Genomic DNA, 42,554 nt, shown 5'->3' on the forward strand with positions numbered 1-42,554 from the left:
GGGAAGGGAAAAGGAGCAATCTTTAGCCAATTCTGCCTGGAAGTCATCATAGTTTCATTGGCAGCTATTCTGCCAGCATTTGTGGCTGGGAATGCTATTACTTCCTATCTCTTGAAGACTGTACTAGCAAGCGGTGACCAAGCTGCACTACAAGATACACTGGCCAAAGCGACTAATCTTTCAACCAGTATCCAATCATTTGGAGAATCTTACGTCTTTCTACTTGTGATTAGCTCCTTGTCAGTTGCACTTTGTTTTATCTTTTTATTTAGAAAATCACCTAAGGAAATTTTATCATCCATCAGTTAATAAAGGAGAAATCATGACTTTACTACAATTACAAGATCTTACTTATCGTTACAAGAACACTGCAGAAGCAGTATTATATAAAATCAATTACGATTTTGAACCTGGTAAGTTTTATAGTATTATCGGAGAATCAGGAGCTGGGAAGTCAACACTCTTATCTCTATTAGCAGGACTTGATAGCCCAGTCGAAGGTGCTATCCTATTCGAAGGCAAGGATATTCGTGAACAAGGTTATTCTTATCATCGCATGCACCATATCTCTTTGGTTTTCCAAAACTATAACTTGATTGATTATCTTTCTCCATTGGAAAATATCCGCTTGGTTAATAAAAAAGCTAGCAAGGATACGCTTCTTGAACTTGGTTTAGATGAAAGTCAAATCAAGCGGAATGTTCTCCAATTATCAGGTGGGCAGCAACAACGTGTTGCCATTGCTCGTAGTTTGGTATCTGAGGCGCCAGTGATTTTAGCAGATGAACCAACAGGAAACTTGGATCCTAAGACTGCTGGAGATATCATCGATTTGCTCAAATCTCTCGCTGAGAAAACAGGCAAGTGTGTAATCGTTGTGACCCACAGCAAGGAAGTAGCACAAGCATCAGATATTACACTGGAATTGAAGGACAAGAAACTGACTGAAACAAGAAAAAATAGTAACTAAAACTTTTAAACATATTAAAAACTGAAGTAAATCTAGAAAGGAATCTTATGTTACACAACGCATTTGCCTATGTCACAAGAAAATTTTTCAAGTCGCTTGTGATCTTTCTTATCATTCTCTTGATGGCTAGTTTGAGTTTGGTCGGCTTATCAATAAAGGGAGCAACAGCCAAGGCTTCTCAAGAAACCTTTAAAAATATTACCAATAGTTTCTCCATGCAAATCAATCGTAGGGTCAATCAAGGAACTCCACGTGGTGCGGGGAATATCAAGGGTGAAGATATCAAAAAAATTACCGAGAACAAGGCCATTGAATCCTACATCAAACGGATTAATGCTATCGGTGATTTGACAGGCTATGAACTGATTGAAACGCCTGAAACCAAGAAAAATCTAACTGCAGATCGAGCTCAACGTTTTGGAAGTAGCTTGATGATAACAGGTGTCAATGACTCTTCTAAAGAAGACAAGTTTGTGTCAGGCTCTTACAAACTGGTCGAAGGAGAACATTTAACAAACGATGACAAATACCAGATTCTCATGCACAAAGACTTGGCTGCTAAACACGGCTGGAAGGTAGGGGATAAGGTTAAACTCGACTCTAATATCTACGATGCAGATAATGAAAAAGGAGCCAAGGAAACAGTAGAAGTAACGATCAAAGGACTTTTTGATGGACATAACAAATCTGCTGTGACCTACTCACAGGAACTATATGAAAATACAGCAATCACAGATATTCACACAGCTGCCCAACTCTATGGATATACAGAAGATACAGCTATCTATGGAGATGCTACCTTCTTTGTAGCTGGGGATAAGAACCTCGATACGGTCATGCAAGAAATAGGATCCATCAACGGTATCAACTGGAAGATGTATAGCTTAATCAAGAGTTCATCAAACTATCCTGCTCTTGAACAATCTATCTCAGGCATGTACAAGATGGCTAATCTCCTCTTCTGGGGTAGCTTGAGCTTCTCGGTTCTCCTGCTTGCTCTCTTACTCACGCTATGGATTAATGCCCGTCGTAAAGAAGTTGGAATTCTTCTTTCCATTGGTCTTAAACAAGTAAGTATTCTGGGACAATTTATCATAGAAGCAATTATGATTGCTATTCCAGCTCTTATTTCAGCCTACTTCCTAGCCAACTATACAGCTCGTGCTATTGGAAATACAGTTCTTGCCAATGTCACATCAGATGTGGCTAAGCAAGCTAGTAAGGCAGCCCAAGCCTCTAATCTTGGTGGTGGTGCAGAAGTGGACGGCTTTAGCAAGACTCTTTCAAGTTTAGATATATCCATTCAACCTTCTGACTTTGCTATTATCTTTGTACTTGGCTTGGTTCTAGTGGTACTAGTTATGGCACTTGCTTCAAGTAATCTCCTATTTAAACAACCAAAAGAACTCTTGTTGGATAGTGAATAAAAAACTTGCTACCTATTCTCACTCAAATGAGATATAATATAGGTAGCATTTTTGATAGAAAAGGATTTATATGAAAATTCTAATTGTAGAAGATGAAGACATGATCCGTGAGGGAATTAGTGATTACTTGGCGGATTGTGGCTATGAAACTATTCAGGCTGCAGATGGTCAAGAAGCCTTAGAACAATTTTCAAATCACCAAATAGCTCTGGTTCTCTTAGATATTCAAATGCCTAAACTCAATGGTTTAGAGGTTTTGTCAGAAATCCGTAAGACCAGCCAAGTTCCAGTCTTGATGTTGACAGCCTTTCAGGACGAAGAGTATAAAATGAGTGCCTTTGCCTCACTAGCAGATGGATATCTAGAAAAGCCTTTTTCCCTATCTTTGTTAAAGGTACGAGTAGATGCTATTTTCAAGCGTTATTATGATGCAAGTCGTACCTTTACCTATAAGGATACCAAGGTTGATTTTGACAGTTATAGAGCTAGTGTAGCGGGGAAAGATGTTCCTGTGAATGCAAAAGAACTAGAAATCTTAGATTATCTGGTCAAAAATGAAGGTAAAGCCTTAACTCGGTCGCAGATTATCGATGCTGTTTGGAAGGTGACAGATGAGGTTCCATTTGACCGAGTGATCGATGTCTATATCAAGGAACTACGGAAAAAACTAGACTTAGACTGTATTCTTACCGTGCGGAATGTCGGCTATAAATTGGAGAGAACATGAAAAGACTGAGTTTATTTAAAAAGATTTTTATCTATACCTTCTCGGTATTCTGTACCTTAGTCATTTGTTTGCATTTGGCCATCTATTTCCTCTTTCCTACTACCTATCTCAGTCATCGTCAGGAGAGTATCGGACAGAAGGCAACAGAAATTGCCCAAACCCTCCAAGGAAAAGACAGTCAAACTATCCAGGAAGTACTTGAACTTTATTCTCAAAGTAGCGATATAAAGGGAACCATCAAGGGTGAAATGACTCAGGATAAGTTAGAAGTCAAGGACAATCTTCCAATTGATAGAGATCGACAGACGGCCTCCTTGGTCATTGAGGAAAGAGAGGTCCAATCTAAGGATGATCAGACCTTGACCATACAGTTTATTGCTTCTATGGATTTGCAGAAAGAAGCAGAAGATATGAGTCTGCAATTCCTACCCTATACTCTGTTAGCTTCTTTTCTGATTTCACTCCTGATTGCATATATCTATGCCAGAACTATCGTAGCTCCGATATTGGAAATCAAGCGAGTAACTCGAAGGATGATGGACTTGGATGCAGAAGTGAGATTGCGCGTGGATTCCAAGGATGAGATTGGGAATCTCAAGGAGCAAATCAATAGTCTCTATCAGCATCTCTTGACCGTCATTGCGGACTTGCATGAGAAAAATGAATCCATCCTCCAGTTAGAAAAGATGAAGGTTGAGTTTTTGCGAGGAGCTTCCCATGAACTGAAAACACCTCTTGCTAGTCTGAAAATCCTTTTGGAAAACATGCAAGCAAACATAGGTCGCTATAAAGATCGCGACTATTATCTGGGTGTTTCTTTGGGGATCGTGGATGATTTAAGCCACCATGTTCAGCAGATTTTATCCCTTTCTTCGGTGCAAGAATTACGAGATAAGAAGGAGCAAATCAACCTTCTGGATATGACCAATCTCCTATTGATGGATTATGACTTGTTAGCCAAGGAGAGAGAAATCTCTATTGAGAATCAGTTGACTAACCAGAAGGTTTATCTAAATCCTTCGGTACTCAAGCTGATTCTTTCAAATCTTATCAGTAATGCGGTGAAGCATTCCATCCAAGGTGGCTATCTAAAAATTGGGACAGAAGATGACTGGTTTTTTATTGAAAACGCCTGTACAACAGAAGAGCAAGATAAGTTTGAACAATCCTTTACAACTTCTAGTCGCCAAAGTAAGGGAGCTGGTTTGGGACTATTTGTGGTCAAGAGTTTATTAGAGAACGAAGAAATTGACTATTATTTTGAAAGAGATGAGAATCACTTAGTATTTTTCATGAAGCTACCACAGGTCAATCCGGAAAGTGATTAAGAAAGGGTTTACATCAATCTGATTGGAAGAAATTCAATCTAAAGTATGGGAAAAACTAGATTTTTTTATCAAAAAGTGATAAAATGAACAATGTAAATGGGATATCCCATAAAAATATACAGGAGGCCTGATAAAATGGCAATCGTTTCAGCAGAAAAATTTGTCCAAGCAGCTCGTGACAACGGTTATGCAGTTGGTGGATTTAACACAAACAACCTTGAGTGGACTCAAGCTATCTTGCGCGCAGCAGAAGCTAAAAAAGCTCCAGTTTTGATCCAAACTTCAATGGGTGCTGCTAAATACATGGGTGGTTACAAAGTTGCTCGCAACTTGATCGCTAACCTTGTTGAATCAATGGGTATCACTGTACCAGTAGCTATCCACCTTGACCACGGTCACTACGAAGATGCACTTGAGTGTATTCAAGTTGGTTATACTTCAGTTATGTTTGACGGTTCACACCTTCCAGTTGAAGAAAACCTTGAAAAAGCTCGTAAAGTTGTAGAATTTGCTCACGCAAATGGTGTATCAGTAGAAGCTGAAGTTGGAACTATCGGTGGTGAAGAAGACGGAATCATCGGTGATGGTGAATTGGCTCCAATCGAAGATGCTAAAGCAATGGTTGCAACTGGTATCGACTTCTTGGCGGCTGGTATCGGTAACATCCACGGTCCTTACCCTGCAAACTGGAAAGGTCTTCACCTTGACCACTTGCAAAAATTGACTGAAGCTGTACCAGGATTCCCAATCGTATTGCACGGTGGATCAGGTATTCCTGACGACCAAATCCAAGCAGCTATCAAACTTGGTGTTGCTAAAGTTAACGTTAACACTGAATGCCAAATCGCATTCGCTAACGCAACTCGTAAATTTGCTCGTGACTACGAAGCAAACGAAGCAGAATACGACAAGAAAAAACTCTTCGACCCACGTAAATTCTTGGCTGACGGTGTAAAAGCTATCCAAGCATCAGTTGAAGAACGTATCGACGTATTCGGTTCAGAAGGTAAAGCTTAATCTAGCTGAACTAAACAAAATAGAAGCCTGCCCCTGAGGGTGGGTTTTTTGTGTGAGTAAAATGAATGAATCTATTTGACAATTATACTTAAGTAAGATAATATGAGCTTGTAGAACAACTTTCCTCCTTATATAATATATATTTTCAGGGTAATTATAATTCATGAATAATTCTTATATTTTACTTAGACATGCTCATTCAAGATTTTCAAGTGATGATTTGAATAGAACTTTGTCAGAAAAAGGGGTTTCATCTCTTGATCAGTTAGAGTTTTTGAATTCTTTTAATATTCATTATTATTTTTCTAGTCCTTATAAACGAGCATTTGAAACGATTAATAGCTCGCCAATTCAATTTGATAAAATAGTTCTTGATAATCGGTTACGAGAGCGAAAATTATCTTCAACCTTTATAAAAGATTCTGAGTTTGAGGACAGTATTAAATATTTATGGGACAATCCAGATCAATCTTTTGTAGGAGGTGAATCAAATCAAGTAGCTTTAAAGAGAATCCTAAATTTATTGGAGGAATTGGAAGGAAGATACTCAGATAAGACGATTTTACTGAGTTCACACGGGAATTTGATAGGAATACTACTACATCACTTTGATTCCAGTTTTGATTATGAAAAATGGGAGCAGATGACCTTTCCAGATTGTTTTCTAATTGATAGAAATGGGATTGTGAAAAGAATTATGAAAGATTAGTACTTTGATTCAATAGTGATTCATATTGATCAAAATAGTTTGCTTTTTACTATTCGTAGCCTGCCCCTAGGGGCAGGTTTTTTGGTGTCTTAAGGAAACTATTTAACAGAATTTTTGATTAAAAGTATCATTTTAAGAGAGAAATCTCTAATTTCATAATCTATAAGCAAACGCTTGCATTCCTTTTTTTATTAGATTATAATAGGTAAAGCCTTCTGTAATAATATTGAGAAAGTGTAGAAAGTAAGGATTTAAAATATTTGTAGTCAAAAATACAATGTTGCTTCTTACGATAGGGAGATAAATATGGCAATGATAGAAGTGGAACATCTTCAGAAAAATTTTGTGAAGACAGTTAAGGAGCCGGGGTTAAAGGGAGCCTTGCGCTCCTTTATTCATCCTGAAAAGCAGACCTTTGAAGCGGTCAAGGATTTAACTTTTGAAGTTCCAAAAGGGCAGATTTTAGGATTTATCGGGGCAAATGGTGCTGGGAAGTCAACCACCATCAAAATGCTGACAGGGATTTTAAAACCGACATCTGGTTTTTGTCGGATTAACGGCAAGATTCCACAGGACAATCGCCAAGATTATGTCAAGGATATTGGAGTCGTTTTCGGACAACGCACCCAGCTATGGTGGGATTTGGCATTGCAAGAGACCTACACGGTCTTGAAGGAGATTTACGATGTGCCAGACTCGCTTTTCCGTAAGCGCATGGACTTTTTGAATGAAGTTTTGGATTTGAAGGAATTTATCAAGGATCCTGTGCGGACTCTTTCACTAGGTCAACGGATGCGGGCGGATATTGCGGCTTCCTTGCTTCACAATCCTAAGGTTCTCTTTTTAGATGAGCCAACCATTGGTTTGGATGTGTCGGTCAAGGATAACATTCGCCGGGCTATTACTCAAATCAATCAAGAAGAAGAAACAACTATTCTCTTGACTACTCATGATTTGAGTGATATTGAGCAACTCTGTGATCGGATCTTTATGATTGATAAGGGGCAAGAGATTTTTGATGGAACGGTTAGCCAGCTCAAGGGGACCTTTGGCAAGATGAAGACTCTTTCCTTTGAGCTGACGCCAGGTCAAGGTCATCTCGTCTCTCATTATGAAGGCTTGCCTGATATGTCCATTGATAGACAAGGAAATAGCCTGACTATTGAATTTGATAGTTCCCGCTACCAATCAGCTGATATTATCAAGCAAACCCTGTCTGATTTTGAAGTCCGTGATTTGAAGATGGTGGATACGGATATTGAGGATATTATCCGTCGTTTCTACCGAAAGGAGCTTTAAGATGGTCAAATTGTGGAGACGTTATAAACCCTTTATCAATGCAGGGATTCAGGAGTTGATTACCTATCGAGTCAACTTTATTCTCTATCGGATTGGTGATGTCATGGGGGCTTTTGTGGCTTTTTATCTATGGAAGGCTGTCTTTGACTCCTCCCAGGAGCCTTTGATTCAGGGCTTCAGTATGGCAGATATCACCCTCTACATCATCATGAGTTTTGTGACCAATCTGTTGACCAGGTCTGATAGCTCCTTTATGATTGGGGAGGAGGTCAAGGATGGCTCCATTATCATGCGCTTGCTTAGACCAGTGCATTTTGCGGCCTCTTACCTTTTCACCGAACTTGGCTCCAAGTGGTTGATTTTTATCTCTGTTGGGCTGCCATTTTTAAGTGTCATTGTTTTGATGAAAATCATATCTGGGCAAGGTATTGTAGAAGTGCTAGGATTAACTGTCCTTTACCTCTTTAGCTTAACTCTGGCTTATCTGATTAACTTTTTCTTTAATATCTGCTTTGGATTTTCAGCCTTTGTGTTTAAAAATCTATGGGGTTCCAATCTACTCAAGACTTCAATAGTGGCCTTTATGTCTGGCAGTTTGATTCCCTTGGCTTTCTTTCCGAAAATCGTTTCAGATATTCTGTCCTTCTTGCCATTTTCATCCTTGATTTACACTCCGGTTATGATCATTGTTGGGAAATACGATTCCAGTCAGATTCTTCAAGCACTTTTGCTTCAGTTTTTCTGGCTTATAGTGATGGTGGGCTTGTCTCAGTTGATTTGGAAACGAGTCCAGTCATTTATCACCATTCAGGGAGGTTAGGATGAAAAAATATCAACGCATGCATCTGATTTTTATCAGACAATACATCAAGCAAATCATGGAGTACAAGGTTGATTTTGTGGTTGGTGTCTTGGGAGTCTTTCTGACTCAAGGATTGAACCTCTTGTTTCTCAATGTCATCTTTCAACACATCCCCTCGCTAGAAGGTTGGACCTTTCAAGAGATTGCCTTTATCTATGGATTTTCCTTAATTCCAAAGGGATTAGATCATCTTTTTTTTGACAATCTCTGGGCTTTAGGTCAACGACTAGTTCGAAAAGGGGAGTTTGACAAGTATCTGACTCGTCCTATTAATCCTCTTTTTCACATCCTCGTTGAGACCTTTCAGATTGATGCCTTGGGTGAACTTTTGGTCGGTGGAATCTTACTAGCGACAACGGCGACTAGCATTGCTTGGACTCTTCCCAAATTCCTGCTTTTTCTAGTTTGTATTCCTTTTGCGACCTTGATTTATACTTCCTTGAAAATTGCGACAGCCAGCATCGCTTTTTGGACCAAGCAGTCAGGTGCCATGATTTACATTTTCTATATGTTTAATGATTTTGCCAAGTATCCTATTTCTATTTACAATTCGCTCCTTCGTTGGTTAATTAGCTTTATTGTACCTTTCGCCTTTACGGCCTACTATCCTGCCAGCTATTTCTTGCAGGACAAGGATGTCTTCTTTAATATCGGTGGTTTGATTCTGATTTCTCTTGTTTTCTTTGTTATTTCCCTCAAACTTTGGGACAGGGGGCTAGATGCCTACGAAAGTGCTGGTTCGTAAGAACTAGAGTAAGACTAAAATCAAGAAAGGAACTTATGATGTTTGTAATTAAAGAAGTCAAGAATGAAGATCAAAAAATGGCAGTTGTCGCGGAGGTTTTAAAGGATTTGCCAGAATGGTTTGGAATACCAGAAAGCACGCAAGCCTACATCGAAGGAGCCAAGGACTTGCAAGTGTGGGCTGCCTATCAGGAGGGTGATTTGCTTGGCTTTGTAAGCTTGTCCTATTCTAGTGAAGATTGTGCAGAGATTGATTGTCTCGGTGTAAAAAAATGTCATCAAGGTAGAGGAATTGGGAGTCAATTGCTTGCTACTTTAGAAAGTGAAGCACGTAAAAACGTTGATTATTTACAAGTGAAAACAGTCGCAGAAGGCTCTAATCAAGATTATGACCGAACAAATGTCTTTTATCGCAGTGTTGGTTTTAAAAAATTAGAGATTTTTCCTCAACTATGGGATCCTCAAAATCCTTGTCAGGTTTTGATAAAGAAAATCGTTTAAAACTTCTTGACAAAAAAATTGAGAGTGCTATACTAAAGTGGTAATCGCCGATTTAGCTCAGTTGGTAGAGCAACGCACTCGTAACGCGTAGGTCACAGGTTCGATCCCTGCAATCGGCAAAGTGAAAGATGTCCATTTGGGCTTCTTTTTCTTTTTATAAAATTCTGACCACATAGTCTATGATGTTTACCACATAGACAAAATCTATTGTTTGTGATTTTTATTTCTGTTATAGTAGTAATTGTCAAGGGGAGATATAGCTTCCTAACAAAATAGAAAATGAGGTAGAATCATGAAAAAAGTATTAGGTATCGGATTTTTAGTAGTAGCAGGAGCAGTCTTGTATTTTGGTTTAGTTGGATGGCCAAGTTTGGATGTTAACATCTGGGCACTATTTCCAGTAGGTCTGTTTCTATTATTTACACTTGAAAATCTAGTGAAAAAAGATTATAAGGCCAGTCTCATGAGCTTGATGATTGCCTTTATCATTGCAAATGCTATTTTTGACATCTTGCCACTTTCAAGTGGTTTAGTTATCGGTGCAGGAGTGCTGGCTTGCGTGGGAATTGGATTTCTCATTCCTGACGTTAATAAGAAAGAAGCATAATACAAAAAAGTCTCGAGCTTTCTCGAGACTTTTTCTTTATTGACCTGCGTAATATTTTTGAATACCTTTGACAATACCAGCCACTAATCTGTTCTGGTAGGCATCGCTACGAATCTGTTGATTTTCGTCGAAATTATCAATGTATCCTAATTCTAAAAGAACTGCTGGTTTATCAGTTTCACGAAGTACAGCAAAACTTCTTTGGAGGAGACCTGCATCCTTGGCACCTGTTTCAGCTAGAAGAGAAGAGTGGATGTCAGCTGCAAGACGATTGCTTTCACTGATTCGGTCGGGATTGTTATGCCAGTATTTGTTGATCCTAGAAGGATAACTAGGGTCTGCTTCATAAGAATAAGTTTGAATACCAGCACTATTTGAAGCTGGATTTCCACTAGCATTAAAGTGAATACTGATCAATATATCTGAATCAGTATTGTTGGCTATTCTTGAACGTTCAGTGACAAAGTCGACAAAGACATCACTATCTCTAGAAGAAAGGACAGTATAGCCAAGACCTTGGAGTTCCTTGCGTAATTTTTGATAAACTTGCATGGTTAGGTCTTTTTCATTAGTATTGTAATAAACAGCACCAGGATCTTTACCGCCGTGACCTGGATCTAGGAAGATGATGTTGTTATATTTCCCCTTTTCAAAACCACGACTCACAGAAGCTTCACCAATCCATTTTCCATCACTTTGAAATTGTTGGTTTTTTCCATCTATTTTATGGGTTCCTGTGACATAAACACCATTTTCATCTACATAGTAACGAGCTTTATAGTAGCTATCATCAATCCACTCACTCTTAGCCATGTAACCACCGGCCTTGAGGTAGTAGGAGCCAATCCATTCACGCGCTGCATAAGTACCACCTGATTTCAAATAGAACCAACTATTGTAGTTTTTATCGAAAATCCATTCTTTTTCAGCCATGGCACCGCTAGATTTTAGGTAGAAGCTACCTTGCCATTGGTTGCTTGCCATTGTGGCATCTTTGTTAAAGTAGTACCAAACTCCACCGATTTTATCCCACTTGTTTTTGATTAAGCTACCAGAAGCTTGAGCATAATACCATTTGCCATCTTGTTTGACCCAAGTGCTCTCGGCCATAGCACCACTATTGGTAAAGAGATAACCGTTAAAAATGGTGTTGCTGAGCATGATACCGTCTTTATCAAAGTAGTACCATACACCGCCAATCTTTTTCCAGTCTTGTTTAACGGTTTTTCCAGATGGATTAGCATAATACCAGTTATCTTTAATTTTAGCCCAGCCACTATCGACCATAGCCCCGCTGCTAGTCAGGATGTACCCATCATAAATTGTATTGCTGAGCATGATACCATCCTTATCAAAGTAGTACCATTTACCGTGGATTTTTTTCCAATTGACGGCAGCCTTGTTCGCTTCATAGAAGCGCCAGATATTTTCTTCAAAGACCCAACCATCTTTTTTGTCTTCTGGAACCTGGTTTTCTTCTTTCTTAGCTGAAGTTTTACTTGCGTTTGTTGTAGAAGTTGTTGGTGTGCTTGAACTTGCTTCAGTAGAAGGAACTGGTTCCTTTGTTTCAACCTTGTTAGCTGTTGTAGTTTGTTGCGTCGTTTCAGCTGAAGTAGTTTGGACTTTATTTTCTTCAGCTAAAGCTGGGTTTGTTGCAAATCCTAGGTAAGTAAGCATGATGGCACTTGCAAAGAACGTTTTTTTCACTTGTTTCATCTCCTATTTATTTTTTAATAATCTCGTTTTTAAATGTCATTAGAAAAGCACCTCAAATGGAACGTCGGGTTGCCAACTTTGTTGAGGTGCTGGCGAAATTTGTTGCCATTTATTTCATCATGAAGATTTGAACAATCATGATGATGTAGATGAGCAATGTGAGTAGGAATCCAGCTCTCCAAAAGAATTTCAAGAATTTTGGATAATAAAAACTACGTTTTTTGCTCAAGAAGAAAAAGGCTAGAATGATAGCTAGCAAGGATAAGGCTGCTCCCAAAACGGGAAGTTGATTGTGTGTAAAAACCTTAGCACTGATAAAATAATATTCAAAAATTAGAAAAGGGAAAGCCAAATCAGCAAAGTTGATGCCCCTTTTCTTTAACTTAAAGAATCTGCTCAGAATAATTGCTAAAGCCAAGGTTAATACCAAAAGCAAGACGGAAGCGAGTTTCATTAAAATCATAACAATATTGTATCATAAAACTTGAATAATAGGAAAGCATATTCCTTGATTTAACAGTGTTTTTCTAAAAATTTTTGTTTAGAAATTGATTTTTTATACTTTATACAAATTCAGTGTATGTTGGATACAAAAATGGTAATAGTTTGAGTCTTCAATATAAATCTTTTTTATGGTGACCATAGAAAATATATATTAGTCAGAAAGAAAGAATAGTAGTAGAATGAGTAGCAAATAAAACAAAGGAGTTTCTTATGAAATTAGTTACGTTATGGTCAAAACTCTCACTAGGAATCCAATTATTGGTGGCTTTGGTCTTAGGTGTTATCGCTGCGGTCATCTGGCCACAATTTGCAGGTTTTTATCAATTTTTAGGACAAGCCTTTATTAAATTGATCAATATGGTTATCATTCCACTAATCTTCCCGACTATCGTTGTTGCAGTAGCCAGCGTTATCGGGAAAAAATCTTTCGGGAAAATCTTGACCAAGAGCTTGGTTTACTTTTTTGCCGTGACAACTGCTATTACGCTCTTGTTTGTATTTGCTAGTTACTATTTAGGATTTGGACAAGGTGTGAATATTGGTCAAACTGGTGGGAACCTTGATGGTATCGCCAACAATGTAAAATTTAGCGAATTTCTCCTTGGTTTTATTCCATCAAATATTGTCAAATCTCTTTCAGACGGCGCCCTATTGCCGATTATCGTTTTTGCTATCTTTCTTGGTTACGGAATTGGTAACCTTAAGTCTGATAAATCTCAGAAAATCATCGAAGGTTTCCAAATCTGGATTGAAGCTATTTATAAGATTGTTGCAGTGATTGTTAAACTATCACCGATTGGGATTTTTGGATTTATCGCCAAAGATGTTGCAACGACTGGTGTTGACAAGTTGATTGGGCTTGGTCAATTTGTAATCGGAACTTATTTGGCTTATGCTGTTTTGGTTCTCCTTATTTTCCCTTTGATTGCTGTCTTCTTTAAAGTACCGTATTTATCAGCCTTTCGTGAAAATTGGAGCCTCTTGACACTGGCCTTTGTTACTGGTAGTTCTAGTGTTGTCTTGCCTTCACTTCTTAAAGATTTGAAAAAACAGGGGCATGACGAGCACACGATTGATTTAGTTGTTCCTTTAGGATATACTTTTAACTTAGAGGGAGCAGCAGTTTATTTCTCTGTAGCTACGATTTTTATCGCGCATGCCTACGGCATTCAATTTTCTTTATCAAGTCTCTTGTTTACTGTTTTGCTTTTGACTTTGATTGGAAAAACTGCAGCAACTGTGCCATCAGGGGCTATCGTGGTTCTACTTGCTGCAGCACCTCAGTTGGGCTTGCCAGTTGAAGGAGTAGCCTTGATCTTTGCAGTTGATTTCTTTGTCAATGCTGGCCGTACTATGATCAATGTTTTGGGTCAAATCTTAACAGTTAGCGTTATCGAAAAAACAGAAGGATATATTTTAGAAGAAGAAAAGGAAAGCCAATTATCAGTCAGCTTTTCTTAAGGAGATGATAAGTAATGAGCGAAACAAAAGTTTATGTGATTCATGAGAATCTTGAATGGACCCAGCATTTGGTCAAATGGTTGGAAGAACTAGAAGTCCCTTATGAACTGTGGGATTTGTCTAGTGGCATTTTGGATTTGCAAAGTCCACCGCCACAAGGTATCTTTTACAATCGTATGTCTGCGTCTTCTCACACCAGAGGGCATCGCTATGCGCCAGAATATACAGAGCAGGTGATTACTTGGTTAGAAGCACACGGACGCAAGGTTGTGAATGGAACTGGTGCCATCAACTTAGAAATCAGTAAAGTCAAACAATATTTGAAATTAAACGAGTCTGGTATTGAGACTCCTGCGACAGTTGCAGTTTTAGGCCAAGAAAATATCATTGAAGCAGCCAGAAAATTGAACATCTATCCATTGATTACCAAGCACAATCGAGCAGGTAAGGGGTTAGGAGTTCAACTCTTCCAAAATGAAGAAGAATTGGAAGCTTATGTCAATAGTCCTCTCTTTGAACCATCAGTGGACGGGATTACCTTGTTACAAGCCTACATTAAGCCAAGTGATGGACGCATCCGTCGTTCAGAGTTTATCAATCAAAAATTCCTTTATACTGTTTCAATCGATTCTTCAGATGGTTTCCAATTGTGCCCAGCAGATGGTTGTCAAATTGGCAAGAGACCAGAACAACTAGAAACGTCTGAAAAATTCCAGATTACAGAACCCCTACCAGATTCTCGAAGAGAAGCTTATGAAAATTTCCTTAAGAATGCTCAGATTGAAGTTGCTGCTATTGAATGGGTTCAGTCAGAGAATGGTGATATTTATGTTTATGATGTAAATACCAACACAAACTACAATCCTACCGCAGAAAAAAATGCCAATATTTTTGCTCACCAACATTTGGCTCAATATCTAAAATCAGAGTTGCAAGCCCTAACGAGTGGACAATAAAGTACTAAAGAAAATCCCCCAGTATTAAATGACTGGGGGATTGATTTGTTTATATTCTTCGAAAATCAAATTCAAACAACGTCAGCTTCGCCTTGCCGTACTCAAGTACAGCCTGCGGCTCGCTTCCTAGTTTGCTCTTTGATTTTCATTGAGTATTAATCGATAAAAAATTATTGATTGACCTTGAAGTCTGGATCCTTAAGGCTTTGAACACTCGCATTAATCACAGCACCGACAATCAATAACTTGGCAATGATAATGAACCAGAACATCATGACAACAACGATGATGGAACTGAAAAAGCGAACATCAACGAGATAGTTGACATAGTTATTGAAATAAGCTGAAAAGATAGTTAATAAAGAAATAAGAGTGACGAATACGAATAGACTTCCAGGTATGACGTAGCGAATCTTACTTACTTTAACATTTGGTAGGAAATAATAGAGCATGATTACGATTGCAAAAAGAAAGGCATAAATCAGCGGACCTGTAAAATCTTGTAGATAAGAAAATAGAGCACTCTCGGATTTCCAGTAGTTTTTTAGCAAATCCAATAACATATGGCCGAACATACTGAGGAATAAGGCAAGTGCAAAGAGAATTTGAAGGCCAAAGCTAACCAAGAGACTCATCAGCTGGTGTGAGATAATTCCTCTATTTTTTGCGATTCCATAGGCTTTATTAAAAGCCTTTTGAAGAAAATTCATGGATTTGGAGAAAGTCCAAAGAGCTGATAAGATAGCAAAGCTCAGTAAACCTGTTGATGGTTGAGTCAGAACTTCTCTGACAATCTTCGCGACAACTTCATAGATTGTATCTGGTAAAAATTCCTTGATTGTTAATAGAAAGTTTGAGATGGGAATTTGAAAGTAGGGTAAGATATTGACCACTATCATGAGTAAAGGGAAGATTGAAATCAACCAATAGTAGGCAACAGCAACGCTAGTTAACTCACTATCGGAGGCTTGATAGTAGTGCAAAAAAGCTTTTAATAAGGGTCTATCAGTCAGCTGTTTCCACAACTTTTTCATGTTACAATCCTCCAACTTTCTTTCTGTCTTGTTTTGTATAGACTTTAATTTCTTCGAACTAATTCCATCATATCATAAGGTAAGGTATTAGCAGATTCTTTTAAGGAATAAGTTTCTAAATTATTGACATTTTGGCGTAGTTTTTTAGCATACTGAGCTGAGATGAGTTTTTGAGCTTCGTATTCAAAGATACATTTACGTTCAAGGTAGTATCCTCTAAGCATTTCATCAATATTATTGGGTTTGATACGATTGATAACCCGTTCCACAAAGGCACCACTCGTAATATGACTGGTTTCACGGAGACGAGATTCCTGCATGAAGCTGATCAGAGAACTCTTATAAATCCCCTTGAGGTTTTCCAAACTCTCGATGATAATTTCCGTATTAGCTAGGTAGAGCTCTGCAATCTGGTCATAATCAATGGCAAGAAGTCGCTGTTTTTCCTTGCCTTTCCATGAACGGAATGTTTTCCCAAATGTGAGCAATTCATGAAGTAGAAAACGAAGAATGCGTATGGAGACAAGGAAGTAGTAGGTTAGTCGAGAAGCAAAGTTTCGCTTAATATTTTTCTCCATGCTTTTCAAATAACGTTGATAGACACGATATCCTCTTTCACCGATTTTGCCTTCTTCGTAGGCTTGCTCCAAACCATCGCTTTCAATACTCAGAATCAAGAGTTTAAGAGCTTCCCAGTCCTCCTGGATTTCTTTGTTCTCTTGGCTGAGAATGAGATTTTCAATTCGGCCGTGATAGTTGTCGATAGCAGCATAGAGAGGGACCTTGTTTTTGGTATGGTCCAAATCTTTTTCTAACTCCATGGCGACATCATTTAAAATAGCGATGTGCATGAGCTGATCCTTAGACGGTTCTTTCTCTTCAGAAAGGTGAGGGAGTACTAGTAATCCCGTCAGGAAACTTACCAGAGTTACACCAGCTACGAGGAAGAGAAGAAGAGGGTATTCTTGTTCCAGATTAGACGGTATCAAAAGGATAGTGGCAATGGATACAGTTCCCTTCACACCAGAAAAGGTAAGGAGGAGCATGTCTTTGACATATTTGTCTAAACTTTTATGAAGCTTCTTAATTCGAAATGCGTAAAATCCATAGATCATGACAAAGCGGATAGCAAAAAGCAGGAAGGTCAAGAGGAAAACACTGAGCAAGAGAAGAACTTTGTTGTAAAATGCACTCTTAAGAATTGGTTCCGCGATCATTTCCAGTTCCATCCCAAGAATGACAAAGACTGAACCATTGAGCATAAAGGTTACAGTCTGCCAAACAGTCTCAGTAACAGTATCAACTTGCGCTTCAAGGAGATTTATTTTCTTGAAACGACTGGCTTTCAGAATCCCAGCGACTACAACGGCGATAATACCTGAAACATGAATTTCTTCGGCTATGAAAAAAGTCAAGAGAGGTAAACTAAGTTCCAATAAGAGCTCACTCGCGATATCTGTTGCACGGACGCTGAGGAGAAAAGAGTGGAGGGAGCGATTTATGAAGGCGGTTATAAGCCCGACAGCAAATCCTCCAACGATGGAAATGGCTAATGAAGTTCCGGCTTGGGTAAGCGAAAATGATCCTGTTGTCCAAGCGATGAGAGCCATCCGAAAGGCTACTAGTCCAGAAGCATCATTAAGTAGTCCTTCCCCCTTTAGGATATTAGAAACCCGCTTTGGAAAGGTAAAGCGTTGAGAAAGGGAAGCGAAGGCTACTAGATCTGTAGGACCTAAGGCTGCACCAACTGCTACGCAGGCGGCTAAGGGTAGGCCAGTCCAAAGGACATGGGCGACCCCTCCCATGCTTAAGGCTGAGATAAAGATAACTGGGAAAATCAAGTAGAGAACGATTCTCCAGTGTTTTAAGATAGAGGTTACATCTGCTTCTTGGGCTTCGCGAAAGAGTAGTGGGCCAATGACTAAAGCTAGAAACAACTCAGTATCTAAGTGATATTGGTTGTTGGGTAAACAAAGTCCAATTCCAATCCCTAACAAAATTTGAATCAGAGGCATGGGTAAAAAGGGCAGAAGCTTATTGGTCGTGCTAGAAACAATAAGAACTAGTAAAAATACTAAGAGATAAAAAAGCAAATTCATTTTCCACCTCCCTATTTTTGTTTACGACAATTTTCAAAAAGTTCCTTTTGTTCTTGGATTTTTTGATTAATCTTTGAGCAGTCCTTATGTTCGATTTTTTTCTGACAACGCTCCATTTCAAGTGAAATCATTTTTTTCTTGATTTTCAGCATCTTTTTGCTTAGATGCGCTTCATCTAACATACCAACTGCCCGTTCATGTTGGGTTGATTCGACAAATTTATGGCGAAGAGCTTCGATTTTATCTCGTAGGTATTGTTTATCCATGTCGATACCTTTCTAATTTTTCAATCATAATTAAAAATGGTGGATTGTTGATCTGGTTAAGAGTGCGATAGATTGTGGCAGTATATTCTTGTTGCGGTAATTGACTGACAAAGTCCATAACTGCATCCCGTTCTATATCTCCGCCTTCATGCCCATAGTAAATCATGATGGCTATTCTTCCACCCTTAATAAGCATGCGGCAAAGTTTCTCCAGTGCTTCAATAGTTGTTTGTGGTTTGGTAATGATATTTTTATCAGCAGAAGGAAGATAACCTAGATTAAAGATAGCTACCTTGACTTCTCCTACAAATTGATCCACAGTCTCATGACCTTGCAGGATTAATTCTGCATTGGTCAAACCTGCTTCTTGTAGGCGTTGACTAGTCTTTTCCAGAGCTTTTTCCTGTATATCAAAAGCATAGACTTGTTTAGCTAATTTGGCAAGGAAAAGTGTATCATGTCCATTTCCCATTGTTGCATCTACAACAACATCATCTTTTGTGATGACTTGGGCAAGAAAATCATGTGCCATTTCAAGTGGTTTTTTCATTTATAAACTCCTGTTTTACAGCCTTGCATCCTTGAACACTGCCTCGTCGTCTCATTTCAGCCTCAATGCTATTTAGAACTTCCCATTTATTGAGGCTCCACATAGGACCAATCAGCATATCTCTAGGGGCATCTCCTGTGATTCTATGAATAACGATATGTTTGGGAATGATTTCTAGTTGGTCACAGACGACTTTGACATAGTCGTCTTGGCTCATGAGTTGTAGACGCCCGTCATGATAATCTCGTTGCATTCGAGTGTTGGTCATGAGGTGAAGTAGATGAAGTTTAATTCCTTGAATATCATTATCCGTTACACAGCGGCGAACATTTTCCACCATCATGTCATGCGTTTCTCCTGGAAGACCGTTGATTAAGTGAGAAACAATCTCTGCTTTAGGAACTTGCTTACGAATCCGCTGTACAGTCTCTACATAGAGTTCATAGCTATGAGCGCGATTGATCAATTCAGATGTTGTTTCAAAGGTCGTCTGTAAACCGAGTTCGATAGTCACATGCATACGTTCGGTCAATTCTGCTAGGTAGGCCATGGTTTCATCTGGCAAGCAGTCTGGTCTTGTTCCAATGTTAATCCCGACGACCCCTGGTTCGTTGATGGCTTGCTCATAACGCTCACGAATAACCTCGACAGACTCATGAGTATTGGTAAAATTTTGAAAATATACCAGATATTTTTGAACATCTGGCCATTTACGGTGCATAAAGTCTATTTCTTTATAAAATTGCTCACGAATAGGAGCGTCAGGTGCAACGATTGCATCTCCAGATCCAGAAACTGTACAAAACGTACAGCCCCCATGTGCTACAGTTCCATCTCGATTGGGACAATCAAATCCAGCATCAATAGGAACTTTAAAAGTCTTTTCCCCAAAAAGTTTTCGATAGTAATCATTCAAGGTATTATAGGATTTCATAGCTAATATTATATCAGAAAACACTTGTAAACTCAAAGTCAGTAAGCCTTTGAAAAGTTGTTAAAAAGTATGAACATCAAAAAATAATAAAAAAGCCTTTACAAAAAAATAAAAAGTGGTATAATAGAGGTGTTAACAGTGCAAACGTTTTCGTAAAACGTTTGCCGAATAAATATAAAGGAGATTTGAATGATGAAAGATACATTCAAAAATGTCTTGTCTTTCGAATTTTGGCAGAAATTCGGTAAGGCTTTAATGGTGGTTATCGCTGTTATGCCAGCGGCTGGATTGATGATTTCAATCGGTAAGTCACTTGCATTGATTGACCCAAACCTTGCTCCCCTAGTTATTACTGGTGGCGTACTAGAGCAAATCGGTTGGGGAGTTATTGGGAACTTGCACATTTTATTTGCTCTAGCTATCGGAGGAAGCTGGGCTAAAGAACGTGCTGGCGGTGCCTTTGCAGCAGGTCTTGCCTTTATTTTAATTAACCGTATCACTGGTACAATCTTTGGTGTATCAGGAGATATGTTAAAAGATCCAAATGCTATGGTTTCAACGCTGTTAGGTGGATCAATTAAAGTTTCTGATTACTTTATCAGTGTTATGGAAGCACCAGCACTTAACATGGGTGTATTCGTAGGGATTATTTCTGGTTTTGTAGGGGCTACTGCCTTTAACAAATACTATAACTTCCGTAAGCTTCCTGATGCTCTATCATTCTTTAACGGGAAACGTTTTGTACCATTTGTTGTCATCCTTCGTTCAGCAATTGCAGCGATTGTTCTTTCAATTGCTTGGCCACTTGTTCAAACAGGTATCAACAACTTTGGTATTTGGATTGCTAACTCTCAAGAAACAGCTCCAGTTCTAGCACCATTCTTGTATGGTACTTTGGAACGTTTGCTCTTGCCATTCGGACTTCACCACATGTTGACTATCCCAATGAACTATACAGCTCTTGGTGGTACTTATGATATCATGACTGGTGCAGCAAAAGGTACTCAAGTATTTGGTCAAGATCCACTTTGGCTTGCATGGGTAACTGACCTTGTAAACCTTAAAGGTACTGACGCAGCTCAATACCAACACTTGTTAGATACAGTACATCCAGCTCGTTTCAAAGTTGGACAAATGATTGGTTCGTTTGGTATCTTGATGGGTATCATTGTTGCGATTTACCGTAACGTTGATCCAGATAAGAAACACCAATACAAAGGTATGATGATTGCAACTGCTCTTGCAACATTCTTGACAGGGGTAACTGAACCAATTGAGTACATGTTCATGTTCATCGCAACACCTCTTTACCTTGTTTACGCTCTTGTTCAAGGTGCTGCTTTTGCAATGGCTGATATTGTGAACCTTCGTGTACACTCATTCGGTTCAATCGAATTCTTGACTCGTACTCCGCTAGCTATCAACGCTGGTCTTGGTATGGATATTGTTAACTTTATTTGGGTGACAGTACTCTTTGCATTTATCATGTACTTTATCGCTAACTTCATGATTAAGAAATTCAACTATGCAACACCAGGACGTAACGGTAACTATGAAAACGCCGATGCTTCTTCTGAATCTTCAGCTACTGGTGAAACTAAAGTTGCAGAAGCTTCTCAGGCAGTTAACATCATCAACCTTCTTGGTGGACGTGCCAACATTGTCGATGTGGACGCATGTATGACTCGTCTTCGTGTAACTGTAAAAGACGCTGAAAAAGTTGGAACAGAAGAACAATGGAAAGCAGAAGGAGCTATGGGACTTGTCATGAAAGGACAAGGTGTCCAAGCTATCTACGGACCTAAAGCTGACGTTTTAAAATCAGATATCCAAGATATTCTTGATTCAGGTGAAGTGATTCCAGAAACACTTCCAAGTCAAATGACAGCAGCTCAACAAAATACTGTAGCATTTAAAGGTGTGACCGAAGAAGTTTACTCAGTTGCTGACGGTCAAGTTATTGAATTGGAACAAGTGAAGGATCCTGTATTCGCGCAAAAAATGATGGGTGATGGATTTGCAGTGGAACCAGCAAACGGAAACATTGTATCTCCAGTTGCAGGTACTGTGTCAAGTATCTTCCCAACTAAACACGCTCTTGGTCTTGTGACTGCAGAAGGTCTTGAAGTTCTTGTTCACATTGGTCTTGATACTGTAAGCCTTGAAGGAAAACCATTCGATGTGAAGGTTTCAGAAGGTCAAGCAGTAACTGCGGGTGATCTTCTTGTCACAGCTGACTTGGCTACTATTCGTGAAGCAGGTCGTGAAACTACTACGGTTGTAGTCTTCACAAATGGTGACGCGATTAAGTCTGTTAAATTGGAACAAACAGGTTCTCTTGCAGCTAACACGCCAGTTGCAAAAGTAGAATTGTAATCGATTAGGGGTTGGAAGTATTTTTCCAACCTCTTGTTTATAGGAGAAAAGGATGAAATTTTTAACACTTAATACTCATAGTTGGATGGAAAAAAATCCTGAAGAAAAATTTCAGCTCTTGTTACAAGATATATTTGAAAACAATTATGATTTGATTTGTTTTCAAGAGATTAACCAAGAAATCACATCATCTCAAGTAGATGCTGGTCCATTTTATTTTCCGTTACCTTCAGCAGAACCGATTCACCAAGACCATTATGTCCGTCTTTTGGTTGAACAGTTAGCTGAGAAAGGATTGAAATACTACTGGACATGGGCTTATAATCATATCGGTTATGACCGCTATCATGAAGGTGTTGCAATTCTCTCTAAAACACCTATTGAAGCGCGTGAGATTTTGGTTTCAGATGTAGATGATCCGACAGATTATCACACTCGCCGCGTTGCTTTGGCAGAAACAGTAGTAGAAGGCAAAGAACTTGCAGTCGCGAGTGTACATCTTTCATGGTGGGGTAAAGGCTTCCAAGAGGAATGGGCACGTTTTGAAGCAGTTCTGAAAGATCTAAACAAGCCTCTTTTACTAGCCGGTGATTTTAATAATCCTGCTAGTCAAGAAGGTTATCAAGCTATTCTAGCTAGTCCACTAGAGTTGCAAGATGCATTTGAAGTTGCAAAAGAGAGAAGGGGTAGCTATACTGTTCCACCTGAAATTGATGGTTGGAAGGGTAACAGTGAGCCTCTTCGAATCGATTATGTTTTTACGACAAAGGATATACAGATAGAGAGTTTACACGTGGTGTTTGATGGCAAACAAAATCCACAAGTTAGTGATCACTATGGTCTACAAGCAGAACTATCATGGAAAAACTAAACAAGGAATTTTAGTAAAAACAAACAAGTCCCCCTTCTACTGACAGAAGGGGTTGATTTATTAAAAGAGTTAATATGAATAAAATTTTTTATAGAATAACTTGTAAAAAAAAATAAAATCTTATAAAATAAAAAGTGTTGGAGGAATTTATGAGTGTGAATCAAATTGTGCGTATAATCCCGACGCTAAAGGTGAATAATAGAAATTTAAATGAACTGTTTTATGTTGAAAATTTGGGTATGAAACCTTTACTTGAGGAGTCAGCCTTTTTATCACTTGGAGACCAGTCAGGTATTGAAAAGTTGGTTTTAGAAGAATCTCCAAGTATGAGAAGTCGTAAGGTTGAAGGGGTAAAAAAATTAGCTAGATTAATTGTAAAAGTAGAGAATCCATCTGAGATTGAAGCGTTACTAGGTAGAATGGATAAAATCCCTCCACTCTATAAGGGAAATAAGGGATATGCTTTTGAAGCACTTTCTCCAGAAGGGGATTGTGTCCTTATCCATGCTGAAGATGACATCAAGAATTTGAAAAAGGTTGAGGATGAAATCACTTTTTCAAAAGACGAGAGCATGAAATATTTGACTGCATTTGAAATCTCAGTAGAAGTTAACTTGCCAGACGAGACAAGGAGCTTACTAGAAAAGGAAGATATTGAGAGCCGACTAGCTTTTAATCAAGCTCAAGGTAGTGATTTACTTGTTGAAAATAATGTAACTTGGGACTTGTCTATGTTAAAATTCCAAGTAAAAGAGTTTAACCTTGCTATTCTCCGTCAGCGTTTTGAAACTGCTGATTGCTTTGTCCCTAAGTCTGAAAAATTTTTCCTAACCAAGGATTCCAACAATATTGAATTATGGTTTGAACAAGTATGAAGCAAGAAATCATTCAAAAAATAGAGCAACAAATTGAGGCAGGGATTTATCCTGGTGCCTCTTTTGCATATTATCAGGATGGCGCTTGGACCGACTGGTATCTTGGAGAATCAAATCCAGAAATAGGTGAAAAAACTCGAAAGGGTTTGGTCTATGATTTGGCTAGTGTCAGTAAAGTCGTTGGAGTTGGAACAGTCTTAATCTTATTGTGGAAGGCAGGTAAGATTGAGCTAGATTCCTCCATAAAAGATTATCTTCTAGAGGCGGATTATCCAGACATCACCATTCGACAATTATTAACGCATACAACAGACTTAGATCCCTTTATCCCTAATCGTGATAAACTAAATTCGGAGCAACTGAGAGAGGCCATGTTTCATCTAAATAGACGAGAAAAACGTTCTTTTCTTTATTCGGATGTACATTTTCTCTTGCTAGGTTTTCTTTTGGAAGATTACTTTAAGAAAGACTTGGATGTGATTTTACAGGAGCAAGTTTTGACTCCATGGAAGATGGGAGAAACTCGATTTGGACCAGTTCCAAGTGCTGTTCCAACCGTTCGTGGACAGAAAGCAGGAGTCGTTCATGATCCCAAGGCTCGTGTACTTGGAAAACATGCTGGAAGTGCAGGTTTATTTTCTACAGTAGCTGATTTGAAACTCTTTTTGGAACACTATTTAAAAGATTCATTTGCAGAAGAGTTAACACAGAATTTTTCAGACTTAGATGATAGGGAACGCTCTTTGGCCTGGAATTTAGAAGGTGATTGGTTGGATCATACGGGTTATACGGGAACCTTTATCATGTGGAATCGTAATAAACAAGAAGCTGTTATCTTTCTATCCAATCGGACTTATGAGAGGGATGAACGTGCTCAGTGGATTTTGGATCGCAACCAAGTCATGGATTTGATTCGTCAGGAGGATAGGTAGTAAACCGATGTCAAGTCTTTTAAAGGGAACAATATATACTATTGTTGCAGGGATAGTCTGGGGTTTATCAGGTACGAGTGGTCAATATCTAATGGCTCACGGAATTTCTGCCATCCTATTAACCAATATTCGCTTGATTATTGCAGGTTTATTACTTGTTATCATGGCTTATGCTAGATCAAAAGAGCAACTGTTAGCATTTATCAAAGATCGAGATAGTTTAAAATCACTCTTACTTTTTTCCTTATTTGGCCTTTTTTTAAATCAGTTTGCTTATTTGGCAGCTATTCAAGAGACCAATGCAGGAACTGCAACGGTCTTACAGTATGTTTGTCCAATCGGCATTTTACTTTATACCTGTATCAAGGATAGGGTAGCACCTACGATTGCAGAGATTATCTCAATTGTACTAGCAATAGGAGGCACCTTTTTAATTGCAACTCATGGTCAGCTTCATGAATTATCGATGACTCCAGCCGGTCTTTTCTGGGGACTTTTTTCAGCATTTACTTATGCGCTATACATTATTATCCCAATCACTTTGATTCAGAAATGGGGCAGTATGCCAGTAATTGGAATAGGAATGCTTTTCTCTGGAATACTAGCTTCTCCCTTTACAGGTCTCTTTCATGCTGATTTATCTTTTAGTTCAGACCTACTATCAGCTTTTGTCGGGATTATTTTGATTGGGACTGTCTTTGCCTACACTCTTTTTCTAAAAGGTGCTAGTATGATAGGACCTGTCAAATCCAGTCTTTTAGCCTCAATTGAACCTATTTCAGCGGTTTTCTTTGCTTTTATGATTATGAAGGAACAATTTTATCCCATTGATTTTATTGGTATGGCCATGATTTTATCAGCTGTCATAATGATTTCGATAAAAGATTTACTTCTTGAAAAGAAAGTTGAATCCTAAAAAAATCCACTCTACATGAGTGGATTTTTGTATTTAGATGATTAGTCTTTATTTTCGTATGGCAAGATCAAGTTCAAAAGAATACCTGTCATAGCTGATAGGGCAGTACCTGAAAGGGTAACTGGACCAAGTTTAAGAATTGCTCCACCAAGTCCAAGTACGAGCATTGCACTTGCGATGATAAGGTTACGCATTTGACTAAAGTCAACACGTTCTTTGATCAACACCTTCAAACCGTTGCTGGCGATAACCCCGTAAAGAAGGATAGACATACCACCAAGTACGGCACTAGGGATTGTGGAAATCAAGGCAGTGAATTTACCAAGGAAACTGAGTGCAATGGCGATAAAAGCAGCGTTACGGATAACAGAGACAGAAGCGATACGAGTCATCCCGATAACTCCTGTATTTTCTCCATAAGTTGTATTGGCTGGTCCGCCAAGGAAGGCTGATACAGATGTTGCAATACCGTCACCGAGAAGAGTACGGTGAAGACCTGGTTCTTTCAAGAATTGACGACCACAGATTTGGCTCAAGACCGTGTGGTCACCGATATGTTCAGAAATAGTTACAATAGCGATAGGCAAGATAGCGATTGTTTCAGGACCAAAGTAGAGGTTGTATTCTTTGAAAGCTCCTCCTGTGTTAAATGGAAGATAGAATCCAGGAATTTCAAACCAGTTGGCTTGTAAAACTGGTGTGAAATCGACCAGTCCGAGAAAGAGAGCGAAGATATAGCCACCAATAATGGCAAATAGGAAAGGAATGATACGGAAAAATCCTTTTCCTTTGGTATTGATAAATGCTGCGATTAGGAAGGTTACTACAGCAACGAGGGCATGTTTCCAGTCACCATCAGCTACAAAACCAGCATTTGTAACGGCAGAACCTGCTAAACCAAGACCAATTACGATAATCATAGGTCCAATAATAATTGGTGGTAAGAGTTTATCAATCCATTTTGTACCTGCAAAGCGAACACTGGCCGCAACAAGGACATACACGAATCCTGTCAGAATAACCCCTGTTTGAGCAGCAGATACATCCCCACCCATTTCTTTCATGGCAAGTGACATAGCTGTGATAAAGGCAAAGGAAGATCCAAGGTATACTGGAACTTTAAAGCCAGTAGCAATCATGTAGATCAGTGTTCCAAGACCGGATGCAAAGAGGGCAACGGAAACAGGCATTCCTAGAATGAGAGGTACTAGGATGGTTGCTCCAAACATGGCAAAGACGTGTTGGAAACTGAGAAGGATTCCTTTTCCAACGGAAGGGGATTGATCCACATCTAAAATCAAATCAACAGTTGATTCTTCTTTCATAAAAACCTCACTTTTGGGCACCAAAAAAGAGCCCATTATTTTATAGCAACAGGCTCTCAGAGTAAGACTTTATTAAAAAACATTGTTAGTCTTCATTAAAGAACGATAAGTTTCTGTGTCTTTGTCACCTCACAGGATGACATTAAAAACCTTTGCTTGTGATAGTATAGCAGAAAAAATTCGTTTTGTAAACGAATTTTTCCCGAGCCTAGAAATGTGAGAGCGAGGTTCGTTTTGTAAACGAATTTTTCCCGAGTCAAGAAAAGGGAAAGCGAGGCATGATTTTGTAAATCATTTTTAAAGAGGGCGTTTGTTAGGCATCCCGGCTTTTCTTGGGTATTTATTTGGAGTTTCCTTTTTCTTCTCTACAATCGTCATGTAGCGAGGATCTCCGTTAGGAAGTGTATAGCTGATGTTGTCTTCAACCTTGCTAAAGAGAAGATTGAGGGCATTTTTTGCATCCGTCAATTCCTCAGGTGCGTTGCTTGCCTTGAGTGCCAGTAATTTTCCACCGACCTTTAGAAAAGGAATCGTTAACTCAGACAAGACTTGCATGCGGGCAACTGCTCGAGCTGTGACAATATCAAACTGGGCACGAAAGTTTTTATCTTGGGCAAAATCCTCTGCACGTCCATGGTAAAAGTGAACACCTTCTAGGCCAAGTTCTCCTGCTAAGAGCTGAAGAAAGTTAATCCGCTTATTGAGTGAGTCAATGATGGTCACATCGAGATTAGGATAGAGGATTTTCATAGGAATACTTGGAAATCCTGCACCAGCTCCGATATCCAGTAGTTTAATTGTTTCATTGGGGATTAACCCTTGTAGGATTGGAGCAACCGAATCGTAAAAGTGTTTGAGATACACTTCCTCTTTGTCTGTGATGGCTGTTAGGTTAATCTTTTCGTTCCATTCAACAAGGAGTTGGAAATAATGCTCAAACTGCATTTTTTGTTGCTCAGTTAGACTGAGATTTTGTTCAGCAAGCAAGTCATAAAATGTTTCTGGTTTCATTGTTTTTCCTTCTTTGATGTTATCTTATTTTACCACAAATTTTAGGAAATTTGATATACTGGTACTAATCTTCAAGCAGAAAGGAAATCTCAAATGAATTGGATTTTTTTTGGAATTCTTGCTCTTATTATGTTTTTGGTAATGGACTGCTACAATCGATTGGTAAAAAGTCGTATGCAAACCAGGGAAGCTTGGAGTCAGATTGATGTTCAGTTGAAGCGTCGAAATGATCTCTTACCGAACTTGATTGAAACAGTGAAAGGGTACTCACAGTATGAAGGGGGAACTCTAGAAAAAGTAGCGGAGCTTCGCAATCAAGTGGCAGCAACGACTTCACCAGCTGAAGCTATGAAGGCTAGTGATGCACTGACTCGTCAAATTTCAGGTATCTTTGCTGTTGCAGAAAACTATCCAGACTTAAAGGCTAGTAGTAATTTTACACAATTGCAAGAAGAACTGACCAATACGGAAAATAAAATTTCCTATTGTCGGCAACTGTATAATAGTGTTGTCAGCAATTACAATCTCAAGTTGGAAACTTTCCCAAGTAATCTAGTGGCTGGTATCTTTGACTTTAAAGCAGCTGATTTTCTTCAAACTGCTGAAGGAGAAAAAGAAGTACCTAAAGTTGATTTTAATGGTTAAGGTGACTGAAAATGATGAAAAAACATCCAGAGGAATTCCTGCTGGATGTTTTTGTGTGTTCAATCTAGATTTCTCCAATTTCAACTGCTTCTAGACCATGTATAGTTAAGCGATATAGACCTGTACAGACTTCTTTTAAAAAACGTCGGTCATGAGAGACAGTAATGAAGCCTCCTGGATAGTCCGCAAAGAGTTTTCTGATTTCAGGTTGTGAAGTGGGTGAAAAATTACGTGTTGGTTCATCTAAAATGAGAAAGTTTGCCCGTTGTAAAACCAATGCTAGTAGTAGGAGTTTTCCTTGCTGGCCTCCAGATAAGTTGCAGATTTGATGTTGCATTTCAGAATAGTTAAAATTCAGACTAGCCAAGAATGATTGGATTTTCTGAAGTTCTTCTTTTTCCCCAGTTTGACTAAGAAAGGATACAGGTGATAGAGATTGAGGGAGCTTTTCCTGATAAATTTGTGGCATGTAGCCAAGAGATATTTCTTGTTTATCTTGTAAAAGATGATAAATTTTAGCCAGTAATGTTGATTTTCCAATACCGTTTGGTCCAATAATCCCAATTTTATCTTGTCCTCGCACTGTGAGCTGAAGCTTATCGGCAAGTTGTTGGTCTTCTACAAACAAGGTCTGCTGTTCAAAATGAAGTAAGACTTTTGAAGCTGGCAGAGGCTGAACATCTGAAAAAAACAATTGGATACGATCTTCTTCTAGAGGTTGCTGCGTCATAGACTGAGCAGATTTTTCAAAGCGTTTTTCTTGAGAAAGGATATTTTTCATCTTTTTAGCCAGTAGTCGTCCCTCAGTACTATTTTTTGTATTTCGTAAAGCATTTTCTACCTGTTGTTTGACTCGTCTGTTTTTTTCCATGGTCTTCTCATGGACACGTTGTTCATTGGCTGCTTGTTGGCTTTGTTTTATGAAATGATCTCGGCTTTGTTGACTATAGCGATCATAGTCGAGGTGTTCTACAAGTGTTTCTGCTTCTTTACGATGTTTGACCAGTCTTAGGTGTACAATGGTATTGGCTGTTTGAGAGAGAAAATCTTCATCATGAGAAATAAAAATCACAGTTTCTTTGATTCTCTGGATTTGCTTTTTTAACCATAGGACCGTATCTAGATCTAGGTCATTAGAAGGTTCATCTAAAAATAGCACTTCAAAAGGTTTGGATAACTCGTGAATGAGTTGAACTTTTAAGGCTTCACCACCTGATAAACTACCGATTAATTGCTGGCTAGCAAAACGGTCGCTATCAAATTGTAGTTCTTCTGCAAAACGATAGATGAGACTATAGTCTAGGTCATCTCGACCAGAAAAAAAGTAGTCGTGGAGTGAAAGTGTTTTGAGATCAGCTGGTAGACTTTGAGGAATGTAGGAATATGAACCAAAATCAGAATGAATCCGGCCACTAATAGTGAAGTCCAATGGTTGTTTTCCCATTAAGGTCTGTAGTAAGGTTGATTTTCCATTTCCCTCTTCGCCAATAATGGCAACCTTTTCGCCTTTTCGAATGGCCATTGTTAAGTCTGAGACGAGATTGCGTAAATCCTTGTTATGAGTAATAGTTAGCTTGTGAATTTGTATCATCTAGTGTACTCTCTTTCTATCATTTTAATGTCATTATAAAAATAGCTCTACCTTACCTAGTAGAGCTAATCATTTATGTCAAAAAATCCTCTTTTAAAAGGGCTGAAAAAGCAGCAGAAAAAAGAGTACACAAAAAGAGACAGAAACAAGATCTACTAAATAAAGGTTCTTTATTTGATAGACTTAGTTGTTCATGTCTCCCTTACCTCCAAAAATTACTATGTTTATTTTATACCTTTTGGAAAACGTTGTCAAAAGAAATGAGAAATTCAATCTTTCTAGAAACCAAAAACAGGTCCATAGAGTGTTAATGCATGTTTAACGTGATCGAAGTGGAACTTGTCATAGTTTCTCCAAGCAGTGCGGGCTTGGTCAGTTAATTTCAGTGAACCAAGTCCAATTAAAAGACTAGTCCGTTGGTAAAAGCTTTCCAGTTCAATTAAGATAGCATTGTCCACTTTCTCAGCTTTTTTTAGTGCTCTGAGAATTTCATCTATATTTTGCTGTAAGCGTAAATCATCAGGTAATCCTTGTTTACAGTTTTGTATCGTTTGATTTAATTCTGAGACTAATTGATAGGCTTTAGTTAAAAGGGCTTTGTCTTCCATATGAGCGTCCTCCTTTACCCATGTATTGATGCCTATAGTATAGCACAAAAAGTAAAGTTGTCATAATATATATTGAAAATTAATAATATTTAAAACAAGGTCTGGAGCGATTAAATTAAGTGATTTCATGGTATAATCAAGTGAGAAAATCTTTATGGAGGAAGTATGAAGTTAAATATACAAGAAGTTCGTAAGCAGCCTGAAGGTTTGTATTTTGAGCAAACGTTAGACTTAGCAGCAAACTTACGTGCCCGTAATCAAGAAATTTTAGATGTTAAGAATATTCAAGTGACAGGTAAGATCCAATATGAAGACCGTATGTTTTTCCTAGACTATCTCTTGTCTTATACGATTGTACTGGCTTCTAGTCGTAGTATGGAACCTGTGGAATTGGTGGAATCCTATCCAGTAAATGAGATTTTTATGGAAGGTGCTACCAATCAACTGGATCAAGAAATTTTAGATGAGGATTTGGTATTGCCGATTGAAAATGGAGAAATTGACTTGGCTGAGAGTGTGTCAGACAATATCTTGCTCAACATTCCTATCAAGGTTTTAACGGCTGAGGAAGAAGCTGGTCAGGGATTTGTTTCTGGAAATGACTGGCAAATCATGACGGAGGAAGAGTACCAAGCTCAACAAGCAGTTAAGAAAGAAGAAAATAGTCCTTTTGCAGGATTGCAAGGATTATTTAACGAGGATGAGTAGATGGTTTTATCCAAGAAACGTGCTCGTCATGTCATTGAGGAAATCATTGCACTTTTTCCTGATGCCAAACCAAGCCTTGATTTTCGTAACCATTTTGAACTTTTGGTTGCAGTCATGTTGTCTGCTCAGACGACAGATGCAGCAGTAAATAAAGCTACACCTGGCCTCTTTGCAGCATTTCCAACTCCACAAGCCATGGCAGATGCAAGTGAGAGTGAAATTGCTTCACACATCTCGCGTTTAGGGCTTTATCGCAATAAGGCTAAGTTCCTTAAAAAATGTGCCCAGCAGTTAATGGATGATTTTAATGGCCAAGTACCTCAAACTAGGGAAGAATTAGAGAGCTTGGCAGGTGTCGGAAGAAAGACAGCAAACGTAGTTTTGAGTGTAGGCTTCGGTATTCCGGCTTTTGCAGTTGATACTCACGTAGAACGTATCTGCAAACACCACGATATTGTTAAAAAATCAGCTACACCGCTTGAAGTTGAAAAAAGAGTGATGGAAGTTCTACCACCTGAAGAGTGGCTTGCGGCTCATCAGGCTATGATTTATTTTGGAAGAGCCATCTGTCATCCAAAAAATCCAGAATGCGAACACTATCCACAATTGTACGATTTTAGTTCATTATAAGACCGAGTATTGAATGTTTTTACTTGCTTTGAACTAGGCTTTGTGATATAGTAAGGACAATAAAATATTCCTTTAAACCTGTCCCGTGAGGCAGGCAAGGAGCTCGATTAAGTAGAAGGGTAAGTCTATACTGTATACAGTGTGGCTCGCTTAGTTATACATTCTCAGGTCTCCTTGAAAAAGGAGACTTTTCTTTTTGGAGGTTTGTCATGAAGACAAAAGAAGTTGTAGACGAATTAACTGTCAAGCGAGCAATTACGCGTATCACTTACGAAATTATCGAACGCAACAAAGATTTGAATAAAATCATTTTAGCAGGAATTAAAACTCGAGGTGTCTTTATTGCTCACCGTATCCAAGAGCGTTTGGAACAATTAGAAAATATCTCAGTTCCGGTAGTGGAGTTGGATACCAAGCCTTTCCGCGATGATGTAAAATCCGGTGAAGATACTTCATTGATTTCTGTTGATGTGACAGACCGCGAAGTCATCCTAGTGGATGATGTGCTTTATACAGGCAGAACGATTCGAGCAGCTATTGACAATATTGTTAGACAAGGTCGTCCTGCGCGCGTGAGCCTTGCAGTACTAGTTGACCGTGGACATAGAGAATTGCCAATTCGTCCAGATTACGTTGGGAAAAATATCCCAACTAGTCGTTCAGAAGAAATCATCGTAGAGATGACGGAACTGGATGGACAAGATAGAGTTTTGATTACTGAAGAAGCTTAAGAGCTAAAGGAGTAGCCATGTCAGAAAATCAACAAGCCTTGCAACACGTGGTTTCAATGGAAGACCTCACAGTAGATCAGGTTTTAAAATTGATTAAACGAGGCATCGAATTTAAAAATGGAGCAGTTGATTCTTATGAGAATCGTCACATTGTTGCAAATCTCTTTTTTGAGAGTTCAACCCGTACCCATAAATCATTCGAAGTTGCTGAAATTAAACTTGGATTGGATCGACTAGATTTTGATGTTAAAACGAGCTCCGTCAATAAAGGTGAGACACTGTATGACACCATTTTAACCTTGTCTGCCTTAGGAGTAGAAGCTTGCGTCATTCGCCATCCTGAAGATGATTATTACAGAGAATTGATTGCGAGTCCAACGATTACGACTTCGATTATCAATGGTGGCGACGGCTCAGGGCAGCATCCTAGTCAGAGCTTACTTGATTTGATGACGATTTATGAGGAATTCGGCCATTTCGAAGGCCTCAAGGTTGCCATTGCTGGTGACTTGGACCATTCACGTGTCGCCAAGTCAAATATGCAGATTTTGAAACGCTTAGGTGCAGATCTCTACTTTGCAGGACCTGAAGAATGGAGAAGTCAAGAGTTTGCAGACTATGGACAGTTTGTAACTATTGATGAAATTATTGATCAGGTAGATGTTCTGATGTTACTTCGCGTTCAACATGAACGCCACGAAAGTGGAGTGGTCTTTTCAAAAGAAGACTACCATGCTCATCATGGATTAAACCAAGAACGTTATAATCGCTTAAAAGAAAAAGCAATCATTATGCATCCAGCTCCAGTAAATAGGGATGTAGAAATTGCAGATCATTTGGTAGAAGCACCAAAATCACGCATTGTTCAACAAATGACAAATGGTGTTTTTGTACGTATGGCTATCTTAGAAGCTGTATTAGCCGGTAGAAATGCACAATAAGACACAAATAAAACGTTAAAAGACGCCAGTGAGCGTCCACGAGAGGTGACAAGATGACAAAACGACTTCTAGTTTTAGAAGATGGCACAGTTTTCGAAGGTAAAGCCTTCGGTGCAGATATTGATGTAACAGGGGAAATCGTCTTTAATACAGGGATGACAGGTTATCAAGAATCCATTACAGACCAGTCTTATAATGGACAAATCTTGACCTTCACTTATCCACTGGTAGGGAATTATGGGATTAACCGTGATGACTACGAATCTATCAGTCCTACTTGTAAGGGAGTTGTAGTTTTCGAAGAGGCACGTAGAGCAAGTAACTGGCGTAATCAGATGACGCTGGATGAATTTTTGAAAGCTAAGAAAATTCCAGGTATTTCAGGGATTGATACACGAGCCCTTACAAAGATTATCCGTAAACATGGAACCATGCGAGCAACTCTAACACACGCTGGAGATAGTATGGACCACATTGCGGATCAACTTCGAGCAACTGTCTTGCCAACTGATAATATCAGACAAGTATCTACCAAGACTTCTTATCCAGCTCCAGGAGTTGGCTTGAGCGTTGTTTTAGTAGACTTTGGTCTTAAACATTCTATTTTACGAGAGCTCTCTAAACGCAATTGTAACGTGACTGTAGTTCCATACACAACTACAGCTGAGGAAATTCTACATTTGAACCCTGACGGAGTGATGTTGTCAAATGGTCCAGGAAATCCAGAAGATGTACCAGAAGCACTCGATATGATTCGTGGGATTCTCGGCAAGATTCCAATCTTTGGTATTTGTATGGGGCACCAGCTCTTTGCGATGGCAAATGGTGCCAAGACCTATAAGATGAAGTTTGGTCACCGTGGATTTAACCACGCTGTACGCGAAATTGCGACAGGGCGCGTGGACTTCACGAGTCAAAACCATGGATATGCAGTGAGCCGTGAAGACTTACCAGAACACTTGATTATCACCCACGAAGAAATTAATGATAAGTCAGTTGAAGGTGTACGTCACAGATACCAACCAGGTTTCTCTGTGCAATTCCACCCAGACGCAGCTCCAGGCCCTCACGATGCAAGTTATCTATTTGATGAGTTCATCGAGATGATGGAAGCCTTCAAACAAACTAACTAAAGACGAGTGTGAAATCGTCGGAGAATTTATGGAATTGAACACGGACGGAAAGCTTGGAATTTAGATAAACCAACAAGAATAGAAATTCTTCTATGGTTTCCTAAAATTCAGTCGCTTTCTTATCGTCCTTTGTATCTTATTTAATGTCGCTCAGTGAGGCGACGAATAGAAAGGAGAAGGGTGGTCCGTATTTGCTGAACTGAATACGGGCTACGGACGGTGCTAAAAAGATAGTTATTTCTAGAACTGACAGTTCTTCGTCATAACTCCTATTTTAGCTTTGTCCGCTTGACGCCCTTAATATCTTATAAATGCCTAAACGTACTGATATTCAAAAAATTATGGTGATTGGTTCTGGTCCGATTATTATTGGTCAGGCTGCTGAGTTTGACTACGCAGGGACCCAGGCCTGCTTGTCTTTGAAAGAGGAAGGGTATGAGGTTGTCTTGGTAAACTCAAACCCTGCAACTATCATGACAGATAAAGAAATTGCAGACAAGGTTTACATAGAGCCAATTACACTTGAGTTTGTGACACGTATTCTCCGTAAGGAACGTCCAGATGCTTTACTTCCAACTCTTGGAGGTCAAACAGGGCTTAATATGGCCATGGAATTATCTAAAAATGGAATCTTAGATGAGCTTGGAGTAGAACTTCTCGGTACTAAATTGTCAGCCATCGATCAAGCGGAGGACCGTGATCTCTTTAAACAATTGATGGAAGAATTGAAGCAACCAATTCCAGAATCTGAAATTGTAAATACAGTTGAAGAAGCAGTTGCCTTTGCTGCGACGATTGGATACCCCGTTATCGTCCGTCCTGCCTTCACTCTTGGTGGTACCGGTGGTGGTATGTGTGCCAACGAGGAAGAACTACGTGAAATTGCTGAAAATGGTTTGAAGTTGTCACCTGTTACCCAATGTTTGATTGAACGTTCTATTGCCGGTTTCAAGGAAATTGAGTACGAAGTGATGCGCGACTCAGCTGACAATGCCCTTGTTGTATGTAACATGGAAAACTTTGACCCAGTTGGGATTCACACAGGGGATTCCATCGTATTTGCTCCAGCGCAAACCATGTCAGATTATGAAAACCAAATGCTTCGTGATGCAAGTTTGAGCATTATCCGCGCTCTCAAGATTGAAGGTGGATGTAACGTTCAATTAGCTCTGGATCCGCACAGCTTTAAGTATTATGTCATCGAAGTAAATCCTCGTGTATCACGTTCTTCTGCCCTTGCTTCTAAGGCGACAGGTTACCCAATCGCTAAATTGGCTGCTAAGATTGCAGTAGGATTGACATTGGATGAGGTTATTAACCCTGTTACAGGTTCAACTTATGCTATGTTTGAACCAGCCCTTGACTATGTGGTTGCAAAGATTCCACGCTTCCCATTTGACAAGTTTGAAAAAGGTGAACGCCGTCTTGGAACTCAGATGAAGGCGACTGGAGAAGTAATGGCTATTGGTCGTAACATTGAGGAGTCACTTCTTAAAGCTTGTCGCTCTCTTGAAATCGGGGTGCATCACAATGAGATGCCAGAACTTGCAGATGTTTCAGATGATGCCTTGATTGAAAAAGTTGTCAAAGCACAAGATGACCGTCTCTTCTACGTATCTGAAGCAATCCGTCGTGGTTATACACCAGAAGAGATTGCTGACTTGACTAAGATTGATATTTTCTATCTTGATAAACTCTTACACATCTTTGAGATTGAGCAAGAGTTAGGATCACATCCACAAGATGTAGCAGTCCTAAAAACAGCAAAACTCAATGGTTTCTCAGATCGTAAAATCGCTGAACTCTGGAATACTACAGCTGACCAAGTTCGTCAACTACGTTTGGAAAACAAGATTGTCCCAGTTTACAAGATGGTGGATACTTGTGCTGCAGAGTTTGAATCAGAAACTCCATACTTCTATTCAACCTATGGTTGGGAAAATGAGTCCATCAAGTCTGATAAGGAATCTGTTCTAGTCTTAGGTTCTGGTCCAATCCGTATCGGTCAAGGTGTGGAGTTTGACTATGCAACTGTTCACTCAGTTAAGGCGATTCAAGCTGCGGGTTACGAAGCAATCATCATGAACTCAAACCCAGAGACAGTTTCAACAGACTTCTCTGTATCAGACAAACTTTACTTTGAACCATTGACGTTCGAAGATGTTATGAATGTTATCGACTTAGAGCAACCAAAAGGAGTCATCGTTCAATTCGGTGGTCAAACAGCTATTAACCTTGCTGAGCCATTGGCAAAAGCAGGTGTAACCATCCTTGGTACGCAAGTAGCTGACCTAGACCGTGCAGAAGACCGTGACCTCTTTGAACAAGCTCTCAAAGACTTAGACATTCCTCAGCCACCAGGACAAACAGCTACTAATGAAGAAGAAGCAGTGCTTGCAGCTCGTAAGATTGGTTTCCCAGTCCTTGTTCGCCCTTCCTATGTTTTGGGAGGACGTGCCATGGAAATCGTTGAGAATGAAGATGATCTTCGTTCTTACATGCGTACAGCGGTTAAGGCAAGTCCAGACCATCCAGTTCTTGTTGACTCATATATCGTCGGTCAAGAGTGTGAAGTAGATGCTATCTCAGACGGACAAAATGTTCTCATCCCAGGTATCATGGAACATATCGAACGTGCTGGTGTCCACTCAGGTGACTCCATGGCCGTTTATCCTCCACAAACCTTGTCACAAAAGGTGCAAGAAACCATCGCGGACTACACAAAACGACTTGCAATTGGCCTCAACTGTCTTGGTATGATGAACATTCAGTTTGTTATCAAAGATGAGAAAGTCTATGTCATTGAGGTTAATCCTCGTGCCAGCCGTACTGTTCCATTCCTATCAAAAGTGACTAATATTCCGATGGCTCAGGTTGCAACTAAGTTGATTTTGGGTCAAAGCTTGGAGTCTCTAGGATACAAGGACGGACTTTACCCAGAAAGCAATCGTGTTCATATCAAGGCACCAGTCTTCTCCTTCACCAAACTAGCGAAAGTAGACAGCTTGCTCGGTCCTGAAATGAAATCAACTGGAGAGGTTATGGGTTCTGATACGACTCTAGAAAAAGCTCTCTACAAGGCATTTGAAGCTTCCTATCTTCACTTACCAATCTTTGGTAATGTAGTCTTCACCATAGCAGATGATACCAAAGAAGAAGCTCTAGAGTTGGCTCGCCGTTTCCAAAACATTGGCTACGGAATCCTTGCGACTCAAGGAACTGCAGAGTTCTTTGCAAGTCATGGAGTGAAAGCTCAACTTGTTGGTAAGATTGGTGATGATGAACACGATATCCCAAGCTATGTCCGCAAAGGAAAAATTCAAGCTATCATCAACACTGTTGGTACCAAACGGACAGCCGATGAAGATGGAGAGCAAATCAGACGTTCAGCTATCGAACATGGGGTGCCTCTCTTTACAGCTTTGGATACAGCAGATGCCATGCTAAAAGTATTAGAAAGCAGAAGTTTTGTCACAGAAGCGATTTAAAAAATAAGATTCTCTTTGGAGAATCTTTTTGTATTTATGAAAACAATGATAAGGTTTTCGCAATCATTAAAATGTAATCAAATTGAAATATTTAGAAAAAGAAATATAATAAATGAAAAGATTATTAAATAAGAAAATCTTGTATATAAGGACTGATTTATGCATACATGTAAATATATATTATAAATTATAGATTGCTAAAAACACTGTTAAAATCCATAAGAAGGCGTTTTCCAGAGTATATAATTAATTGAATTAATATTGATTTTTTGATATGATGGAAATGCTAAAGTGGGTAAGTTCTAGCTTTAAATTATTGTTCATAGGGCACAAGATTTGTAGAAATATTACCTTCTGTTAGTTAAATATATAAAAGGAGAACTTATCCATATGATAAGAAAGGAACAACAACGTTTTTCTTTGCGAAAATATAAGGTAGGTGTTGCATCTGTATTTTTAGGGACAACTCTTAGCTTTTTGATGGCCAATGGTGGTGCAGTTCAAGCTTCTGAACTTCCTACACAACCAGCTTCTGAAGAAAAAACTGAGTTGGTGAAAAAGGATGTCAGCAGTGAGGATTCCTCTAAAAAGGAACAAGATGTTGTAGCAAATGTTCCAACTGCTGAGCTTGCTGAAGAAAATAAAGTAGAAGAGGCAAAACCTACTTCTGAGTCTAAAGTAGAAGAAGCTAGATCTGAAGCTACTACTTCAGAAAAAGCATCAGAGGTAAAACCTGCTTCAACTGAGACTGAAGTTGCCAATAAGGAAACTGCTAAGCCGGTCGAAAAAGCTGAAGAAACTAAGCCAGCTGTTTCAGAAGGTGATAAACCTAAAGTTCGTAATCGTCGTGCTACAACGGAAGATGCAGTTTCTGGAGATCACAACTCTAAACCAGTCAGTGTTAGTACATATCTAAAAGACGGTGAAACTGTTGACCCTGATATCACAAACCCAAATGGAGCTAAGGTTGAGTCACAAACTGTTCCTTCTGGTTATGCAAGAAAAGAAGGTGATTACTATACATATGCGGTTTGGGATTTAACTGAATTCAATAATCGTTATGGTACAAAATACTATGCACGTGCTTATAAGAGATTTGATGAATCTACAGATACAACAGTTGAATTGATTGATAAAACAACTGGTAATGTCGTAGAAACAAAAACAGTTACAGCTACAAGTGGTGTTCAAAAATTCACAACTACTACAACAGCGTCTAATAGTCAATTAACGTTCCAAGTAGATTATCAAGCTGGTACTGCTGAAAGAGGTAAAACAACTCAGCCATTTATTCAAAATGGTTATGAAGTTGGAAAGAGCATCACAGATTTAGTCGCACCAGGTCATAACCTTACACCTGCTGAACAAGCTCTTTATACTGAGGTTTATAACGCTCGTACGACAACAGATATTTTAAACGTTGTAGAACCAGCTTATAACGGTCGTACAATTACCGATTCAAATGCAAAAATCCCAGAAGCAGTTGAAAAAACAACTTACTATAGAGTAGTTGATAAAAACAATCCGACATTCAACGCAAATAAGACAGATAAAACTGTTCAAGACTATGTACCAAATGGTAATGAAGTAGACCTAGCTAGATATACTCTTAAAGCTATGGAAGGACAAAGCTTTACAGCATCAGGTGAGCGTCAATTTGATGGCTACAAGTTGTATCAAACAGCTGATGCAAACGATAAATCAGGCTATGTAAGTCGCCCATACAAAGTCGGTACTAAATTTATGGACGCTGAGCGTGCAGGAATTAAACGTATTAAAGAAATCGTCGGCGAAGATGGAACTGTAGTCGTTCGTGTTTATCTTCTTGATCCAAAACAACAAAGCAAACGTTCTGATGGTTCATTAAGTACAGACGGTTACATGTTGCTTGCAGAAACAAAACCGATTAAACCAGGTGATTACAATAAAGAAGATTTAGTAGTTAAGAAATCACCTCTTACAACTATTGCGCACACAGAAACAGATCTAAGAACTGGAGCAAAAACAGAATATCCAAATGGTAAAGAACTTCCATTTGACTTCCAAACAGCAGCAGGATACACGCCCAAGAAAACTGTATTCGTACCATTCTTGGGAGATAATATCGGTCATCTTTCTCCGAATGCTCAATTGGAACGTGGAGTTAATGGAATCGGTACAAACGTTGACTTGCTCAACTCATTAACACCATACAAACAACCAATTTATTACTACGTCAAACAAAATCCAGTTGAAGTGACTCCGGAAGTTGAAAAACAATTGGACGGACGTGTCTTGACAGACGGTGAGTTTACATTCAAATTAACAGAAGAGAAAAGTACACCTGACAAACATGAAGAAACAGTTAGCAATAAAGATGGAAAAGCTACATTCAGCAAGCTTTCCTTTAACAAAGTTGGTACTTATAAATACAAGATCACTGAACAGAAGGGCTCTGATGCAAATGTAGATTACGATTCAATGACAGTTACCATGACTGTCAATGTAACTGAGAACACTCAGGGTGACTTGGAAGCTACAGTTAAATACAGTTCAGAAGGTGGATTTAGCGCAAGTAATGATGATAAAATCTTCAATAACTATGTTGTTGCTCCAGTTGTTACAAAATTTGACTTTACTAAAAAATTAGCCGGTCGTAAGTTAAAAGCTGGTGAATTCAGCTTTGTTCTCAAAGATCAAGATGGTAATGTTATTGAAACAGTTAAGAATGATGAAGAAGGAAATGTGACCTTTACTGAATTGTCATATGACAATACTAAAATTGGTACCCACTCATACTCTGTTGAGGAAGTTATCCCAGCTGATGCAGATAAAGAGTTTGGTATGACATACGATACCATGAAAGCATTTGTTCGTGTAAAAGTTGCTAAAAATGGCCATACCTTAACAACTGTTACAGATATTGCTTCAACAGGTGGTAAGAATGCTGCTGGGGAATCAACTGACACTCAAGAAGATACTGAATTCAACAACAAAGTCACTCCTCCAGCAACACCTGAATTCCAACCAGAAAAATTTGTCGTTTCTAAAGAGAAATATGATATTACTGGCAACAAGTTGATGAACGACGACGATGAGTTGGCAAATGAATACACTGAAACAAATGCAGATCCATATGTAGACAAGACCACTAACAACGAACCAGAAAACTTGAATACCAAGACAGTTAAACGTGGTTCTAAATTAGTTTACCAAGTATGGCTTGATACTACTAAATTCACTGAAGCAAATAACATCCAATACGTTGGTGTATCTGATACATACGACGCTGATAAATTGGACGTCAATGCAGCGGATATCAAAGCATATGATTCAGTAACTGGTGCAGAAGTAACCAATAAATTCGACATCAAAGTTGAAAATGGTACGATTACTGCAACTTCAAAAGATGAATTTATCAAAGATAAAGTGCATGCTCCTGTTATCGACACAACTGAGTTCGAATTTGGACGTTACTATAAATTTGATATTCCAGCAACTGTGAAAGAATCTGTTAAAGCTGGTGCTGATATTGAAAATACAGCCAACCAAACAGTTCACGTTTACAACCCAGTAAGCAAGACAGTTGAAAAACCTGAAAAACCAACACAAAAACGCGTCAACAGCGTTCCAGTTCCAGTGGAAATGAACTTCACTAAACGTTTGGATGGTCGTGAACTTCAAGCCAACGAATTCGAATTCGTATTGAAGAAAGACGGCGTTGAAGTTGAACGCGTGAAGAATGATGCTGCTGGTAATGTTGTCTTCAAGACTCTCGAGTTCGGTCGCGATGATCTTGGTAAGACATACAACTACACAGTAGAAGAAACTCCTGGTGCAGATGCAACTGTCAATTATGACACAATGGTTGCTACTGTTAAAGTAGTTGTATCACATGATGGTATAGCAAAGGCAATTGTTGCCAACGTAACAGATGCTGCTGATAAAGAGTTCAACAATACAGTTACTCCTCCAGAAGAACCTAAGTTCCAACCAGAGAAATACGTTGTTTCTAAAGAGAAATATGATATCACTGGTGATAATCTCATTGATGACGATTCTGAGTTGACAGATAAATATGGT

At 39.0% G+C, this 42,554-nt stretch carries 38 protein-coding genes and 1 tRNA gene (1 of these 39 only partly in view); 28 read left to right on the forward strand and 11 right to left on the reverse strand.

Going from position 1 to position 42,554, the window contains the following annotated elements:
* From HMPREF3237_RS07405 to HMPREF3237_RS07465, 13 genes are all read left to right on the forward strand, one after another.
* On the forward strand, positions 1–309 hold the end of the coding sequence (locus HMPREF3237_RS07405; RefSeq protein WP_070889372.1) for an ABC transporter permease. The gene continues 969 nt to the left of window position 1, outside the view; the window shows 309 of its 1,278 coding nt (coding positions 970–1,278); its start codon lies beyond the left edge, outside the window; it ends in the stop codon at positions 307–309.
* A 13-nt stretch (positions 310–322) separates the two neighbouring features.
* Complete coding sequence (gene vex2, locus HMPREF3237_RS07410; RefSeq protein WP_004252438.1) at positions 323–970, forward strand: ABC transporter ATP-binding subunit Vex2; 648 nt, start codon at positions 323–325, stop codon at positions 968–970.
* 47 nt (positions 971–1,017) lie between these two features.
* Positions 1,018–2,397 carry an ABC transporter permease subunit Vex3 gene (vex3, locus tag HMPREF3237_RS07415; protein ID WP_070889373.1) on the forward strand — a complete coding sequence of 460 codons (1,380 nt, stop codon included), beginning with the start codon at positions 1,018–1,020 and terminating at the stop codon, positions 2,395–2,397.
* Between the two features lie 70 nt (positions 2,398–2,467).
* Positions 2,468–3,124, forward strand: a complete 657-nt coding sequence (vncR, locus tag HMPREF3237_RS07420) for a response regulator transcription factor VncR (protein ID WP_070889374.1) — start codon at positions 2,468–2,470, stop codon at positions 3,122–3,124.
* Positions 3,121–4,452, forward strand: a complete 1,332-nt coding sequence (gene vncS, locus HMPREF3237_RS07425) for a sensor histidine kinase VncS (RefSeq protein WP_070889375.1) — start codon at positions 3,121–3,123, stop codon at positions 4,450–4,452. Before vncR ends, vncS begins: the two co-directional genes overlap by 4 nt.
* A gap of 135 nt (positions 4,453–4,587) precedes the next feature.
* Positions 4,588–5,469 carry a class II fructose-bisphosphate aldolase gene (locus HMPREF3237_RS07430; protein WP_001019005.1) on the forward strand — a complete coding sequence of 294 codons (882 nt, stop codon included), beginning with the start codon at positions 4,588–4,590 and terminating at the stop codon, positions 5,467–5,469.
* 163 nt (positions 5,470–5,632) lie between these two features.
* Positions 5,633–6,178 (forward strand): histidine phosphatase family protein, encoded by a 546-nt coding sequence (locus HMPREF3237_RS07435; protein WP_070889376.1) that lies wholly within the window; start codon positions 5,633–5,635, stop codon positions 6,176–6,178.
* A 306-nt stretch (positions 6,179–6,484) separates the two neighbouring features.
* Positions 6,485–7,477, forward strand: a complete 993-nt coding sequence (locus tag HMPREF3237_RS07440; protein ID WP_070889377.1) for an ABC transporter ATP-binding protein — start codon at positions 6,485–6,487, stop codon at positions 7,475–7,477.
* A 1-nt stretch (position 7,478) separates the two neighbouring features.
* Positions 7,479–8,297, forward strand: a complete 819-nt coding sequence (locus HMPREF3237_RS07445) for an ABC transporter permease (protein WP_070889378.1) — start codon at positions 7,479–7,481, stop codon at positions 8,295–8,297.
* A gap of 1 nt (position 8,298) precedes the next feature.
* Positions 8,299–9,084, forward strand: a complete 786-nt coding sequence (locus tag HMPREF3237_RS07450; protein ID WP_006145314.1) for an ABC transporter permease — start codon at positions 8,299–8,301, stop codon at positions 9,082–9,084.
* Between the two features lie 38 nt (positions 9,085–9,122).
* The gene (locus tag HMPREF3237_RS07455; RefSeq protein ID WP_025168641.1) at positions 9,123–9,584 is read left to right on the forward strand and encodes a GNAT family N-acetyltransferase; all 462 of its coding nucleotides are present in this window, start codon (positions 9,123–9,125) and stop codon (positions 9,582–9,584) included.
* A 46-nt stretch (positions 9,585–9,630) separates the two neighbouring features.
* Positions 9,631–9,703: transfer RNA gene (locus HMPREF3237_RS07460), tRNA-Thr, on the forward strand.
* Between the two features lie 173 nt (positions 9,704–9,876).
* Positions 9,877–10,191 carry a hypothetical protein gene (locus HMPREF3237_RS07465; protein WP_006145316.1) on the forward strand — a complete coding sequence of 105 codons (315 nt, stop codon included), beginning with the start codon at positions 9,877–9,879 and terminating at the stop codon, positions 10,189–10,191.
* 36 nt (positions 10,192–10,227) lie between these two features.
* Here HMPREF3237_RS07465 and HMPREF3237_RS07470 read toward each other — a convergent pair whose 3' ends face one another.
* Both HMPREF3237_RS07470 and HMPREF3237_RS07475 read right to left on the reverse strand, forming a co-directional pair.
* Positions 10,228–11,898 carry an N-acetylmuramoyl-L-alanine amidase gene (locus tag HMPREF3237_RS07470; RefSeq protein WP_070889543.1) on the reverse strand — a complete coding sequence of 557 codons (1,671 nt, stop codon included), beginning with the start codon at positions 11,896–11,898 and terminating at the stop codon, positions 10,228–10,230.
* Between the two features lie 118 nt (positions 11,899–12,016).
* Complete coding sequence (locus HMPREF3237_RS07475) at positions 12,017–12,376, reverse strand: DUF3397 domain-containing protein (RefSeq protein WP_025170012.1); 360 nt, start codon at positions 12,374–12,376, stop codon at positions 12,017–12,019.
* Between the two features lie 245 nt (positions 12,377–12,621).
* Here HMPREF3237_RS07475 and HMPREF3237_RS07480 point away from each other — a divergent pair, with 245 nt between their 5' ends.
* A complete protein-coding gene (locus HMPREF3237_RS07480; protein ID WP_070889379.1) occupies positions 12,622–13,872 on the forward strand; it encodes a dicarboxylate/amino acid:cation symporter in 1,251 nt (416 codons plus the stop codon).
* 14 nt (positions 13,873–13,886) lie between these two features.
* On the forward strand, positions 13,887–14,828 hold the full coding sequence (locus HMPREF3237_RS07485) for an ATP-grasp domain-containing protein (RefSeq protein WP_070889380.1): 942 nt from the start codon (positions 13,887–13,889) through the stop codon (positions 14,826–14,828).
* A 170-nt stretch (positions 14,829–14,998) separates the two neighbouring features.
* Here HMPREF3237_RS07485 and HMPREF3237_RS07490 read toward each other — a convergent pair whose 3' ends face one another.
* From HMPREF3237_RS07490 to HMPREF3237_RS07510, 5 genes are read right to left on the reverse strand one after another with little or no spacing between them, the layout of a single operon-like run.
* Entirely contained in the window at positions 14,999–15,862 is an 864-nt protein-coding gene (locus HMPREF3237_RS07490) for a YihY/virulence factor BrkB family protein (RefSeq protein WP_070889381.1), read from the reverse strand.
* A gap of 44 nt (positions 15,863–15,906) precedes the next feature.
* Positions 15,907–17,961, reverse strand: a complete 2,055-nt coding sequence (locus HMPREF3237_RS07495; RefSeq protein WP_070889382.1) for a cation:proton antiporter — start codon at positions 17,959–17,961, stop codon at positions 15,907–15,909.
* A gap of 11 nt (positions 17,962–17,972) precedes the next feature.
* Positions 17,973–18,227, reverse strand: a complete 255-nt coding sequence (locus HMPREF3237_RS07500) for a hypothetical protein (RefSeq protein ID WP_070889383.1) — start codon at positions 18,225–18,227, stop codon at positions 17,973–17,975.
* On the reverse strand, positions 18,220–18,777 hold the full coding sequence (locus HMPREF3237_RS07505; protein ID WP_070889384.1) for a tRNA 5-(aminomethyl)-2-thiouridylate-methyltransferase MnmM: 558 nt from the start codon (positions 18,775–18,777) through the stop codon (positions 18,220–18,222). The genes HMPREF3237_RS07500 and HMPREF3237_RS07505 overlap by 8 nt, the downstream gene beginning before the upstream one ends.
* The gene (locus HMPREF3237_RS07510) at positions 18,761–19,711 is read right to left on the reverse strand and encodes a tRNA modification radical SAM protein MnmL/YtqA (protein ID WP_006145325.1); all 951 of its coding nucleotides are present in this window, start codon (positions 19,709–19,711) and stop codon (positions 18,761–18,763) included. The genes HMPREF3237_RS07505 and HMPREF3237_RS07510 overlap by 17 nt, the downstream gene beginning before the upstream one ends.
* A gap of 189 nt (positions 19,712–19,900) precedes the next feature.
* On the opposite strand from HMPREF3237_RS07510, the gene HMPREF3237_RS07515 reads away from it, so the two are divergent.
* From HMPREF3237_RS07515 to HMPREF3237_RS07535, 5 genes are all read left to right on the forward strand, one after another.
* Positions 19,901–22,087, forward strand: a complete 2,187-nt coding sequence (locus tag HMPREF3237_RS07515; RefSeq protein WP_083327693.1) for a PTS transporter subunit IIBC — start codon at positions 19,901–19,903, stop codon at positions 22,085–22,087.
* Between the two features lie 52 nt (positions 22,088–22,139).
* Entirely contained in the window at positions 22,140–22,958 is an 819-nt protein-coding gene (locus HMPREF3237_RS07520) for an endonuclease/exonuclease/phosphatase family protein (RefSeq protein ID WP_070889385.1), read from the forward strand.
* Positions 22,959–23,107: 149 nt separating this feature from the next.
* Positions 23,108–23,833 carry a CppA N-terminal domain-containing protein gene (locus tag HMPREF3237_RS07525; RefSeq protein ID WP_070889386.1) on the forward strand — a complete coding sequence of 242 codons (726 nt, stop codon included), beginning with the start codon at positions 23,108–23,110 and terminating at the stop codon, positions 23,831–23,833.
* Positions 23,830–24,765: a serine hydrolase domain-containing protein gene (locus tag HMPREF3237_RS07530; RefSeq protein ID WP_070889387.1), complete on the forward strand. Its 936-nt coding sequence runs from the start codon at positions 23,830–23,832 to the stop codon at positions 24,763–24,765. Before HMPREF3237_RS07525 ends, HMPREF3237_RS07530 begins: the two co-directional genes overlap by 4 nt.
* Before the next feature lie 7 nt (positions 24,766–24,772).
* Positions 24,773–25,681, forward strand: coding sequence for a DMT family transporter (locus HMPREF3237_RS07535; protein WP_070889388.1), 909 nt, complete (start codon positions 24,773–24,775; stop codon positions 25,679–25,681).
* A gap of 41 nt (positions 25,682–25,722) precedes the next feature.
* Here the strand turns inward: HMPREF3237_RS07535 and HMPREF3237_RS07540 are convergent, their stop codons facing one another.
* A complete protein-coding gene (locus HMPREF3237_RS07540; protein WP_070889389.1) occupies positions 25,723–27,006 on the reverse strand; it encodes a uracil-xanthine permease family protein in 1,284 nt (427 codons plus the stop codon).
* Between the two features lie 297 nt (positions 27,007–27,303).
* Positions 27,304–28,017 carry a 16S rRNA (guanine(527)-N(7))-methyltransferase RsmG gene (gene rsmG / locus HMPREF3237_RS07545; protein ID WP_070889390.1) on the reverse strand — a complete coding sequence of 238 codons (714 nt, stop codon included), beginning with the start codon at positions 28,015–28,017 and terminating at the stop codon, positions 27,304–27,306.
* A gap of 93 nt (positions 28,018–28,110) precedes the next feature.
* On the opposite strand from rsmG, the gene HMPREF3237_RS07550 reads away from it, so the two are divergent.
* On the forward strand, positions 28,111–28,662 hold the full coding sequence (locus HMPREF3237_RS07550) for a LemA family protein (protein WP_070889391.1): 552 nt from the start codon (positions 28,111–28,113) through the stop codon (positions 28,660–28,662).
* 64 nt (positions 28,663–28,726) lie between these two features.
* On the opposite strand, the gene HMPREF3237_RS07555 is transcribed toward HMPREF3237_RS07550, so the two are convergent.
* Together HMPREF3237_RS07555 and HMPREF3237_RS07560 are read right to left on the reverse strand one after the other, a co-directional pair.
* The gene (locus HMPREF3237_RS07555; RefSeq protein WP_070889392.1) at positions 28,727–30,253 is read right to left on the reverse strand and encodes an ATP-binding cassette domain-containing protein; all 1,527 of its coding nucleotides are present in this window, start codon (positions 30,251–30,253) and stop codon (positions 28,727–28,729) included.
* Positions 30,254–30,531: 278 nt separating this feature from the next.
* Positions 30,532–30,861 carry a helicase BlpT gene (locus tag HMPREF3237_RS07560; RefSeq protein ID WP_070889393.1) on the reverse strand — a complete coding sequence of 110 codons (330 nt, stop codon included), beginning with the start codon at positions 30,859–30,861 and terminating at the stop codon, positions 30,532–30,534.
* 165 nt (positions 30,862–31,026) lie between these two features.
* On the opposite strand from HMPREF3237_RS07560, the gene HMPREF3237_RS07565 reads away from it, so the two are divergent.
* The 7 genes from HMPREF3237_RS07565 to HMPREF3237_RS07595 all read left to right on the forward strand — a co-directional run.
* On the forward strand, positions 31,027–31,569 hold the full coding sequence (locus tag HMPREF3237_RS07565) for a YceD family protein (RefSeq protein ID WP_070889394.1): 543 nt from the start codon (positions 31,027–31,029) through the stop codon (positions 31,567–31,569).
* Positions 31,570–32,199 (forward strand): endonuclease III, encoded by a 630-nt coding sequence (gene nth / locus HMPREF3237_RS07570; protein WP_070889395.1) that lies wholly within the window; start codon positions 31,570–31,572, stop codon positions 32,197–32,199.
* 209 nt (positions 32,200–32,408) lie between these two features.
* Complete coding sequence (gene pyrR / locus HMPREF3237_RS07575) at positions 32,409–32,930, forward strand: bifunctional pyr operon transcriptional regulator/uracil phosphoribosyltransferase PyrR (RefSeq protein WP_070889396.1); 522 nt, start codon at positions 32,409–32,411, stop codon at positions 32,928–32,930.
* Positions 32,931–32,947: 17 nt separating this feature from the next.
* Positions 32,948–33,871 carry an aspartate carbamoyltransferase catalytic subunit gene (locus HMPREF3237_RS07580; protein ID WP_070889397.1) on the forward strand — a complete coding sequence of 308 codons (924 nt, stop codon included), beginning with the start codon at positions 32,948–32,950 and terminating at the stop codon, positions 33,869–33,871.
* Between the two features lie 53 nt (positions 33,872–33,924).
* Positions 33,925–35,004: a carbamoyl phosphate synthase small subunit gene (locus tag HMPREF3237_RS07585; RefSeq protein WP_070889398.1), complete on the forward strand. Its 1,080-nt coding sequence runs from the start codon at positions 33,925–33,927 to the stop codon at positions 35,002–35,004.
* A gap of 311 nt (positions 35,005–35,315) precedes the next feature.
* Positions 35,316–38,492 (forward strand): carbamoyl-phosphate synthase large subunit, encoded by a 3,177-nt coding sequence (gene carB / locus HMPREF3237_RS07590; protein WP_070889399.1) that lies wholly within the window; start codon positions 35,316–35,318, stop codon positions 38,490–38,492.
* 390 nt (positions 38,493–38,882) lie between these two features.
* The coding region (locus tag HMPREF3237_RS07595) for a Spy0128 family protein (protein WP_257365247.1) at positions 38,883–42,554 on the forward strand (3,672 nt) is incomplete at its 3' end.

Source organism: Streptococcus sp. HMSC34B10 (assembly GCF_001839505.1).
Lineage (GTDB): Bacteria > Bacillota > Bacilli > Lactobacillales > Streptococcaceae > Streptococcus > Streptococcus peroris.

Excerpts from the sequence above, each read along its gene's own strand:
- vex3 (WP_070889373.1), top strand. The coding sequence starts at position 1,018 with ATGTTACACAACGCATTTGCCTATGTCACAAGAAAATTTTTCAAGTCG.
- rsmG (WP_070889390.1), bottom strand. The coding sequence starts at position 28,017 with ATGAAACCAGAAACATTTTATGACTTGCTTGCTGAACAAAATCTCAGT.
- HMPREF3237_RS07565 (WP_070889394.1), top strand. The coding sequence starts at position 31,027 with ATGAAGTTAAATATACAAGAAGTTCGTAAGCAGCCTGAAGGTTTGTAT.
- HMPREF3237_RS07555 (WP_070889392.1), bottom strand. The coding sequence starts at position 30,253 with ATGATACAAATTCACAAGCTAACTATTACTCATAACAAGGATTTACGC.
- HMPREF3237_RS07500 (WP_070889383.1), bottom strand. The coding sequence starts at position 18,227 with ATGGATAAACAATACCTACGAGATAAAATCGAAGCTCTTCGCCATAAA.
- HMPREF3237_RS07515 (WP_083327693.1), top strand. The coding sequence starts at position 19,901 with ATGATGAAAGATACATTCAAAAATGTCTTGTCTTTCGAATTTTGGCAG.
- HMPREF3237_RS07585 (WP_070889398.1), top strand. The coding sequence starts at position 33,925 with ATGACAAAACGACTTCTAGTTTTAGAAGATGGCACAGTTTTCGAAGGT.
- HMPREF3237_RS07445 (WP_070889378.1), top strand. The coding sequence starts at position 7,479 with ATGGTCAAATTGTGGAGACGTTATAAACCCTTTATCAATGCAGGGATT.
- HMPREF3237_RS07530 (WP_070889387.1), top strand. The coding sequence starts at position 23,830 with ATGAAGCAAGAAATCATTCAAAAAATAGAGCAACAAATTGAGGCAGGG.
- HMPREF3237_RS07480 (WP_070889379.1), top strand. The coding sequence starts at position 12,622 with ATGAAATTAGTTACGTTATGGTCAAAACTCTCACTAGGAATCCAATTA.
- HMPREF3237_RS07550 (WP_070889391.1), top strand. The coding sequence starts at position 28,111 with ATGAATTGGATTTTTTTTGGAATTCTTGCTCTTATTATGTTTTTGGTA.
- carB (WP_070889399.1), top strand. The coding sequence starts at position 35,316 with ATGCCTAAACGTACTGATATTCAAAAAATTATGGTGATTGGTTCTGGT.
- HMPREF3237_RS07435 (WP_070889376.1), top strand. The coding sequence starts at position 5,633 with ATGAATAATTCTTATATTTTACTTAGACATGCTCATTCAAGATTTTCA.
- HMPREF3237_RS07450 (WP_006145314.1), top strand. The coding sequence starts at position 8,299 with ATGAAAAAATATCAACGCATGCATCTGATTTTTATCAGACAATACATC.
- HMPREF3237_RS07505 (WP_070889384.1), bottom strand. The coding sequence starts at position 18,777 with ATGAAAAAACCACTTGAAATGGCACATGATTTTCTTGCCCAAGTCATC.
- HMPREF3237_RS07540 (WP_070889389.1), bottom strand. The coding sequence starts at position 27,006 with ATGAAAGAAGAATCAACTGTTGATTTGATTTTAGATGTGGATCAATCC.
- vex2 (WP_004252438.1), top strand. The coding sequence starts at position 323 with ATGACTTTACTACAATTACAAGATCTTACTTATCGTTACAAGAACACT.
- HMPREF3237_RS07520 (WP_070889385.1), top strand. The coding sequence starts at position 22,140 with ATGAAATTTTTAACACTTAATACTCATAGTTGGATGGAAAAAAATCCT.
- HMPREF3237_RS07510 (WP_006145325.1), bottom strand. The coding sequence starts at position 19,711 with ATGAAATCCTATAATACCTTGAATGATTACTATCGAAAACTTTTTGGG.
- HMPREF3237_RS07440 (WP_070889377.1), top strand. The coding sequence starts at position 6,485 with ATGGCAATGATAGAAGTGGAACATCTTCAGAAAAATTTTGTGAAGACA.
- HMPREF3237_RS07465 (WP_006145316.1), top strand. The coding sequence starts at position 9,877 with ATGAAAAAAGTATTAGGTATCGGATTTTTAGTAGTAGCAGGAGCAGTC.
- HMPREF3237_RS07455 (WP_025168641.1), top strand. The coding sequence starts at position 9,123 with ATGTTTGTAATTAAAGAAGTCAAGAATGAAGATCAAAAAATGGCAGTT.
- HMPREF3237_RS07490 (WP_070889381.1), bottom strand. The coding sequence starts at position 15,862 with ATGAAAAAGTTGTGGAAACAGCTGACTGATAGACCCTTATTAAAAGCT.
- vncS (WP_070889375.1), top strand. The coding sequence starts at position 3,121 with ATGAAAAGACTGAGTTTATTTAAAAAGATTTTTATCTATACCTTCTCG.
- HMPREF3237_RS07580 (WP_070889397.1), top strand. The coding sequence starts at position 32,948 with ATGTCAGAAAATCAACAAGCCTTGCAACACGTGGTTTCAATGGAAGAC.
- HMPREF3237_RS07485 (WP_070889380.1), top strand. The coding sequence starts at position 13,887 with ATGAGCGAAACAAAAGTTTATGTGATTCATGAGAATCTTGAATGGACC.
- HMPREF3237_RS07430 (WP_001019005.1), top strand. The coding sequence starts at position 4,588 with ATGGCAATCGTTTCAGCAGAAAAATTTGTCCAAGCAGCTCGTGACAAC.
- nth (WP_070889395.1), top strand. The coding sequence starts at position 31,570 with ATGGTTTTATCCAAGAAACGTGCTCGTCATGTCATTGAGGAAATCATT.
- HMPREF3237_RS07560 (WP_070889393.1), bottom strand. The coding sequence starts at position 30,861 with ATGGAAGACAAAGCCCTTTTAACTAAAGCCTATCAATTAGTCTCAGAA.
- HMPREF3237_RS07495 (WP_070889382.1), bottom strand. The coding sequence starts at position 17,961 with ATGAATTTGCTTTTTTATCTCTTAGTATTTTTACTAGTTCTTATTGTT.
- HMPREF3237_RS07525 (WP_070889386.1), top strand. The coding sequence starts at position 23,108 with ATGAGTGTGAATCAAATTGTGCGTATAATCCCGACGCTAAAGGTGAAT.
- HMPREF3237_RS07535 (WP_070889388.1), top strand. The coding sequence starts at position 24,773 with ATGTCAAGTCTTTTAAAGGGAACAATATATACTATTGTTGCAGGGATA.
- pyrR (WP_070889396.1), top strand. The coding sequence starts at position 32,409 with ATGAAGACAAAAGAAGTTGTAGACGAATTAACTGTCAAGCGAGCAATT.
- vncR (WP_070889374.1), top strand. The coding sequence starts at position 2,468 with ATGAAAATTCTAATTGTAGAAGATGAAGACATGATCCGTGAGGGAATT.